General features: G+C 37.6%; 50 protein-coding genes, 6 pseudogenes and 1 other annotated feature (1 of these 57 running past the window's edge). Of the genes and pseudogenes, 44 read left to right on the forward strand and 12 right to left on the reverse strand.

The features are described 5' to 3' along the window. The 8 genes from H539_RS0112745 to H539_RS0112800 form a co-directional block, all read left to right on the forward strand. Positions 1 to 1249: the 3' portion of a metallophosphoesterase gene (locus tag H539_RS0112745; protein ID WP_026693840.1), read on the forward strand. Its footprint begins 1868 nt before the window's first position; the window shows 1249 of its 3117 coding nt (coding positions 1869-3117); its start codon lies beyond the left edge, outside the window; the stop codon is at positions 1247 to 1249. A gap of 239 nt (positions 1250 to 1488) precedes the next feature. Further along, positions 1489 to 3441, forward strand: a complete 1953-nt coding sequence (locus H539_RS30155) for a zinc-ribbon domain-containing protein (RefSeq protein ID WP_051348560.1) — start codon at positions 1489 to 1491, stop codon at positions 3439 to 3441. A 679-nt stretch (positions 3442 to 4120) separates the two neighbouring features. Next, the gene (locus H539_RS0112760; protein ID WP_026693841.1) at positions 4121 to 5539 is read left to right on the forward strand and encodes a recombinase family protein; all 1419 of its coding nucleotides are present in this window, start codon (positions 4121 to 4123) and stop codon (positions 5537 to 5539) included. Further along, positions 5523 to 7115 carry a recombinase family protein gene (locus H539_RS0112765; protein ID WP_026693842.1) on the forward strand — a complete coding sequence of 531 codons (1593 nt, stop codon included), beginning with the start codon at positions 5523 to 5525 and terminating at the stop codon, positions 7113 to 7115. The genes H539_RS0112760 and H539_RS0112765 overlap by 17 nt, the downstream gene beginning before the upstream one ends. 1118 nt (positions 7116 to 8233) lie before the next feature. Further along, positions 8234 to 8962: a hypothetical protein gene (locus H539_RS0112770; protein WP_026693843.1), complete on the forward strand. Its 729-nt coding sequence runs from the start codon at positions 8234 to 8236 to the stop codon at positions 8960 to 8962. A 50-nt stretch (positions 8963 to 9012) separates the two neighbouring features. Beyond that, on the forward strand, positions 9013 to 10143 hold the full coding sequence (gene dnaN / locus H539_RS0112775; RefSeq protein WP_026693844.1) for a DNA polymerase III subunit beta: 1131 nt from the start codon (positions 9013 to 9015) through the stop codon (positions 10141 to 10143). Between the two features lie 403 nt (positions 10144 to 10546). Continuing rightward, positions 10547 to 10702, forward strand: coding sequence for a hypothetical protein (locus H539_RS31505; RefSeq protein ID WP_155890027.1), 156 nt, complete (start codon positions 10547 to 10549; stop codon positions 10700 to 10702). A 455-nt stretch (positions 10703 to 11157) separates the two neighbouring features. After that, the gene (locus tag H539_RS0112800; protein WP_026693846.1) at positions 11158 to 11400 is read left to right on the forward strand and encodes a hypothetical protein; all 243 of its coding nucleotides are present in this window, start codon (positions 11158 to 11160) and stop codon (positions 11398 to 11400) included. A gap of 368 nt (positions 11401 to 11768) precedes the next feature. On the opposite strand, the gene H539_RS0112805 is transcribed toward H539_RS0112800, so the two are convergent. Then, positions 11769 to 12140 carry a cyclic-phosphate processing receiver domain-containing protein gene (locus tag H539_RS0112805; protein WP_026693847.1) on the reverse strand — a complete coding sequence of 124 codons (372 nt, stop codon included), beginning with the start codon at positions 12138 to 12140 and terminating at the stop codon, positions 11769 to 11771. A 361-nt stretch (positions 12141 to 12501) separates the two neighbouring features. Here H539_RS0112805 and H539_RS0112810 point away from each other — a divergent pair, with 361 nt between their 5' ends. From H539_RS0112810 to arsC, 6 genes are all read left to right on the forward strand, one after another. After that, on the forward strand, positions 12502 to 12831 hold the full coding sequence (locus H539_RS0112810; protein WP_026693848.1) for an ArsR/SmtB family transcription factor: 330 nt from the start codon (positions 12502 to 12504) through the stop codon (positions 12829 to 12831). A gap of 250 nt (positions 12832 to 13081) precedes the next feature. Then, a complete protein-coding gene (locus tag H539_RS0112820) occupies positions 13082 to 13579 on the forward strand; it encodes an arsinothricin resistance N-acetyltransferase ArsN1 family A (RefSeq protein ID WP_026693849.1) in 498 nt (165 codons plus the stop codon). Positions 13580 to 13592: 13 nt separating this feature from the next. Continuing rightward, entirely contained in the window at positions 13593 to 14951 is a 1359-nt protein-coding gene (locus H539_RS28450; RefSeq protein WP_035322537.1) for an NAD(P)-binding domain-containing protein, read from the forward strand. Positions 14952 to 15233: 282 nt separating this feature from the next. Next, the gene (locus tag H539_RS0112835; protein WP_026693850.1) at positions 15234 to 15578 is read left to right on the forward strand and encodes an ArsR/SmtB family transcription factor; all 345 of its coding nucleotides are present in this window, start codon (positions 15234 to 15236) and stop codon (positions 15576 to 15578) included. 18 nt (positions 15579 to 15596) lie between these two features. Next, positions 15597 to 16895: an arsenic transporter gene (locus H539_RS0112840; protein ID WP_026693851.1), complete on the forward strand. Its 1299-nt coding sequence runs from the start codon at positions 15597 to 15599 to the stop codon at positions 16893 to 16895. Between the two features lie 31 nt (positions 16896 to 16926). Further along, complete coding sequence (gene arsC / locus H539_RS0112845; RefSeq protein ID WP_026693852.1) at positions 16927 to 17346, forward strand: arsenate reductase (thioredoxin); 420 nt, start codon at positions 16927 to 16929, stop codon at positions 17344 to 17346. A gap of 502 nt (positions 17347 to 17848) precedes the next feature. Here arsC and H539_RS0112855 read toward each other — a convergent pair. The 3 genes and pseudogenes from H539_RS0112855 to H539_RS0112860 all read right to left on the reverse strand — a co-directional run bounded on the left by H539_RS0112855 (position 17849) and on the right by H539_RS0112860 (position 18715). Next, entirely contained in the window at positions 17849 to 18079 is a 231-nt protein-coding gene (locus H539_RS0112855; protein WP_051348561.1) for a hypothetical protein, read from the reverse strand. Positions 18080 to 18091: 12 nt separating this feature from the next. Then, a pseudogene (locus tag H539_RS33430) lies at positions 18092 to 18163 on the reverse strand (hypothetical protein); the annotation flags it as partial. Positions 18164 to 18382: 219 nt separating this feature from the next. Continuing rightward, complete coding sequence (locus H539_RS0112860) at positions 18383 to 18715, reverse strand: YolD-like family protein (protein ID WP_026693854.1); 333 nt, start codon at positions 18713 to 18715, stop codon at positions 18383 to 18385. Positions 18716 to 19093: 378 nt separating this feature from the next. Here H539_RS0112860 and H539_RS0112865 point away from each other — a divergent pair, with 378 nt between their 5' ends. The 3 genes from H539_RS0112865 (at position 19094) to H539_RS0112875 (ending at position 21658) form a co-directional block, all read left to right on the forward strand. Continuing rightward, positions 19094 to 19630: a hypothetical protein gene (locus H539_RS0112865; protein WP_026693855.1), complete on the forward strand. Its 537-nt coding sequence runs from the start codon at positions 19094 to 19096 to the stop codon at positions 19628 to 19630. Positions 19631 to 19710: 80 nt separating this feature from the next. Beyond that, on the forward strand, positions 19711 to 20265 hold the full coding sequence (locus tag H539_RS0112870; protein ID WP_026693856.1) for a hypothetical protein: 555 nt from the start codon (positions 19711 to 19713) through the stop codon (positions 20263 to 20265). Positions 20266 to 20698: 433 nt separating this feature from the next. Next, positions 20699 to 21658, forward strand: a complete 960-nt coding sequence (locus H539_RS0112875) for a metallophosphoesterase (protein ID WP_245602179.1) — start codon at positions 20699 to 20701, stop codon at positions 21656 to 21658. A gap of 250 nt (positions 21659 to 21908) precedes the next feature. Here the strand turns inward: H539_RS0112875 and H539_RS32815 are convergent. Further along, positions 21909 to 22220, reverse strand: a pseudogene (locus H539_RS32815) (cupin domain-containing protein); the annotation flags it as partial. A gap of 351 nt (positions 22221 to 22571) precedes the next feature. Between H539_RS32815 and H539_RS0112880 the strand changes: the two are divergent. The 3 genes from H539_RS0112880 to H539_RS0112895 all read left to right on the forward strand — a co-directional run bounded on the left by H539_RS0112880 (position 22572) and on the right by H539_RS0112895 (position 26180). Continuing rightward, complete coding sequence (locus tag H539_RS0112880; RefSeq protein WP_026693858.1) at positions 22572 to 23441, forward strand: cation diffusion facilitator family transporter; 870 nt, start codon at positions 22572 to 22574, stop codon at positions 23439 to 23441. A gap of 830 nt (positions 23442 to 24271) precedes the next feature. Further along, positions 24272 to 25777: an FTR1 family iron permease gene (locus tag H539_RS28455; protein ID WP_035322542.1), complete on the forward strand. Its 1506-nt coding sequence runs from the start codon at positions 24272 to 24274 to the stop codon at positions 25775 to 25777. Then, on the forward strand, positions 25767 to 26180 hold the full coding sequence (locus H539_RS0112895) for a hypothetical protein (RefSeq protein WP_026693860.1): 414 nt from the start codon (positions 25767 to 25769) through the stop codon (positions 26178 to 26180). Before H539_RS28455 ends, H539_RS0112895 begins: the two co-directional genes overlap by 11 nt. 39 nt (positions 26181 to 26219) lie before the next feature. Here the strand turns inward: H539_RS0112895 and H539_RS28460 are convergent. Then, a pseudogene (locus H539_RS28460) lies at positions 26220 to 26771 on the reverse strand (NAD(P)H-dependent oxidoreductase). 269 nt (positions 26772 to 27040) lie between these two features. Between H539_RS28460 and H539_RS28465 the strand changes: the two are divergent. From H539_RS28465 to H539_RS0112940, 8 genes and pseudogenes are all read left to right on the forward strand, one after another. Continuing rightward, positions 27041 to 27959: pseudogene (locus tag H539_RS28465) on the forward strand (cation diffusion facilitator family transporter). A 195-nt stretch (positions 27960 to 28154) separates the two neighbouring features. Further along, on the forward strand, positions 28155 to 29003 hold the full coding sequence (locus H539_RS0112910) for a DUF2935 domain-containing protein (protein WP_051348573.1): 849 nt from the start codon (positions 28155 to 28157) through the stop codon (positions 29001 to 29003). Positions 29004 to 29020: 17 nt separating this feature from the next. Next, positions 29021 to 29359: a YmaF family protein gene (locus H539_RS0112915; RefSeq protein ID WP_026693862.1), complete on the forward strand. Its 339-nt coding sequence runs from the start codon at positions 29021 to 29023 to the stop codon at positions 29357 to 29359. Between the two features lie 228 nt (positions 29360 to 29587). Then, a complete protein-coding gene (locus tag H539_RS0112920) occupies positions 29588 to 31117 on the forward strand; it encodes a phosphoesterase (RefSeq protein ID WP_026693863.1) in 1530 nt (509 codons plus the stop codon). A gap of 102 nt (positions 31118 to 31219) precedes the next feature. Continuing rightward, positions 31220 to 32281, forward strand: a complete 1062-nt coding sequence (locus H539_RS0112925; RefSeq protein ID WP_026693864.1) for a HupE/UreJ family protein — start codon at positions 31220 to 31222, stop codon at positions 32279 to 32281. A gap of 297 nt (positions 32282 to 32578) precedes the next feature. Continuing rightward, positions 32579 to 32965 (forward strand): cupredoxin domain-containing protein, encoded by a 387-nt coding sequence (locus tag H539_RS0112930; protein WP_026693865.1) that lies wholly within the window; start codon positions 32579 to 32581, stop codon positions 32963 to 32965. Positions 32966 to 33991: 1026 nt separating this feature from the next. Next, entirely contained in the window at positions 33992 to 35353 is a 1362-nt protein-coding gene (locus H539_RS0112935; RefSeq protein ID WP_026693866.1) for a cytochrome P450, read from the forward strand. A 274-nt stretch (positions 35354 to 35627) separates the two neighbouring features. After that, a complete protein-coding gene (locus tag H539_RS0112940; protein ID WP_026693867.1) occupies positions 35628 to 36404 on the forward strand; it encodes an SDR family oxidoreductase in 777 nt (258 codons plus the stop codon). A 735-nt stretch (positions 36405 to 37139) separates the two neighbouring features. On the opposite strand, the gene H539_RS0112945 is transcribed toward H539_RS0112940, so the two are convergent. Beyond that, positions 37140 to 37523: a YmaF family protein gene (locus H539_RS0112945; protein ID WP_026693868.1), complete on the reverse strand. Its 384-nt coding sequence runs from the start codon at positions 37521 to 37523 to the stop codon at positions 37140 to 37142. 297 nt (positions 37524 to 37820) lie between these two features. Further along, positions 37821 to 38393 (reverse strand): hypothetical protein, encoded by a 573-nt coding sequence (locus tag H539_RS0112950; RefSeq protein ID WP_026693869.1) that lies wholly within the window; start codon positions 38391 to 38393, stop codon positions 37821 to 37823. A gap of 518 nt (positions 38394 to 38911) precedes the next feature. Next, positions 38912 to 39178, forward strand: a binding site (T-box leader). A 79-nt stretch (positions 39179 to 39257) separates the two neighbouring features. Here H539_RS0112950 and H539_RS30160 point away from each other — a divergent pair. The 4 genes from H539_RS30160 (at position 39258) to H539_RS0112970 (ending at position 43785) form a co-directional block, all read left to right on the forward strand. Beyond that, the gene (locus H539_RS30160; RefSeq protein WP_051348563.1) at positions 39258 to 40061 is read left to right on the forward strand and encodes a class I SAM-dependent methyltransferase; all 804 of its coding nucleotides are present in this window, start codon (positions 39258 to 39260) and stop codon (positions 40059 to 40061) included. A 193-nt stretch (positions 40062 to 40254) separates the two neighbouring features. Further along, a complete protein-coding gene (locus tag H539_RS0112960) occupies positions 40255 to 42081 on the forward strand; it encodes an APC family permease (RefSeq protein ID WP_026693870.1) in 1827 nt (608 codons plus the stop codon). 817 nt (positions 42082 to 42898) lie between these two features. Further along, positions 42899 to 43189, forward strand: coding sequence for a DUF5316 domain-containing protein (locus H539_RS0112965; protein WP_026693871.1), 291 nt, complete (start codon positions 42899 to 42901; stop codon positions 43187 to 43189). A gap of 161 nt (positions 43190 to 43350) precedes the next feature. After that, positions 43351 to 43785, forward strand: coding sequence for a hypothetical protein (locus tag H539_RS0112970; RefSeq protein WP_026693872.1), 435 nt, complete (start codon positions 43351 to 43353; stop codon positions 43783 to 43785). Positions 43786 to 43962: 177 nt separating this feature from the next. On the opposite strand, the gene H539_RS0112975 is transcribed toward H539_RS0112970, so the two are convergent. The 3 genes from H539_RS0112975 to H539_RS0112985 are packed head-to-tail and all read right to left on the reverse strand — an operon-like array spanning position 43963 to position 45923. Further along, positions 43963 to 44373, reverse strand: coding sequence for a cupin domain-containing protein (locus H539_RS0112975; protein ID WP_026693873.1), 411 nt, complete (start codon positions 44371 to 44373; stop codon positions 43963 to 43965). Between the two features lie 29 nt (positions 44374 to 44402). Next, on the reverse strand, positions 44403 to 45149 hold the full coding sequence (locus H539_RS0112980; RefSeq protein WP_026693874.1) for an SDR family oxidoreductase: 747 nt from the start codon (positions 45147 to 45149) through the stop codon (positions 44403 to 44405). Between the two features lie 18 nt (positions 45150 to 45167). Continuing rightward, positions 45168 to 45923 carry a carboxymuconolactone decarboxylase family protein gene (locus tag H539_RS0112985; RefSeq protein ID WP_026693875.1) on the reverse strand — a complete coding sequence of 252 codons (756 nt, stop codon included), beginning with the start codon at positions 45921 to 45923 and terminating at the stop codon, positions 45168 to 45170. A gap of 222 nt (positions 45924 to 46145) precedes the next feature. Here H539_RS0112985 and H539_RS0112990 point away from each other — a divergent pair, with 222 nt between their 5' ends. The 10 genes and pseudogenes from H539_RS0112990 to H539_RS30810 all read left to right on the forward strand — a co-directional run bounded on the left by H539_RS0112990 (position 46146) and on the right by H539_RS30810 (position 54065). Beyond that, positions 46146 to 46691 (forward strand): TetR/AcrR family transcriptional regulator, encoded by a 546-nt coding sequence (locus H539_RS0112990; protein ID WP_026693876.1) that lies wholly within the window; start codon positions 46146 to 46148, stop codon positions 46689 to 46691. 239 nt (positions 46692 to 46930) lie between these two features. Beyond that, positions 46931 to 48212, forward strand: a pseudogene (locus H539_RS28475) (IS110 family RNA-guided transposase). A gap of 522 nt (positions 48213 to 48734) precedes the next feature. Beyond that, positions 48735 to 48953, forward strand: a complete 219-nt coding sequence (locus tag H539_RS0113000; protein ID WP_026693877.1) for a hypothetical protein — start codon at positions 48735 to 48737, stop codon at positions 48951 to 48953. Between the two features lie 256 nt (positions 48954 to 49209). Then, entirely contained in the window at positions 49210 to 49710 is a 501-nt protein-coding gene (locus H539_RS0113005; protein WP_026693878.1) for a MerR family transcriptional regulator, read from the forward strand. Positions 49711 to 49724: 14 nt separating this feature from the next. Beyond that, the gene (locus H539_RS0113010) at positions 49725 to 50183 is read left to right on the forward strand and encodes an SRPBCC family protein (RefSeq protein ID WP_026693879.1); all 459 of its coding nucleotides are present in this window, start codon (positions 49725 to 49727) and stop codon (positions 50181 to 50183) included. Positions 50184 to 50294: 111 nt separating this feature from the next. Beyond that, positions 50295 to 50963 (forward strand): Type 1 glutamine amidotransferase-like domain-containing protein, encoded by a 669-nt coding sequence (locus tag H539_RS0113015; RefSeq protein ID WP_026693880.1) that lies wholly within the window; start codon positions 50295 to 50297, stop codon positions 50961 to 50963. 441 nt (positions 50964 to 51404) lie between these two features. After that, entirely contained in the window at positions 51405 to 51635 is a 231-nt protein-coding gene (locus H539_RS0113020) for a hypothetical protein (protein ID WP_026693881.1), read from the forward strand. Positions 51636 to 52630: 995 nt separating this feature from the next. After that, entirely contained in the window at positions 52631 to 52852 is a 222-nt protein-coding gene (locus H539_RS0113035) for a hypothetical protein (protein ID WP_026693882.1), read from the forward strand. 356 nt (positions 52853 to 53208) lie between these two features. Next, a complete protein-coding gene (locus H539_RS0113045; protein WP_026693883.1) occupies positions 53209 to 53601 on the forward strand; it encodes a GNAT family N-acetyltransferase in 393 nt (130 codons plus the stop codon). 242 nt (positions 53602 to 53843) lie between these two features. Then, positions 53844 to 54065 (forward strand): annotated as a pseudogene (locus H539_RS30810) (CPCC family cysteine-rich protein). A gap of 445 nt (positions 54066 to 54510) precedes the next feature. Here the strand turns inward: H539_RS30810 and H539_RS30165 are convergent. Next, a complete protein-coding gene (locus H539_RS30165) occupies positions 54511 to 55809 on the reverse strand; it encodes an Ig-like domain-containing protein (protein WP_051348564.1) in 1299 nt (432 codons plus the stop codon). A 547-nt stretch (positions 55810 to 56356) separates the two neighbouring features. On the opposite strand from H539_RS30165, the gene H539_RS0113055 reads away from it, so the two are divergent. Next, complete coding sequence (locus tag H539_RS0113055) at positions 56357 to 56872, forward strand: GNAT family N-acetyltransferase (RefSeq protein ID WP_425414716.1); 516 nt, start codon at positions 56357 to 56359, stop codon at positions 56870 to 56872. Positions 56873 to 57440: 568 nt separating this feature from the next. Next, positions 57441 to 57590, forward strand: a complete 150-nt coding sequence (locus H539_RS32820) for a hypothetical protein (protein WP_245602173.1) — start codon at positions 57441 to 57443, stop codon at positions 57588 to 57590. Positions 57591 to 57671 lie beyond the last annotated feature (81 nt).

Consider the following 57671-nt stretch of genomic DNA (forward strand, 5'->3'; position numbering starts at 1 on the left):
ATTTGATTATGTTATAAAAAGTGATTATCTCTCTTATATAGCAGCTGCTATGGTTCAAAAATCACAGTATTATTTAGAAGAGTTGGATTTCGAGGAATATACTATCAACTATTTTAGAGATAAGGGATTAGAAACAAATCTTATTGAATTTAAGGGATTATTTTTTCGAAGGGGAATTCTGGAGAAAGAAAATGGACGTGTTTTCTTTAGGTTGCAATGTTTTTTTGAATTATTCCTGGCAAAATATATGGCTATGGAAGAAAATAGGGAATTCAGAGAGTTTGTACTATCGGAAACAAATTATTTAGACTTCAAAAATGAAATTGTTTATTTAACAGGATTGCAACGTCGAAACCTCAATGTTATACAATTGTTAGAACAACGGTTGTTAGAAGCGTATGAAGAGGTAAAGGGTTTGTCTAAAATCGAGGATTTTACAAAATTACCAATAGAAGAGTTGCTTACAAATAAGTTGCGGAGAGATGATCTGAAAGAAAAGCTAAATAAGATTAAAATATCAGAACAAGAAAAAGACAAAATGTTAGATGAAAAGAATGGACATTCTGAGAAAAAAGCAGATCCACCCATGGTAAGAGAAAAAAGAGAAGAGCGGAAAGAACGGTTAGATTTTTTTGAAATATTGAGCTTATATTCTCGTGTTATAAAAAATTGTGAGCTATTAGGATTCGATGAAAAGGTAAGGGCCCTTAATACCAGTATCGAGAAGTACTGCGACTCAATTGGAGTAATATATACGATAATAATGGAACAAATTGCAGAGGATCTAAAAGAACATACTGCGGATGAGATATTTAAAAGGTATGAGTATGTTTTAACTACGGGCTTGCCGATGATAATTCAAGGGGAGATGTTGCAAACACTAGGTACCCCAAAATTAAAAAATATAATAGAGAAGACTATTGAAAGAACTGAGAAAGATTTTAACAAATTTATGCTTTTGATGTTATATGCTGACCTTAGATTAGAAAACTACATTTCAAAACTTGAAAATTTCCTAAAGAAAATAGACTCCAAGGTTATCAGGGAAATCTCACTTTTGAAATTACTTTTTTACCGTTTCTTTTATCTAAAGTCTGATATAGAAAATCAAAAGATAAATAATTTAGTTGCTGACTTGGTTGTGGAAAAAGGGGTTATTACAAAAAGAGAAAAGTCACGTTACATTGAAAGACTTAATGAAGAAGCTATGTCAAAGAAATTGAAGCCTAGCAGTGATAATGTTATCTAAAACCATTATATATTGGAAATCTATTATTAGTGTGTAAGAAACTAGTTTGTTAATGTTATTGTATGAAAAATGCTGTACTTGTGAATACAAGGTAAAATGATTAATAATATACGGATCATATGAAGTATTCTATATCATAAAAAGAAGACACAAGTTGTTCATCAGTTACCCAGCAGCGGACTACCAAATTGGAAGTAACCCCCTACACAGCTTGGGTGGTAGGTGAAAAAGAGGACACTATGAAGAAAAATTTCTATGAATGGTGCATCGAAAACGATAAAGAAAATTTGTTAGCGGAGTGGGACTACGAAAAAAATGTAGAAGTAGGACCCAAAAACATTAGTTACGGAGTTACACGAAAAGTTTGGTGGAAGTGTCCGGTCTGCCATCGAAGTTATCAGGCCATCATAAACGATAGAAGAAGTGGTAGAGATTGCCCTTATGATCCATGCCGAAAAATGAAACATTCCGATAATATTAAAAAAGCCCTGGTGAAAAGAAGGGGATCGCTCGCCAGCCGGTTTCCAGATCTGGCAAAAGAATGGCACCCTGTGAAAAACGGAACCTTTACTCCGGATGAGATCAGTCCGGCAAGTGACATAAAAGTATGGTGGCTGGGCTCATGCAGCCATCAATGGCAGGCAACACCAAGCAATAGAGTTCGAATGAAAAGCGGATGTCCGATTTGCCAAAACAAGATCATTTTAATTGGGTTCAATGATTTGGCTTCCACTCACCGTGAATTGTGCAGGGAATGGGATGTTGAAAAAAATGGGGACTTGCTTCCCACCCAGCTTGTAGCCGGAACGCATAAGCGAGTCTGGTGGCTTTGCCAAAAAGGCCATAGTTACAAAGCATCTGTAAGTAACCGTTCCAAAAAGAACGGGACAGGATGCCCTCACTGTGATATCGAAAGAAAGTCTTCGTTTAATGAAAAAGTCCTTTTTTATTATTTGAAACAGGTATTCCAGGATGCAGAGGAGAATTACCGCCCTCATTTTCTTCGAAAAAAGGAAGTGGATATCTATATTCCAAGCCTTTCTCTTGCCATCGAATATGACGGTGAATTCTACCACAAGAACGCCCTAAAAGATATTCAAAAGAACGATCTGTGCAGAGAAAATGGAATTGATGTGATCCGAATCCGGGAGCCGAAGTGCCCGAAATTGCCGGAGCATGTCACAAGCTTCGCTCGAAAGACGCTTCATGAAAGGGAACTGAAAGAATGCATCGACTTTATCATTTTGTATATTAACCAAACCTTCAAGATGAATGCCGCAGCGGATGTGGATTTAGACCGCGACCGCTCTGTAATCATGGAGGCCTATTATCGTTCTGAAAAACAAAAATCTCTCGCTTTTATGAGACCAGATATCGCCGAGGAATGGCATCCAACCAAAAACGGAAATCTCACAACTGAGCATATTCCTTACAGTTCGAATAAAGATGCCTGGTGGCTCGGGACATGCGGCCACGAGTGGACCGCCAAAGTGAACAATCGAATTCATGGGAATGGATGCCCGGTCTGTTATGAAGAAAAGGGCCATAAAATTGTCCATCGACGAAGCCTGCAGGTAGGAGTCAACGATCTGGCCACAGAAAATCCCATCCTATCGAAACAATGGCATCCAGTTAAAAACGGGAATCTTCATCCGTCTGATGTGTTAAGCGGCAGCAAGAAAACCGTCTGGTGGCTCGGAGAATGCGGCCATGATTGGGAAGCGGTGATCGGTAGCCGGAACAAAGGGGGGCATGGATGTCCGTATTGTTCCAATAAATATGTATGGGCCGGTTTTAACGATCTCGAAACCCTTCACCCCCAACTAGCAAAAGAATGGCATCCCTCAAAAAATGGGGATTTGAAACCTTCTGGCGTGGTGGATAAAAGCAACAAAAAAGTGTGGTGGCTCGGGAGCTGCGGTCACGAATGGGAAGCGAGAGTGAACAGCCGAAACAGAGGCACAGGCTGCCCGTACTGTGATAATCGACTGGTATTACAAGGGTTTAATGATTTGGCCACGACCAATCCAAAAGCGGCCAAAGAATGGCACCCAACGAAAAATGGGGATTTACAGCCAACCGAAGTTACCTCTGGAAGCGATAAAAAAGTATGGTGGCTCGGAAACTGCGGCCATGAATGGGAAGCGAAAATCTATTCCAAAAAAAGATGTTCAATGTGTTCAAAGAAATAGATTTCTCGTTTAACTTAAGGTTTTCATTTGCTTCTACCCTCCTGTTAGCCATCTTTTGAGATAGATTTATTAGGTCCTTCTTAAGTAAAGTTTAGAGGAAGATATTCTTTTACGGAAGACATGTTTAATACATTCAGGGCAGCCGATCAAGGCTGTTCTTTTTTATTATGAAAATTTAAATAGCTTAATTGGCCGCACTAATATACTGCAACTTTACTCACCTTAGGTGTTTGTTCATATCTTCCCAGTACTACAACCATGACCGGTTATATCAACTAAATTACTACAAAAGTTTCAATCAATTTCTACAACTTATAAAACATGTAACCAAGAAAAAACTTGTCTCCTTTAAATAGGGTTGTCCATCGTTCCAACTAACATAATAATGTACAAAGGAGGAAACTGGCTGTAATGATTCCAAAAAACAGACATATTCATAATTTTGAATATATTGTTCATGTTTGTGAATAAGATTCTTTCTTTGGCTTACTCTAGATATATAGGCCGAAAGGAAGATGAAAAACAAAATGAAATTTAACCCAATAAGAGAGTTAGACGTTTTATCTACTCAGTTTGAGTATTGTCCGCAGTTTGAAAAAGAGTGGAAGGCTCTTTTCTTCTCAATCATAGAAGAAAAGTTGGAAGAATACTTAAGAGAAGATCCATCGAGGGGGAGTATATGAAAAAAACAGTTATATATATCCGGCAGTCTTTAGAAAAAGACAAACAAAAGTATTCTCTAGAAGTTCAAAAGAGTACCTGTTTAACAACTGCAAAACGAAATAATTGGATGGTAGATTCCATATACAACGAAGGCTTCCTATCAGCAAGAAAAACTCCCTTATATGATCGGCCATGGCTTAAAAGGCTATTAGAAGATGTGAAGGCTGGGATGATTGCAAGGATTATTGTTTATAAAAGAGACCGTCTTGCGAGGAATGTTGAGCAGTATCTTGAGATTATTCAAATTCTTCAGGACCATCAAGTCCAACTGTGTTTTTCGGCAGATAATGAACCCCCATTATTTCATGGGCCAGTGGGAGAGCTAGTAGAGACTTTACTCGCAGGTCTAGCCCAACATGAAGCGGAAAACATAGTGAAGCGACTCATTACTTCTAGAAAGGACTTGGTACTCAAAGGAAAAAGAGCAGGTGGTAAGCCGCCTTTTGGGTACCAGGTTAATAAAGGAGATTTGTCAATAGATGAGGAGCATAAGGCGATTATTCGCCGAATATATCAAATAGTTATAGATTTCAAAGGGTTTACTCTTAAAGATTTGAATAATGAAATAAAAAATGATCCTTTACTTTGCGAATATGATCTAAATGCAAAATCAGTAATTCCAAGAGAGTTGCATATAGGAAGATTGGTACAGAATTTTGAAGGAGAAAGATATGAGTATCCTGGGGTCTTAGAAGACTTAAAAGTGGTGAATGAGGAAGAATGGACTGAGGCTAATCGTAAGCTAACAGTTCTTCTTCCAAAATATAAAGAGAAGAGAGAAAAGTATAATGCTTTACTTAAAGGGCGAGTCCATTGTTGGAAATGTACGGAAAGAGTTAAAGCAGGCACTTCCTTATACAGTTGCCCGAAGAAACACATAAAAGTGGATATGAAGAGTATGGACGATGAGGTAATTTCCGCAGCTTTAATTCAATTAGAAAAGATCTTAGTATTGGATAAGGAAATTCAGACCAATATAAGAAATTTTTTATCTGAAAAGCACTCAAGACCAGAAAGAAGAAATTTAAGTGATCTCGAAAGTGCCGTAGAAAAGACAAAGAAAGACATAAAGGATTTACTAAGCATATGTGTCAGTCATGGGGTTCGTGAAAAAGAGCTAAGTGACCTGGTCTATAGTTACAAGGAACAAATAGGTAGAATCAACCGTAGCAAAAGAAAACTGTTTCTCATTGAGGAAAAGATGAATATGCTAAAGTTTGATGAAATAGTTAATTGGATTAAAGAGGGCAAGAGTGAAACCTTGACTCCTTTTTTATTAAAAATGATTAAGTCAGTCATTCTTCAGCCGGACGGGATAGATGTGATTTACTCTGAGTTTTTTAAAGGAGAAGTACTTCTTGAAAAATATAAATGAAATAATAAAAGAATCTAAAAAAATTGCACTATATGAGAGAGTCTCTACGAAAAGGCAAAAGGAAGATATGCAAGAGGAAGTTATAAACAGCTTTTTAAGAGAGAAAGAAATAGGTGATAAGGTTAAAAAATATACGGATATAATATCTGCATATAACAAGCCTTATACACAAAGAGCAGATCTGGAGAAGTTAATTAAGGACGCTAAAAACAAAGAAATAGATACAGTTATTGTGTCATCAGAGGATCGTATTAGCCGCCAGCCTAAGGAACATCAAATTTTAAGAAAATTATTTAGGGAACTAGAACTGGACGTAATTATCGCCTCCAAAGGAGAAACCTACAATACGGATGATTTGATAAAAAATATTTTGGTCGACGGAATGACTAAATACGAGGTTGATGTCCTTTCAACTAGAACTCATCATGCGATGCAGGAATTGATCAAACAAGAAAAATGGACGGGAGGTAAACCACCTTATGGATATCAGTTGCTCAAGCATGAGGGAAGAGTGCTAAAATTTACACCTGTTCCGGATGAAATAAAAAGAGTAAAACTAATATTCCAGTGGTATCAAAAAGGGCACTCTTTTAATTTTATTGCAGATGAATTAAGTAAAGGTAAAAATGTTGTTTATGAAACAAAGAAAAGAAAATGGTCGGCAAATAGTGTAAAGCACATAATAACAAACCCATTTTACTGTGGGTACCTGGTTTACAACCGTTCGAAAGGCAAAAATGGGGGAAACACTCTAAATCCAAGAAGCGATTGGATAGGATTCAAATGTGATTGGATTGAGGATCCACCTATAACTATGGCTGAGTGGGAATATTGCTGGGAAAGGTATACGCTGGTTAAAGATAAGGCCCCAAAATTCCAAAGTACTCCTTTTATCTTCAATGGACTGCTTATTTGCAGCTGCAATGAATTTATGAAAGGTAAAGATCAGACAAGCAAGGGGAAACGTAAGGTATATGGAGACTATTGGTACATTTGTGTTAACTGCAGAAATAAAGTACTAGCGGACTCCTTGCATGGTTTGTTTAAGCGGTACTGGAGAACAGTTTGGCTAAACAGTGTAGAAAATTCAACGGAGATTCGCTCTCGCTTTCTGGAGGTACTGGATCAAAAAAGGTCCATGTTAGACCACTTGGTACGGGAAATGGATGGATTAAAAAAAACCCTGAATGATCTTGAAGGGATTCGACTAAACGGTCCCCCGGAAAATGTACTGCTAAATAGTAAAGAAGAAATGGATCCTTTAATGATTGCTTATCTTATAACCAGGGAAGATGTAGAGTCGCAGCTTATAAAGAATAAAAAGACTAAAGAGCAGTATGAATATGAAATTAAGCAGTTGGAATCCTTATTAAGAGACGAAAGTAAATATTTTTCAAAATTTCTCTTGAAGATTAACAGTTTGGAGTTCGATAACATGGAGCAGAGTGTAAGACGGTCAATGGCCCAATTATTTATTAGAGAGTGCCGGTTATCCATTGATAACAAGATTAGTTTTAAATTTAATACTATTCCCGATAAGTCCTTTCCAATTGAAATAAGGAGGATGAAGAATTAGGTTAAACCCTGAGTCACTGACTCAGGGATTTTTATTGAACATAAAATACATACCAAAAGATCTTTAATTTCCTATAAACATATGGGAACCGCGAGTCCTAGAAAAAACCCCATTACTTTACTCCAATTCCTCTTTTTTAATACCCCTCAAAAAACATTAATGACAAAAACTAAGACTTATCTCTCTTTACTGTCGATTGCTAAAATTTCTCGACCTTAAGGAAATATTTTTCTTTAAATGTGATTTAAAGTTTTGGGCTATTCGACTTTAACATTTTCACTAAATTTCTCTTTATTCATTGCTTCTCGGCTATTTGTACAAGCTGCTATAATTTCTCGGTTATATACTATACACGGGATCCCATTTATAGTATATAACCGAGTTTTTTTTCCTGATATTCAGTGGGATCAAGCAGGAGGACAGGTTTCTTAGTATATTTTATATTTCGGAATTGTTCGACAATAGGTCTTTTGATGCCTCTCGGTTATTTGAATATAATGTTGGAATTTCTCGGTTTCTTGTATTTTTTGATTATAACTGAAGTAGTTACTTATATAGCTACTGAAGTAATTACTAAAATTTTTGGTACGCCTTGTCCCGCTTATATTAATTGAACAGGTGGTGTTGTGAATTGAAAAGGAGAATTGGAATAGAGGAATTTCAATTGGAGTTGGAAAAAAATAACGTCCCAATCTAAAAAGATCCTATCGCCGAAATCTCTATCCTGGACTAATTTAATTTCAAAACTAACTTACATAACCTTGTAAGGAAGTTTGGAGTAGGATCCTGGGCGGGATGAAAGGTTATATACCACAATTGTCATTCTCAAACGATGAAAGAAGAAACGGAGCTGCCAGTGGATTTATCTTTTCTAATTTTTGATAACATCACATATTGTTAAAAGCCGCCTACCTTTTTGGGGCTTTTTTACGTATGACATATTTACGAGCCAAGGCATGAAAACCATCTCATCTCCTAATCATCATTTTTCTCCATCTTGATTAAAGGACTAATTAATTCCTAAACCATGGCATATCAACCCCAACAAATTGAACCAATTAGTTGGCTTAAGGCTTGTCCTATAATCATATATTTAAGAAGAAAAGGAGGGCGAAAAATTGTCTAAAGTTTTGAATTTATTTGAAGCAACCAAACTCCTTGAGCAATACTACATTACATCACAGCCCCAGGTAGTAGCCCGCTGGCTTAGGGAAGGAAAAATTGAGGCACCGGAACCTGTAAGTAATAAAGAGGGGTGGAAAATTGAGGAAGATAAATTATTGGATTTTATTGAAAAGGTTCGTCCTCGCTTAATCGATATCTTTAATAGTGCACAAATGCCAACACAAAATTCATTTGAAGATGAGTATGGTATTCCCCTCCAATTCAGTAATCGTACTCAACAACTTGAACAAGAAACTTTAACAATTCTTACTGAACTTGTATCTGAAGTAAAACGTATTAGGGAAAAACTAGATTCATTTCAAGACATTAAAGTCCCTAATGCAATAAAGGAACATAGAGAGAAGGGAGTAAATCTAAAAAATAGACTAAAGGGAGTCAACTATTCGTTGGAATCTTTTACAAAATTAGTTCAGAACAAAACTGGAATAACAGATTTCCAAGACTTGGACATGTTGCGTTTTTACAGAGAGTATTTCAAAGAAGACAAGAAATTATTGGACCACATTTTAAAAACGGAACCCGGGTTCTATTCGTGTCCTATCACGGGGAAAAAGAAAGAAACATTTGAGAAATTAATTAGGGAAGCTGCTATATCATTCTTCGGACTACCCACTGAAAAGAATGAGCCTCCCCCTGGAGATGAGGGGTTGTTAGAAGATTAATTTACATTCGTGAAGAGTACATTCGAATAGAGGGTAAGGTGAATAATTTAATGGAATTTTTGATTGATAAAGACTATTTTTTTAAAGCGATTAGTGATGTAATCAGACCAATAACACAAAACACTTATACTCCTAACGTAACGGATATTAAATTGGAAGCAAATAAAGAAGGCCTAATTTTAGTCGGTACAAACTCTAATGTGATCATTCAGCGTATCGTTCCTTTAGGAGAAGAAAACGATATAGTTTTAGAAATTCACCAAGCAGGAAGTGTAGTTTTACCAGCAAAATTTTTATCTGAGATGGTTAAGAGGTTTCCTCAGGAAATACATGTTAAAGTCAAACAAAACTATTCGGTCATTATTAAATCTGGAGATATCGTATCTAAGTTGAATGGTTTTGACCCAAAAGAGTATCCTAAGCTGCCAGAAATAGATGACTCTAAATTTGCATTGATTCAAAGTGATGACTTAACAAATGTTATAAGTCAAACATCATTCGCCACCTCGAAAAGTGAGATAAAACCCACACTGACGGGAGTTAACATGTCTTTTAAAGAAAAGAATCTTGAATGTGTTGCCACAGACTCTTATAGATTAGCTCTAAGAGAGCAAATGATAGAATCAAATATTATTGGAACTTTCATTGTCCCAAGAACGAATTTAGATGGACTTTCCAAAGTATTAAAAGGCCATACGGAAATGGTGAAAATTTCCGCTACAAATAGCTATGTTGTATTTAAGACAAGTCATATCTCATTTTTCTCAAGGCTAATTGAGGGGACTTTTCCTAGCACTTCAGGGATGTTTTCAAAGGATTTCAATGCGATTTTCACCGTTTGTACTGAACAATTCGCAGAGGGTGTGGATAGAGCAGCAATTTTTTCTAAAGACATCAGAAATAACAATATAAATCTAGAATTACAAGATGGTATGAAAATGAAAATTTCTTCTACTTCAACCGAGATAGGGAATATAGAAGAAATTATAAGTATCAAGGAGGTATCCGGTAACACAGATTTTAAAATTACACTTGATGGAAGTCTTTTGTTAGATATGTTAAAAGTAGTTAAAGAAGATGAGCTAAGTATTTGTTTTGTTGAATCGATGAAGCCTGTCTTAATTAAACCAGTGGGAAATCCATACTATTCCTATCTAATTATACCAGTAGTACGAAATTAATAGATATGATTCTATCATGGTGGGTGTAGATCCCTTTTGTAGGTGATTTGCTACATTTAAAGCATTTCTGTCATTCGGCAGATTTTATGCTGTTAACGATGTGGCTGTTTATTGTTTCTATCGGGTGGGGCATTAATAGAACAACACCTGATTTTTCCTTACCTTCTGTAGATGCAAAATAGGTTCCAATTATCATAATTAATAATGCAATAAAAAATGTGATTGGTAGTGAAGTATTCTGGGTCTCGCATGCTGGATGAAAAAGCATGCCCCGAACATGTAGCAGCCCTTCCAGGAATGGAATCCTTCAAGGATCCAGAACCGGACTTCTATAAGGTCCCTACTCCTCTCCTGATGGCCCATATGAGAAGTTATATGAATCCATGGGAAGGGATGGAATACGATGAAGTACGATGACAAAGGAATTACCCTCAGGCTGGAGCAGATCAGGGAACAATATGGAGAACGAATGGCAAAGACAGTTAAAGAATATGAAAACGTGGAAGCCTACCTTCGATGCCAAAGTTGTAAGAAGGAGTTTCCGAAGTTCCTGGGGTGATAGGCTTATTGCCTACTCCCCAGTTTTGCCAAGATTGCCTAGAAAGGGATGAATGTTAATGAGAACTCCTCCTATGAAGTATGGTCCTTCACAGATTGCCAATATGTATCTGGAATATAAGAAAGAAATGGAGGCCTTGGACTACCATGAGTAGTATGACCAGAACCATGAATCCTTCATAAGAAAAGAGGTGAAGTAACATGGACGGAATGACAAAGAACAGACACTGGTTAGCAATCTCCAAGAAACTGAATCAAACCCAACTTCATTGGTTGTACCAGACCCTAGGAACTATCAATAATTGTGAAGAGGAAAAAAGAGTTAGAATCCTCACCGAAATGAGATACGTCCTCCACAACGAATTAAGATATAAAGAAAGGAATGGTATTAGTTCAGAACAAGAACTAAAGAATAGAAAAAAAAGAAGCTAGAGAAAAGGGAGAAGAGTACAAGGTATGAGCGGTATTAAAAGATTAGTCGATGATCTATGTAAATGTGGAGGAACTGGCTGGATAGAGGATAGACCATGTGTATGCAATCCGGAAGCCCTACCACTGGATGAAGATATACTAACAGATGAAGAGATAGAGGCAATAAAGAAGAGCTTGGGTCCTAATGAATGTTGCAGGGTAATGAAGAAGATATTCGGATATGAAAAGGGAGAAGCATGCCCGGAATGCGGAACAATCATTGAATAGGGGTAGCAAGGATGAAAAGTAATTGAAATTGTAGGTATTTCAAAAAGCATAGTAAACGGATGGCACTACACCAATAAAAGGATGAATGCCTGACTTAGAACAATTTTTATTGAGGAGAGAGCTTGGAAGGTTCTTCTCTCTGATGGATTTACAAAGGTGTTCACTTCCACGCTACAGAGAAATGATTCGTAGGGACATCTATTTTCTCAGACAAATTATAGCCAATAATGATTCCCCTTTTTAGTAAATAATCCAGGGGGATATTTTCTTCATACTAAGGTCCATTCCCCATTGATAATAATATAGTTCGGAATTGTAACTGATTGAATAAATAAGATATCCAGCGTTGAAATGTAAATGAGAAGGGTTTACCGTATTTCCAAATAATGTTGAAGAACCTTTGGTGGGAAGAAATTGAGCGGCAATGGTCTTAAGGATACAATAATGCTAAGGGGCATTATAAAGTCGTGTTGTGCTTGTTTTAAACTGTTGTACATAGCTTTACCGCCAACGGAATTGGCAGAATGAATAGATATGCGTTCAGCGAATAGCTTTTCCTTAATCATTTTTTGAACAAGCATAAAACCATTTCTTGTTTTATTTAATAAATCGTGATCTAAAGAGAGATGTTTAATATCAAATTTTTTCAATAACACTACACACTCATCAATGGTCTCGGCTAACACATAGCCGTCAGGTGCTTTGCGATAATCATCTAGGAATACACTAATTGTCTCCATTTCTTAAACTCCTTCCCTCATACAAGGGTTGACTAAGAAAAGTCGGATATTCCTTGGATAAAATAGTTTTATATATATTAAGTCTAACACAACATTGAAACACCGAGGGCATATTCGACTTTAAAGCTAAAAAAACAAACTTTTAAAATTATACTCTTTGTCTGCTTATTAAACTAAAGGGTGCATTAGTTGAGGATCAATCTGCTGCTTAAGCAGCTTTTTTTTTCTAAAAGGGCAGGTTAGCTGAACAAGAGTAAAGCCAAACATAAAACAATAAATTTTTATTTAACAATTGCGAAAAGGAATTCTTTGGTATATATTGAGACTATATCAAGAATAGTTGATGTAAGGAGATGAAGAAATGGACATAAAAATACCTTTAGAAGATGTCAGCTTAGATTCCGTGTTTGAAAAATATGAAGCAAAATTTAAAGCGTTGGCGGACAAAAAGCGGCTACACATTATGAATATTCTTACTATAAATGGAAGCATGTGTGTATGTGATATAGAGCCCATCATTGGAATGACCCAATCCAAGTTATCTTACCATCTGAAAATATTATTAGACGCAGGATTGATCGAGAAAGAAACAAAAGGAACGTGGAGCTATTACCAAGTTAACCAAAAAGAATTGAATGCCCTTTTATCAGAACAGCTCTGTTGTATATTTAAGCCACCAGGCTGCTGCTAATTTTTTTAAAAGATATATCAATTTTTTTTGATTAATATATCAATATAATTTGATTAAGGAGAGATATAATATGAATCATGAGTTAGAAATCATAATGAAAGTGAAGCTGGACGAAATGAACCAATACCTTCAAGCTAACAGCCAAACATACTACAACTAACATCAACATCTAGGTAAGGATCGGCTAGACATCGGCCTGCTTACCTAGAACAAACGATTGAATTGTATGGATAGGAGATGCTTCGAAAAAATGGATAAGTTAACTATTCGGCTTGCTTCTCTTGGTGATTCTGAAAAGATCCTAGAAATATACAATGAAGGCATCATTGATCGAATTGCAACACTGGAAACAGAAACGAAAGATTATCCTTATATGCTGGATTGGTTTAACAAGCATCAGGGTCGATACAAAGCAATTGTGGCCCAGAATGATGGAGAAATAGTTGGATGGGCAAGTTTAAACGTATACAATGCACGTGCCGCCTATAAGGGGGTGGCAGACTTATCCGTCTATATAAAGAGAGGATACCGCGGAAAAGGAATAGGAGGAAGGCTGATCACCTCCATTGAAGACCTGGCACAAGAAAATGAATTTCATAAGATCATCCTTTCTACATTCCCCTTTAATGAATTAGGGCAGGGCCTGTACAAGAAAAAGGGATACCGAATTGTAGGAGTGTATGAGAATCAAGGTATTTTAGATGGGCATTATGTCGATGTAATGGCCATGGAAAAACTTTTAATCTAGGAGGGAAAAAGCAATGAATAAAATCGAACAGCAAGTACTTCCAGTTGCTATCATTGGAGGAGGTCCCGTAGGGCTTGCGGCAGCGGCCCAATTACTCGGAAAGGGTGAGGAGTTTATCCTCTTTGAATCAGGAAGCTCCATTGGATCAAGCGTGCTTGAATGGGGACACGTCCGTATGTTTTCACCGTGGCAGTACAACATGGATCGAGCAGCAAAGGAGCTTCTGTTAAAGTCAGAATGGTCTCCACCGAATGATGAAGAACTACCGACAGGCGGTGAACTTGTAAACGACTATCTTCTGCCACTAAGCCATCTCCCTGAGATGAAAACAAAGATTTACCTCAATGCAAAAGTAGTGGGAGTCGCGAGAAAAGGATTTGATAAACTGAAAACGGCACAAAGAGAAAATGCTCCTTTTCAGGTATATGTGGAAATAGAAGGAAATGCAAAAGTGTTTGAGGCAAGAGCCGTGATTGACTCTTCTGGAACCTGGAGGCGTCCAAATCCGATCCTTTCCAATGGAATTTGGACAAAAGCAGAAAAAATACTGGAAGATCGTATCTACTATGGCATCCCGAATGTGAAGGACCTGGAATCTCGTTATAAGAATAAGGCAGTCATGGTGATTGGAAGCGGTCATTCCGCCATAAACGCTCTACTCGAATTGGCGGATCTAAAAGGAGAATTCCCTGACACACAAATATACTGGACTATGAGAAAAACAAAGGTCCAGGATGTATATGGCGGTCAGGAAAATGATGGCCTTCCAGCACGGGGAGAACTCGGAATCAGGATTCAAAAATTGGTGGATGCAAATCAAATTAACATCCTTACTCCTTTTTATATCCACAGAGTGAGCGAGACTGCCGGAAAAATCAGCGTAGTTGGAGACCTTAAAGGAGAAGAAGTATCCATAAAGGAAGTTGACGAGCTAATAGTGAGCACTGGTTTTAGACCAGATACAAGTTTTTTACAAGAATTACGGCTGAGTACCGATCCAGCGGTTGAAAGCGTGATGGCTCTTGCACCGCTTATCGACCCGAATGTTCATAGCTGCGGTACGGTTCGCCCCCATGGAGAAGCTGAACTTCGGCAGCCTGAAAAGAATTTCTATATCGTGGGCATGAAAAGCTACGGACGTGCTCCTACCTTCCTTCTTGCAACAGGATATGAACAGGTCCGTTCTGTGGTGGCCTATTTGACAGGAGACTTTGAGGGGGCAAAAGAAGTTCAATTGGAGCTTCCTGAAACTGGCGTCTGCAACACCAATATTGCAACCAGCTGCTGTGACTCTAGTAGCTCTGCCGAGCAAACAAGCTCATGTTGCGGCGTGCCCGTCAAGCTTGAAATTAGCCGTTCTTCCTGCTGCTGATAACACATAGAACCAGTCTGTTCACAGGCTGGTACCTTTGTATAGGAGTGACATATGGTTTCAAACAAACAATTCGTCATATGGGCTACCGTGAAGTGGGAGTGTTTAAAGAGCGGGCATGCTCGACGGGGAATTTGTGGATTTCATGGCAATGGAAAAGCTGCTTTTGTAAAGCTAATGTAAAGATGGAACCATTAAGGTTGTATCCATAAGGATATACTTATATAATGATGACGAAACTTGAAATGCGTAAATAATTATTTACTTATGTGAGGTGGGAGTATGCAAACAACATCACCAGATATCGACACGGCAGCGAATATTCTAAAACTCTTGGGAGATAAAACCCGGCTTGGTATCGTAAAGATAGTTTCCGAACAGGAATGCTGTGTCTGTGAATTTGTTGATCTATTTCAAATGACTCAGCCGGCGGTCAGCCAGCACTTGAGAAAATTGAAAGATGTTGGTTTGGTGAGTGAATCCAGAAGAGGACAATGGATCTTCTATTCACTAAACAAAACCTACCCATTTCTTGATTTTGTTCAGAAGGTAATTGAACAAATTCCAAGCCAAAAATTCAAGTTAGAGGAATTAGAGGCACAGGGAAAAAGAATCTGCTGTGACTAACAAGGAGGATCCCATACAGTGGTTTCTATTATCTTAGCAAGTATCATCTTCCTGATCACCCTGACGCTCGTCATATGGCAGCCAAAAGGGTTGGGAATTGGATGGACTGCCTGCGGCGGGGCTATACTCGCTCTCATTGCAGGTGTTGTGGACTTTCACGATGTTGTCAGCGTAACCCATATCGTTTGGAATGCTACACTGGCATTCATCGCCATTATTATTATTTCTTTAATTCTTGATGAAATAGGGTTCTTTGAGTGGGCAGCCCTTCATATGGCTAGAGCGGCTAAGGGAAATGGCATTAAGATGTTTGTCTATGTCAGCGTTCTAGGAGCCCTTGTTGCCGCATTTTTTGCTAACGATGGAGCAGCTCTGATTCTAACACCTATCGTACTAGCGATGGTTCGGAACTTGAAACTAGAAGATAAATTCATCTTTCCGTTTATCATTGCCAGCGGGTTCATTGCCGATACAACTTCCCTGCCACTTGTGGTAAGTAACCTGGTGAATATCGTATCTGCAGATTTCTTTGGAGTGGGGTTTGCAGAATTCGCTTCGCGGATGATCGTACCTGATTTATTCTCTCTGATCGCAAGTATTCTTGTCCTTTACTTGAACTTCCGAAAGAGCATACCAAAGCAATACGATATGGAGCAATTAAAAAAGCCAGCTGATGCGATAAAAGATAGAGGCATGTTCCGATTGTCCTGGCTTGTATTAGCCATCCTTCTAGTGGGATATTTCATCAGTGAGTTGGTGAGCATACCGGTTTCCTTTATTGCCGGCATTATAGCGATCTTTTTCTTACTGATGGCCAAACAAAGTCGGGCCGTCAATACCAGAACCGTTATAAAAGGGGCACCATGGGCCATCGTTTTCTTCTCTATAGGGTTGTATGTGGTCGTTTATGGGCTGCGTAACGTAGGTTTAACGAATGTATTAGCAGATGTTATTCATGCTGCTGCCGGCCAGGGATTATTTGTCGGCACCATTTCGATGGGCTTCATTGCAGCCTTTTTGTCCTCCCTTATGAATAACATGCCAACCGTCATGATTGATGCCTTGGCGATTGCAGGTACACATACGACAGGTATCATGAAAGAAGGGCTTATCTATGCCAATGTCATTGGTTCTGATTTGGGACCTAAAATTACCCCAATAGGATCGTTGGCTACCCTGCTGTGGATTCACGTATTGTCCCAAAAAGGAGTCAAGATTTCATGGGGAACGTATTTCAAAACCGGCATTGTATTAACGATCCCTACCCTTTTCATCACATTGGTGGGTCTATATATTTGGTTATTAATCATTCATTAAAATAAATCTACCTACAAAGGAGCAATTCATCATGGCACAAAAAACCATTTATTTCTTATGTACGGGTAACTCATGCCGCAGCCAAATGGCGGAAGGATGGGCAAAAAAATATCTAGGGGACGAATGGAGAGTACTAAGTGCTGGAATTGAAGCACACGGACTAAATCCCAACGCTGTGAAGGCCATGAATGAAGTGGGAATCGACATTTCGAAGCAAACGTCGGATATTATCGACCCTGAAATTTTGAATAATGCTGATTTCGTTGTAACACTGTGTGGGGATGCTGCAGACAAATGTCCGATGACTCCTCCTCATGTAAAACGGGATCATTGGGGCTTTGACGACCCAGCTAAAGCACAGGGGACCGAAGAAGAAAAATGGGCATTCTTCCAACGTGTACGCGATGAAATTGGGAATCGTATTAAAACCTTTTCTGAAACAGGCAAATAATCGCGTTCAATAGGGTATGGAATAGAGATAAACTAAATTGAAAGGAAGATGAACATTGGAAATCACAGATCAGGCTCGCGACATATTGCAGCAGATGTTCGAAAAACATAATGCCAAGAACATTCGTGTTTATTTCGCAGGCTATGGCTGAGGACAGCCGAGAGTAGGGCTGGCTCTGGACGAGCCAGATAAGGATGATAGTACTGAATCAATCAATGGAATACTTGTAGCAATCGACCCAATGATTCAGCCTAATACAGAAACCTTGATTCTTGATTTGGCTGGAGACAAGTCAGGGCTTGTGCTGTTGGGGAATACAGGGAATTGCTGTTAAATCAAAGGGCCTTATAATGGCTCCTTTTCTTTATGAACTTCTCTTGAGAAAATCTCTAAATCAGTATAGTTAAATACAAGATGATTTTATTACTACCAGATTTATAGGGGTTTTGATTCAGGAAGATACCCATCATTATAAAAAGAGCCTGTTTTCAGGCTCTTTCTTTTACTTTTTATTCAAAAAATAAATCAGCCCGTGCTCATAGGAGGCCAATAGAAACTCAGCAGCCTCTGAGTTTTTGGTCATCAAATTACGGTGTTGCTGGCTAATTCTGCTTAAACGGTGTGAAAAATCATCTTCTCCCTGTTCTGTGGAGGCCATTGGGAGGATGACAAAATCATTTTGGAGGGTTTCCAAAAGCGTTAAGGGAACCTTTTCCGTTTTACCTGTTTCCAAATTACTTAAATATCCAGAAGAAACACCTAACCTTTTAGCATATTCATTTAAGGAAATCCCCTTTTTTTCTCTTAAAGTGCGGATTTTTTCACAAAATTATTTATCACCGCTTCCCCCCCATTCCTAAGTATATAAATACGTATGTGAGATAAGTGTTCGTTGTTATGTATTTTAATTCCTGCTCATTTTTTAGAACTTTCCTTAAGATTTTAATTTAAATTGGACTGTTTCACGAATATAGGCGGTGGATTTTCAACAACAAGCAAGAAAACTTGGAGTTTGAAGAAAGGCCAGTTAAGTGAATTATACCTTGGTCACATTTTTAATTGACGTGAAGGTAAGAGTATGTAATTGTCCATTGCTAGCCAGTACACGGAGCTGCTTTTTTATTTCATCTACAAAGTGAACGAACCCTAAGACTACGTGCATTCGTTTACTTCTATAAAATTGAATGAGCAGAGGGAAGGTAAATTCCATCGATTCTGCAATGAGATTATCCATTTCTTCCGAATGCTGTTCATCATTCAAAGACTCAGGCTCATCATAATATTCCTCATTTGCAAACTTTCTCAGCAAGCTCACATGTTCAGGAAGCATTAGACTGGTCCATTTTATATTTCCTCGGTCGCGTATCATCTTGAATCTTTCCTTACTTTAAGTATATAAGAACATTTGTTCTTTTGTAAAAGGAAAATTCATCTGTTTTAAAATGTCGATCCTAAATTTACTGTGTATGAATAGAGAATCGGGAAATAGTTTTGCATATGGAATTAGTAAATTTGATGATTTCCTCATAAGAAAATACACACTGAAGTCTCGAGAATGCTATGGCAGCCATAAGCTAGCGACAAAATTAAAAGAACTGTTTTTTTCGGATCTCTACGGAGGGTTCCAGAAGGTAGCTCCAGGAACAAGAAGCTAAAAGAGTATGGAGTTCGGTCTTCTTTTTAATATCTCTTTATGTTCCATCATAAAGTTATATTTTATAAACTTTTAACCCTTAGGAGGATCCTTATGAAAAAAAGCATGGCTTTATTAACCCTTTTATTGGTCACAGGATGCAGCTCTACTGCAGATACTACTAATCATGGCAGGATTAAAACGACACCCGCACCAGCAGTCGCAGAAACCGCCCCTCCCTCTAAGCCAGCCATTGACATAGAGTCCGAGAAATCTAAATACGGCGGTGCAATGTCAGCGGAATTAAAGGAATTCGCTATCTCCATGTTTCAGTTCTCTCAGTTGAACACCCAAGCCTCCGAAAATTCACAACTCTTTTCCGATAGCAAATGGAAACAAGATCTTCACGATAATCTCACTGTCATGCAAATGAACATAACTACCGTTAAATCCTTAACTCCGCCACCTTCCGTAAAAACTGCCCATTCTCTAGTGCTCAACGCTATGAATGAATTTCAATTCGTTGTTGATAACTATTACCATGCTATTGAGGTATTGGATACAGAGCTAATGCAGCAATGCTTAAATCATATGAATCAAGGTGCCATCTTTATGGAACAAGCCAATAAAGAAATGGCAGCCATTTTATAAGACAATAATTTTTTACAGACCATCTTAGCTTTTATGTCCCATTAACTAAGATAGTACCAATTATACAGGGGGGAATTCAATTGAACATTATGAAACAGCAAGTCGAAAAGTATGGCGTGCAAAAGGTGAGCATAGCTGCGGTTATCGTTTTAATTGTGGCATTCATGTTGTATAACCTTATTTCCAACCAAATGTACAAATCCGACCTATTTAAAGCCATGGACCAAATGGAAATCGGTATTAAAAAAGCAGAAGTCATGGTTGATCAATACGAAGAAGTCTGGAATGGTGCCATTGAGAGCGATTACGGGTACGAAATGGACAACGGGGAAACAGCTTGGGATTTCGATGAGGCCATCAATATGCAATATGATATTTTTAAAGAGGATGGGAATCTCAAGGAATTAGAATCCATCCGGGAAGTTGTCCGTGATACCATGAAGGATTTACGAAATCCTCCATCCAAGTATGAGAAAGCTTACACACATGTAGTATCAATGTATGCTCATTTCATCTCCTATGCTAAATTAGGCGAGGAACCTAAAGGAAGCTACCAAACCTATTCTGAGAAGACCGACACTCATTTGGGTTACTATGATACGGAAAAAGATAAACTGAAAGCAGTAATCGATTAATCCAAAGGCACATGTAGCGACCAAGCAATAAAAATAATTGGAGAAACTGATCATAACCTGGAATCCTAACATCGCTTCAAGAAAAACATGCTTCTTGAACTGAAGGGTGCGTTCGTATTATAGAGTTAACCAGTTTTTACTGGTTGCTTTTTTTTATAGGACCTATTATTTCAGTAGCTAGGACAAACTTGCACCGGGTAAGACTTGTTCTGATGAAATGTATGAAGAAAATATTATGTAAATGAGCAAGGTAACTGGTTTTGTGGTCAGAACGGTCGTCAAAATGCAACGTCTTTTAGACCTATCCTTATGTTAAGACTTGAAATTATTGTAAAGTCTAATTAAACGTTCTGTAAAAATTGCAATTTACTGACTTTTTTGCTTTATCATAAAATAGTAATCTGAAAGACGAAAGGGGAATATCTAAGTGTTAATGAAACAAAGAAAAAAAAACATCGCCCAAAAGTTTATGTTTATGAGTGCTTCTGCTGCACTGGGACTATCTTTATTTGCGGCAAGCCCAGCCTCGGCAGCAAATAACGAACATGCAAACAAAAAACCTTCCTTTGAATTCGGGCTAATCTCGGACGTTCAATATTGCGATTGTGATCCATCGGGTGTGCGTTATTATCGAAATTCCATAAGCAAACTGCAGGAAGCAACGGCTACACTCAATCAGCATAACCTTGAGTTCACCGTGCAAACGGGTGATCTAATCGACCGTAACGTAGAAAGCTTCAACACCATTCTTCCATATTTCAATAAGATTGAAGGAAAAAAATATCACCTTCTCGGAAATCACGATTTCGCCGTACCGACAGATGAAGTGGTAGATATTTTAGGTATGAAGAACCAATATTACGACTTTGCCGAAAAGGGCTGGCGTTTTGTCGTACTTGACACAAATGATATAAGCATGTATGCGAATGAACCAGGTTCCCCGAAATACCAACAAGCTGAAAAGATGTATAACCAGTTGAAGGCGAGCGGAGCCAAAAATGCCCAGCCATGGAATGGGGGAGTGGGCACTGAGCAAATGACGTGGCTACATAACGTTCTAAAGAAGTCTGCTAAGAACCATGAAAAAGTTGTAATTATCGGACACCATCCGGTTTACCCCGCCAACGAGCATAACGCATGGAACGATTCTGAAATCATGCAAGAATTGGAGTCTGCGGGTAATGTGGTGGCGTACTTCAATGGTCATAATCATGCAGGTAATTACGGAGAGAAAAACGGAATCAAATATGTAAATTTCGAAGGTATGCTGGATACGCCTGATACTAATGCCTACGCAATCGTAAAAGCGTTTAAGGACCGCTTAGAAATTGATGGATTTGGCAGGGTGGCGGACCGTACAATCGATGTCAACCCTTTTCAAAAACAACACTAAAAACACCAAAAATGGCGAACACGAAGAAGATGAGCATGAGGAACAATATGACGGTGAACACCGTTAATCGATAAAAACATGAACTATGACAAGGGCTATCATTTTACTCCTTGTCTATAGTAATAAATACTCTGTATATCAATATTTCTGCTTTACAACTTTGTGATGTAAGTTAGAGATCCCAAAGCTGCCTTGGCAGCTTTTTATTGTTTTTTTAATGGGCAGATTAGTTTAACAACGTATTGTTCCATTAATAAGAATAACAATAAAAATCCCCCGTTCCCAAAAACGGGGATGTATAGTGTATAACCATACTTAATCGAGTTAATATTTCTCCAGAATTATGATAAGAATGAGGTCTATCTGCTTTACTGTTAATTCACCATCAAAAACAGTTAAAAACTCTTCAGTTCCTTCTCCGTGGGATTCCGAACTAAGATACCCGCCTTTTTTCTATTTCAATGGAATAAACCTCAATTCGTCGATTATCTTGGAATGGGAAATAAGGATATAATAGGTATTTTCCATTACCCTCTGTTAGTGTTTGTACCTCACTTTTCACAAATCAAATTCGTCAAACGGTCAAACGAATAAGTAGTACCCCATTCACTCCTTCTATTTCCTCAAAAAAAATTTTTTACTACTTTAAATACGGAAAGTTACAAAAAATACATATTAAATATCACCCGACTTGCTGATTATTAAGTATACAGGCGGGGATATTGAAAACGGGAGGATTAAAAAAGTGCGTTTTTGGTTATAAGTATAAGCACCTTACTAGTAGTAATTAAAGTAAATTTGCCTTAGTGAAAAATCTATTTAGTTTAAGTTATTTTTATTGATACTACAAAAAAGGTTGCTGGAGACCCACATGAAATTTAATTGTTATGATGAATTTTTAGGGGAGATACTAATGGACCAAAAAAAATATAATGACTTAAAATTAGGAGAAAGAGCAGCAGTTATTAGTATTATTGCTTACATTTGTCTATCCGCTTTGAAGCTATTTATTGGGTACACAGCTAATTCTGAAGCCTTAAAGGCGGACGGTCTAAATAATACTACAGATATAATCGCCTCGATAGCGGTTCTTATCGGTTTAAGATTCTCCCGAAAACCGGCTGATAAGAATCACCAGTATGGTCACTGGAAGGCTGAAACAGTGGCTTCGATGATCGCTTCTTTTATTATGATGGCTGTTGGTTTGCAAGTACTTTATTCAGCTATTACTTCCATTTTTGAAAAAAATAATCTAACACCGGACTTGACCGCCGCCTGGACAGGTCTCTTTTGTGCAGGGATTATGTATTTTGTATATAGATATAATCGAAGTATGGCTAAAAAAATTAACAGCCAATCAGTAATGGCTGCTGCGAAAGACAATCTTTCTGATGCCTGGGTTAGTATTGGTACAGCGGTTGGTATATTTGGATCTCAATTTCATTTAACATGGTTGGACCCTGTGGCAGCTCTTATAGTCGGACTGTTAATTTGTAAAACAGCATGGGGTATATTCCGAGATGCTTCTCTGTACCTTACAGATGCCTTTGATGAAGAGCTGGTTAAGAAATTTAAAGGTACTACTTTAGCTGTCCAAGGTGTGAATGAAGTTAAGGATGTCAAGGCAAGGAACTACGGAAATAATACGGTAGTTGATATGGTGATACTTGTTAACTCTGAATTGAAACTGAGACAAGCACACGATATAGCAACGAAAGTAGAAACGAAGTTAAAGAATGAATACGACATCTATGATGTTCACGTACATGTGGAACCAAACTAATCTGTACCTTGCAAATACCTTGATTTATGAGGCTTTATCACTACAATTTGTGGGGAGTCGAAAATCTATTTAAAGATTTTAAAGTTCAAAAGGGATTGCATCGTTTTTTTGGTAAACACACGAAGCAAAAAAAATGAACATTATTTGGAGCGAACCAAGCATAAAAGAAGTACAGCATCACTTGGAGAAGCAGGCTGGTTTGATGGTATAGGCCTTCCTGAGTTTATAGCAGACATGACTGCAAGTTTGGAATTAATAGGTGGAATTGGGTTTTTGGACTCTTATATTTTCTTTAATTATTGATCTTATTATAATTACTGTTAAACAGTTTATTAAGAGTACTTAGCCTAATGTTCTTCAATAAAATTAAACCATAAAGAAGAGCCACCAGGCTCTTTTTTTATGGTTTTCCGTAAAGGAATAAACTTTGTGTCACTTATTAAAATATGTATTTTATAAATTTATGTGACATTGCGATCATAAAAATTCGTTTTTTTATTTGGGAGGCTCAGGCTAAATATAGCATAAAAAAAAGAGACAGAACTAGCCTGTCTCTTATATACGTATCCGAATATACGCATTGAAGAAAAATGAAATGAAGCATCTTATTGATGTTTCTATACATGATATGTTTCTAGAATAATATTGGCAACTGCCAGTATTAAAAATGAGAAATAAGACCAATGTGAGCACCAGCTCGCCCAGCTTTTTTGAGTTTTGATATTGACAATCATTCTCAATTGTTTTATGATTTATATAAGTTAATTGAGAATAGTTTTCAATTAGAATGATTATAAATAAATAAACATTGTTACATAAGGGAGGCAGTCATGAAGAAAAAGTTATTCAGTACAGTTTTCGCTTTGTTGTTAGCTTTGGTAATGTCCCCTATAAGCATTTTTGCTGCAAGTACGTCGGAGGATATTACCAACGCTAATAAAAAAATTGATCAAATCATCAGCTCCTTAAATAACGGGGACACAAAAGCAGCAGCTGAACAGTATAAGGCATACACGTCCAATTGGGTTTCCATTGAAGAAGGAGTCAAAAAAAAATCTCAGGAGGCTTATCATGAGATTGAAGATAATATGGGCCAGGTTTCCTTTGCTTTCGCCCAGCAGCCGGTAAGTAAAGATAAAGTGAAGAACGCACTTATACAATTAAAGAATATGAATCAAAAGTTTATAGAGGGTAAGTTCCCAAGTACATCTTCACAAAAAGCACCGTCTGGTAACGATGAGGATATTTCTAAATTAGTTACTCTACTTAATCAATCACTCTCTAAAATTAAAAATAATGATATAGATGGAGCTAAAGCTGATATTGAAAAATTTCGTCAATCCTGGCTGAATGTGGAGGGGGTAGTCCTTACCCAGTCTTCTAAGATTTATGGAGATGCTGAACGAGATATGGTATCTTCCTATGCGATGCTTTCCTCCAATCCACCTAATGTTGATGGTGCAAAAAAAACGATTACTGGAATGAGGGATTATCTATCACCTCTTGTTGCCAAAACGAGCTATAACATGGTTGATGCAATTACCATTCTCTTGAGAGAAGGATTAGAGGCATTATTAGTAGTAGTTGCTCTGCTTGGGTTCCTAAGAAAGTCAGGACATGCAGATAAGAAAAGATGGATATGGATGGGCGTAGGGTCTGGGATTGGAATCAGCATTATTCTGGGCACTATCGTAAATATATTATTTTCTGCCGGTGCATTCGGAAGCAATAACTTCCTGATTGCAGGATGGACTGGTGTTTTTGCAGCAATAATGCTTCTTTATATGAGTTATTGGCTGCATAGTAAGTCGAGCATTACCGAGTGGCAGCGATATATAAGGTCACAAAGTACAAAAGCTCTTGCTACAGGCAGCCTTGTCTCATTAGCTGTCCTGTCTTTCCTCGCTGTTTTCCGTGAAGGTACTGAGACTGTCTTATTTTTTATTGGCATGGCATCGTCCATTAAATTGGCAGAACTTATCCTGGGGATTGTAATTGGGCTGCTTATTCTAGCTGTATTATCCTATTTAATTCTAAAAGTCGGTTTAAAAATACCCATGCGTCCGTTCTTTCTTGTGTCTAGTATTCTGATGTTTTACTTGTGTATTAAATTTACGGGAATGGGCATACATGGTTTGCAGCTTGCCGGCCTACTGCCAGCTACGCAGGCACCCATACCAACCATTGACTTTTTTGCAGTTTACTCTACCTGGGAGAGTTTTACACCACAAATAATTTTAGTGATTATTGCGGTTATCGCCGCTATTATAAACAAAAGAAAAGACCAATCAAGTTCAAATATCGTTACCACTGGGGGAAAATTAAATGAAGTCTAAGAAATTAATTATTCCAATGATTTTAGCATCAGCTTTTACTCTGGCTGCATGTGGTGCATCAAAGGAAAGCAGCTCTAATGAAAAGAAGGGCGAACCAGCATCGAAAACAGCCTCTGTAAGTCAAGGTGCAAAGGAAATGAAAGCGACATTAGCGGATTTTAAAACACAAGTATCTTCTAAAGATTCGGCAAAGGCGAAGCAAAGCGGAACAGAACTAGAAGAAACATGGCAGAAATTTGAGGATGGAGTAAAAGACAAAAGTCCGGAATTGTATGAAAAAGTAGAAACACCATTAAGTATAATTGAGGCTGGAGCAAAAGCGGAGCCGCTTGACCAAAAGACTCTTTCATCAGCGGCTGATGAATTAAACAAGATCCTTAATGATGTTGAAAAGCTAAAATAAAGATATTGAAAAAAACGCCTATAGAAAGGCGTTTTTTTATTAGAAAGATCTAGCTCGATTTTTTGCTTCTTCCATTCCTTTTTCTTTGATTTCCATTGCTTTATCAGGAAATTGGTTATGTCCTTCAATGAAATGACCATCGAATGTTGGAATTCCAAAGAACTGCATGATTATGCCTAAGTATCTGTGCCCCATCTCCATATCTGCAGCAGGACCTTCTGAATAAATTCCGCCTCTTGCCTGGATGTGTAATGCCTTCTTATCGGTCAATAGGCCAATGGGTCCTTGTTCGGTATATTTAAAAGTTTTTCCCGCCACACAAATCGCATCAATATACGCCTTCATAATTGGAGGGAACGAAAAATTCCACATTGGCGTTACAAATACCCAGCGAGGAACAGGCTAAAGTAGGGCGTTTATCTGAACTCGTGGAACAATTTATTTCTGCTGACACTTATATAAATCCAGATTAATCACTTCATCATTTGGATTAGCTTCTCGATACTCACTTATAAAGGCTTTGCCAGCAGCCATACTAAATGAATGTGTATCATCGTGAGGATGTGCAGTGATATAAAGCAGAGTTGACATGGTTTCATCCTTCCTTTCCTTACTTAAAAAATTTCACTAAGCCCTAATAGGAGACATAGCCTTATGATTGCATGAATACCTCCTTTATATTCAGTACAAACTTATTTAATCAATTTTTTACAATAGTTTCTCACACCCAACTTTTTTTGCTCTTTCTAATAAAATTTCCTTTAGGATAAAAGGTTTGTTTCATGTAATTTTGTTTCTATAGACCCACACAACATGCGGGAGTTATTATTTAAGTATAGTATTTTTGGGGAGTGGTTCTTTTGAATAAAAGGGGAACTATTGTCAGAAGAGTGGCATGGATTAGTGTTATAAGCAATATCATATTAATGGTTGGTAAAATAGGATTTGGCTGGTTAGGAGATAGTGAATCTGTATTTGCAGACGGTATTCACTCCGCGGCAGATGTTTTCGCCTCAGTCATTGTACTTTTAGTATTAAAACTTGCTGAAAAGCCAGCAGATAAGGAACATCCTTATGGCCATGGAAAAGTAGAAGTCATTGTATCAGGTCTCGTTGGGATTATTTTGGTTTTAGTATCCATATATATTGTTGTTGATGCTATTAGAGGATTCTTCCATCCTATTGCATCTCCAAGCCTTCTTGCATTATGGGCAGCTCTTATTTCATATGGGCTGAAACACTGGCTCTACAAGTTCTCCTTAAAGGCAGCTAAAAACCATACATAATAGTAAAGCGATTGAAGCGATTGCATTCGATCATAAGGCAGACATCGTTGCCTCTCTTGCGGCAGCAGCGGGTGTAATTTTATCTATCCTTGGTGGAAAAACCAACGTAGAGTTTCTTTTATATGGTGATAAGCTGGCCAGTATATTTGTGGCCTACCTCATCCTGAAAATAGCAAAAGAAATGCTGGTAGAATCCTTTGATATATTATTAGAGCGTAACATCGATAATAACATTCTTAATGATTATTATTCTGTTATCTTAGATTTTAAAGAAGTGAAACGGATTGATAAGATACGTGCAAGGGAGCTTGGAAAAGATATCCTTGTAGATGTACGGTTAAGCATTGACCACGATAAAACAATCAAGCAAGGCCATGATCTTACCAGGAGTATAAAATATACCTTAATGAATCGATATACGAATATTTCTGAAGTGCTAATCCACTTAAATCCTTTCTATCCTGAAGAAAATCATCAACATAAAAATGGTTAAAGTCTTTAACATCCCCCATGTGAGGAAGGGGGGTGTTTTCTTTTGTTTTATAACTAATTGAACATGAATAAGGGGGAAACAGCATATTTAATTCTTAGGACCCAATTAGACAACAACTGAGACCGGCAAGGAGGATGAGAATTGGAAAGGCAGAATGCAATCCCTGGCCATATTACAGAAGAGCAGTTCAACCAAATGTTGATTTCCCCTGAGTCTTTTGGTGCAAAACCGGAGTCTCTCTCGGAACAGCTTTTTATCGAACGTTCACTTACCGAAAATAGATTCTGGCTAAGAATTATGAAAGAACATGCTTTATTTTTAGGTGAAGGTTTCAACAGGAAAGATACTCAGCATATTCAAGCAGCTGACCGTTTTTATCATTACTTTGAGCAGCATGAAAGAAAATCGTATCAACTGGCAAATAATGTGGAGGTTGTGAGAAGGTTTAACGAAGAGAGTATTGAACTGGTCCATGGATTTCGAAATTTTAAGAGGAATCTTCTCATTTTAATAATAAATTGTAAAATCAGTGGCTTCAATTTCCCTTTACTCGTTGACCACATTGCGAGGGAAGCAGAATATTTTATGCGGACATTAAAAAAATTTAACAAGGGGATCTTGGAGCCGATTCAAGATGCCATAATAAATGAAAATGTATTTTGGCTTAGAATAATGATGGAACATTCTCGTTTTATTGCCTCATTGCTTGATCAATCAGAAAGAAATTTAGTAAATGTATCAAGAAAATTTGGAGACGACTTTGAAACACTTCTAAATCAAGCAAGAGATGTAGAATCAATGTTATATCACAAACAGCCTACATACCCAATAATAGGAAAAATGAATAAAGATAGTGAAAATGCTACAACTGAGCTTCAAGCCTTTAAAAAGGCCGGCTTGGAACTGATTAAATCCTGCCAAATCCGTAATGTTATTAATCCCCTCCTGGCCGACCATGTTCTTAGGGAAGCGGGACATTTCCTATATATGATTAAAGTATTGGAAGACCGATTAAATCAAAAGAAAATTAGTGAACAGCGTTAAACGGTCGTTTAGGAGGTATGAATATGGTAAGTAAAGATGATTTTGTACCAGGTTTTGTTCCTAAGCATACCCATGGTTCCGTGGATTATACCGGTATTGCAGATGGCCATGTACACCAGTGTTTGGATGTTGTATCACCAGCAATCCCAACACAGGATGGCAGTCATGTTCATCACACAGAAGGTTATGTAGTTTTTGAGGATGGGCATACCCATTTTTACAGAGCCACTTCGGGGCCAGCAATACCAGTTGGGAATGGGATGCATGTACATTACTACGATTTCTATACAACCATTGATGACGGCCACAGGCATCGGGTACATGGTGTTGATCAACCTGCTCCTGGGAATGAGTAACTATTCAAAGATAAACTTATGATCAGACATAGAGGTTTTAAGGAGAGACGTTTGCTCAGCATACGTCTTTTTGTTATTAGATTTGAAATTCATTTACTAGGAATCATTCTTGTTAATGTAATGGTTAATTAATGAAAATTTACAATTTATTTGCATAATATTTGTTTTCTCCTAACACTCCTACTCTACTATGTTAATAGTCAGAAAAAATTTTAAGGAGGTAATAAGGTGAAATCACGATTAAAAAAGGCTGTTCCAATCATTGCAACAGCGGTTCTTGCAACCACCGCCCTCACAACCCAAACTTTATTTCATGAGGGAGGAAATCAGAGAGCAGAAGCACAGTCAGCCTCAAAAGAAGACAGGAAAAAGAATGGTGCATCATGGCTTGCTGGTGATGCCCACATACATAGTGAGTGGAGTGTAGGATGGGACAACTCCACAAATCCTCCAACCCCTATTCGAGGAGGAGATGCCATTTATCCAATCGTAAAGAATGCAGAAAATGCTAAGAAGTATGGGCTTGATTGGATGGTTGCGACTGATCATGGTGGTCCGAACCATTCAAAGGTTAACTTGGAGCAAGCATATCCTGAATTGCTGAAGTCTCGTCAAGCAGTTCCTGATCTTCTCCAATTCTTCGGTATGGAATTTGATACACCTGCAGCGGACCACAGTTCTATAATTGTTCCAAAAGGTGATAAAGAATCCCAAACACTTTATGACATTGAAAGTAAGTTCAACACCCATGAGCCTTATCCTAATGATGGCAGCCGAAATACAGAGTCTACTATGATTGACGCCCTTAACTATATGAAACAAATGGACGAGCTGCCAATCCAAATAGCTCATCATCCTTCCCGTTCTGCAACTGGTGATAGCAAATGGGGAGAAGATACACCGCAGGAATTCCGTAATTGGAACGATACAGCTCCAAATATCTCTATAGGTATGGAAGGGGCACCGGGGCATCAGGCGGCTTCCATTAATCCAGACGGTTCTCAGGACCCGAATGGTACACGTGGCTCTTACAGTAAATCTCCGACATTAGGTGGTTATGACCAAATGACGGCTAAAGTTGGTGGTTTATGGGATTCTATGTTAGGTGAAGGCAGACATTGGTGGATTACTGCTTCTTCTGACTCCCATGTAAACTGGCGTGACGGAGGCAGTGATTTCTGGCCTGGTGAGTATTCAAAGACTTATGTAAAGGCCACCAAGAACTATAAGGATGTCATGGAGAATCTTCGTAATGGCCATGTATTCGTAACAACAGGTGACCTGATTTCGGAACTTGATGTTAAAGCACAAGCAGTTGGAAAAACTCCTTTACATGCTGAAGCAAAGGGTAATTCGGCATCAATTGGTGAGACTCTGACGCTTCCAGGTAAGAAATCTAATGATGTAAAGGTAACCGTTCGTCTGAGAGATCCAAAAGCTGCGAACTCTCATGGAGATAAGCCAAATGTAAAACGCGTGGATTTAATTATGGGAGAAGTTAATGGTAAAGTTGAGGACCGCTCATCTGCTATTAACCCTACCACAAAAGTCGTAAAGCGTTTCACGGAAAGTGATTGGAAACAAGATGGTGAATATATCACAATTTCTTATACGTTAAAGAATGTTAATAAAGACAGCTACATTCGCCTTCGTGGTACAAATACTGATCAATTAGAACCAGCTGCAGACCCCAAAGGGGAAAATCTATGGAATGACCTTTGGTTCTACTCCAACCCAATTTTTATTAAGTCTAAATAATTTATGAAGGTATACACGAATACTCGGCGAGGGGCAAAAAACTCCTCGTCTTTCCCTTGTAGAATAGAAACTTTGAAAAAGTTAAGAAATGGGTGTGACATCTTGAAAAATTTATGGGCCCCTTTATTAATCGTCATCCTTTTATTTAGTTGTTTCTCGTTATCTCCTAAATTAGCTTCTGCACATACCAATAATAGTGAGGGCTTTTCGAACATTGAAGTGAAAGATAAATCCTTAGATTATAAATTGAAGCTGGATTTAGAAGAATTAGGACATGCCCTAAATAAGGAAACAGATGAGAAGGAGTTAATTAATCATAAGGTTCTGCAGGAATATATAAATGCTCATATAAAACTATATTCAGACGGCCAGCCGATTGAGGGTACTGTGGAAAAGACAGATATAGAAATGATTAAAGAACGGCCGTTTGCAGTTATTGACTTGAACTATAAAATCCAGCATCGACCAGAAAAATTAGAGCTAACGTACAACATGTTTATGGATGATTCAGACCCAAGCCACGCCAATTATGCAACGGTTAAAATGAATGGGAAGCAGCAAGAAAAGATTTTAACCTTTGAATCAAGAGAGGTAAAGATTGGAGAACTGAGCACCTTTCAGAGTGTTAAACAATTTTTAGTCCTAGGCTTAAAACATATTTTTACCGGGTATGACCATATCTTGTTTGTCATAAGTTTACTTTTTGGTGCAAAAACGATTCGGCACATTTTATCCTTAGTTACTGCATTTACCATTGCACACAGTATTACCCTCGCTCTTGCTACTCTTCAAATCGTTCACCTTCCTGTGAGGCTTGTAGAGTCAGCGATTGCTTTAAGCATTATTTATGTCGCACTTCTAAATATTTTTAATAAGGACTCAAAGCATCAGCCTTGGCTGGCCTTTGGCTTCGGATTAATTCATGGATTTGGATTTGCAGGGATTTTATCGGAAATGAGATTAGATGTAAATCATATGGCTGCTTCCCTTTTATCTTTCAATGTGGGAATAGAAATAGGCCAGTTGATTATTGTTTCTTTAAGTTTCCCGGTTATATTTTGGGTAAAAAAATTGACATTCAAACCAATTAATTGGGTAATTCCTAGCACCTCCATCGGAATATTAGCATTCGGACTGGTATGGTTTTTTCAAAGAGCCTTTTAGACAATAAAGAAGTCAATATTCTTAAGCACTTTGCTTTTGAATATTGACTTTAATTTTTTTCATGTTTTTACAGCCGCATATTTTACATTTTGAATTCATCTTAAATATGGTCAAACACATTGTACAATAATATCTTATCATCTAATATCCCCTCCCTTAGATCTTATTTTATCCCATAAATGTTTTTGCAATATATTACTATTGTAAAAATACTAATTAAAGCAGGTTAAAACCAATTTATAGTGATAATTTTTTATGAGTTTAGAAAAAATAGTCATAGGAAAGGAGGTATCGTAAATGTCTGTCGTAAAATGCTTATCAAAGTTAGTCGTTATACTTGTCTTCACCGTGATTATGGCAACTCCAGACTCACTTAGTGTATTTGCTGTATCCAGGGGAGTAACACAGCCTATTGAGCCAGTGAAACAGATGGTCGAGTTGAATGATGATTATTTTAATCCGAAACTAATTACTATTCCTAATGCAAGAACCACAACGTTGATACTGAAAAATAATGGGAAGAAAAAGCACACCTTCACAGTGAAAAACCTCGGTATAGACGCCGAAGTCCTGCGAGGAAAAGAACTAACTATTACCGTCACACCAAAAATTACTGGTACATATGATCTGATATGTCGGTATCACTTACAGGAAGGAATGGCTGGAAAAATAATAGTCAAGTAGGAGGGCCAAATAGGCCAGATAGGAATTAAAAGAATTTCTGAGGACAAGTCTAAAGGTACTTGTCCTTTTTTCTTAGCTACATTAAAGGATAGTATTGATTAATTAATAAAAAAGGGATCCATATTATGGAGTCCCTTTATTCATTCAGGAATTTTCGTTTTCCTATTTTGTGCTGGCGACACGCTATACAAAAAAAGGAGCAAGGCAGCTGGTTTGTACAGTAGCCCATTCGTGTAGGTGAAGCCCTGCTCTTGATACTATATTCACCATAGCAAGGAATTGTTAAACATCAGACCCGTAAAGAAAAGAAAACTGTTGGTTGATGTTAAGGAGGAAGCCATCAACCCATTCAAGGAGAACAGAGGTACATAGTTTTTATATCCTCAAGGGTTTACTGAATACCAAATTTATTAAAATGTTACCCCAATTGGACTAAAATTACTATTCTTCAACGGGTGCGTTGTTGAACAGGATAAAAAATAGATATGCTTTAAATTCCAAAATAGTAAAATGTGGTGGCATAGGAGAAAGAAAATGAAATTATATCTAGGGGTTATGCCATGTTGAGCGTATTACTTTTTGGGTTCTTTGAGTTTCTAAGGAGAAATATTACATAGTTTTACCATATGATGAAGTTACTTTTCCTTTAATTTTTGGTCTTATAATTGGATTAATATCTTTGTTGTTCAATAGAAATAAAACTTTATCCCATAAGGAAATGCATTTAGGCTTAGGGTAGTTTACTATTGTTGCAGTTATTCTCGTCCCTCCATTTTTTATCTACCCCTTCTTTTATTGATTAGTACATGTGGCTTAACTAACAGGTGCGTTGGTTAAAGATCTTTCGGCTGCTTCTGCGGCTTTTTTATTAATTCACTTAAGTGTCAGATTAGTTGAAGAAGGATACGGTTTAATTAGTATTGGGAGATGCATACTTTTTAAAAATTTTATTGCGAAAGTACAAGCCGTGGTTTCTTTCCCCCATATGATGGGATTACATACAGACATCAAGGGGGAATTACAAACTTGCAGAAGTCAGAAAAGAAGGTTCTGGGTCCTAAAGGAAAGCTCTTTACAGGCCATACAAAAATGTTCCAGGCTGATCCACTGGGATTCATGGCTGACCTAGCTGCTGAGTATGGCGAGGTAGCCAAATTCCGTTTTGGCCCATTTCAGAAAGTGTACTTTATTTCAAATCCAGAGATGATTAAAGAAGTACTTGTCACTAAGCAAAATCATTTTGTTAAGTCAGACGATTTTAAGTCGATGAAACCTATTGTAGGTGAGGGGTTACTGACAAGCGATAAAGAATTTCACCTGCGTCAGAGAAGATTGATTCAGCCCTCGTTCAAAAAGACTGAAATCATGAAGTACGGTCAGGATATGATTGATATTGCTAAAAGTTATACATCAGCCTGGAAAAATGGAGAAGAGCGGATCATTACTCATGATATGATGGATCTTACTCTTGCCATTGTATCAAAAACCATGTTTAGCAAAGAGTTCGAAGATGGTTATCAGATTATTGGTGATTCTATAGAAACTTCCATGCGAATGGCTATTAAAAGAATGAGAAATTTATATAGCCTTCCATTATGGATTCCAACCAAAAACAATCGCAAATTTAAAAAAGCAGTAAAAGAACTTGATAACGCCCTATACAGCCTAATTGGAGAAAGAAGAGAAGGGAAGGGCAGCGAAAAGGATATGCTGGAGATACTTTTGGCTGCCAGGTCAGAGGATGGAATTGGCATGACGGACGCACAGGTCCGGGATGAGTTGATGACGATATTTCTTGCCGGGCATGAAACGACTGCCAACGCCTTATCGTGGACATTATATTTACTCTCACAAAACCCAGAGGCAGAAGGGAAACTGTACAGGGAGATTCAAAAAGTGTTAGGGGACAAAAGCCCGAGACCCGAGGACTTTATGAAGCTGACATACACTCAAAATGTTGTTTGGGAATCCTTAAGAATGTATCCGCCTGGGTTTTTTACTGGCCGAAAAGTTGCGAAAGATATCGAAATAAATGGCTATAAATTCAAGAAAAACGATATGGTGCTTACAAGCCAATATATTATGCACCGAAAAAGCGAATTCTTTCCGGAGCCGGAAAAATTTATCCCTGAAAGGTTTGAAAATAACTACCTTAGGACGATTCCATCCTTTGCTTATTTTCCATTTGGCGGCGGGCCAAGGGTCTGCATTGGAAATCACTTTGCCTTAATGGAGGCCGTTCTTGTTCTTGCGGTCATACTTCAAAAGTATAAATTAGTTTCACCAGGGCAAATAGTGAAACCTTTTCCTTCAATAACTTTAAGGCCAAAGGGCGGGTTAAGAATGGTGGTAGAGGAGAGAAAACAAATTGCAGGAGATACAGAATAATCCAAGCAGCGACATTATAAAAGGGATTTAACAACCGATTATTTTTTTAAGTGGAAACACGGGGAAGAAAGGATCATCACTGAGGACATGATGAACATAACACTTAGGATTATCTGTAAAACTATGTTCAACATGGATTTCACAGAAGGATACCAAAGAATCGGGGAATCGATAGAGACAGCGATGAGAATGGCCATTAAAAGGATGAGAGGTCAATATTTTTAATAAGGACGATTTCATTTTTGTGGAAGAACTACCGACTGGGGGGCTCAACATTAATATCAAACAATTATTTGATTTAAGCGGCAAGACCGCCATTGTCACTGGGGGCGGAAGAGGACTGGGGAAGCAAATGGCGATGGCACTGGCGGAAGCTGGTGCAGACATCGTTGTGTGTTCACGAAATGTGAAAGCATGTATGGAAGTGAGCCGAAAATTGAAGGAAATGGGGGTCAACTCTATTGCCTGCCAATGTGATGTAAGCAAAAAGGCAGATATAGAAGATGTAATCGACCAAACATTGGGAACATTCGGCAAGGTTGATATCCTGATCAATAACAGCGGGACAGCCTTTATTGCCCCAGTGTTAGAGATAACGGAGCAGCAATGGAAAGACGTAATGGATGTAAACGTCCTGGGATCGTTCTTATTTTCACAGGCAGCCGCCAGGGTCATGATCAAGCAAGGTTACGGCAAGATCATCAATATAGCCTCTATAGCAGGTTATGGCGGTTCGTCGCCAGCCGTTATGCAGGCTGTCCCATATAATACGAGCAAAGGTGCCGTCATTACCTTGACGAAAGACCTGAGTGTCAAACTCGCTAGGTATGGAATACAGGTGAATGCCATTGCTCCAGGATTTTTTCCAACAGAGATGTCACAACCAGTATTGGAAAAACCCCGTCTGAAAATCGAGTCGCATATACCAATTGGACGATATGGCAATGATACCGATTTGAAGGGTGTGACCGTCTTACTGGCCTCCCATGCCTCCGATTACATGACGGGGCAAATCTTAAACGTGGACGGGGGCATAACAGCAAATGTATAAAACGACATTTTTCAACGTCCTGACCATCAAAAATCGGATTTTTCTTTAAGCGAACTATGCCCAATTGCGTTTATAGTTACGAAATAGTATATACGAAGTTTGGATTTGCTTTTTATGTGTAGACATTAATTTGCAGGTAATTATAATACGACTTAGCGTGAACCTCATGAAGAATCTCCTGTCTAACCTAGTGGAACAATCTGCTGGGTATTTTCATTTTTATAAAACAATATCCGATTGAATGTACGCTAATGTATCACTAGTGGTATGAGAATCGGGATGGTACCTATAATTTGATGAATATTGCTTTCCAAAAGGTAAAATCACCTCTGGTTAGGAGTAGTCCCGGTACGGCTGCATATTCCTATCATTATGAGATTATTAATTATACGGGTGTTATACTCAAACACTGCAGACATATTTTTTATAAAAGCTAGGGAAATGAACGTTCCTTTTGGAAACAAGGGGAAAAGTAACACGCCGTAGCTTGTTCAAGGTGACGCCATCAAAGGGGGATTGTTTAGTACTTTTGGATTCAGAAGGCGTTTTTTTCCTTCGTTTTCGTAGCTGCCATATTTTCAGCCAACATCTATTTCCAGTTGTAAACCATTAATGAGGCTATTAAAGATCAGCAAGAACGAGAAAAAGAGGGGCACACAGCTACCATAGGTAAATTTTACGGAGGCTTTTTTTATTTTAGGGTATATTTAAGGTGTTATACAATCTTTAAAATATTTAAGAACTGGGACTGGTATCTCCACTAAACTTATGAGTATGGGGATGAGAGCCGTTAACTGTTGTTACTCCATGAAATTTATGATAATGGCCTCCCTCGGGCAATGGAATCGCCGGCCCTGTGACACCTCGAATTTCATTTTTATGACGATCATTAAAGGATGTAATTGTGAAGTATTCATGTGTATGAGGAATTCCACTCGGAGCAGGTTCAGTGGTACCTGCATACCTATGCTCATGTCCAACATTAAAAGAGGTTACCCCAGAAAAATGGTGTTTATTAAGCGGCCTTCCATCCCATGAAGTAAGATATAAAACATGTGAATGCTCTGAATCCTGTGACCCAGAGGAATGAACAATAAAACCTGTAACTGGTATTTCCATTAGTGTCCACCTTTCTTTTTGAACCCCCATTATATAGCTCTAATTCGTAAGATTTTTCAATAAAACATATTTCACTTTCTTTTTAATTAGAACGGTAAGTTACTTCATTTTTTTTATTCCTGAAAATAATTCTACTTAATAGTGGTTTCTGGTAGAATACTTAAATTTTTACTGTAAAAATTTATTGTTGTATCCTTTCTAAAGTTGCAGTTTAGTTCAACTTGAAATCACAAAAACTAAATAAAAATGGCCCTGAAATTAGAGCCATTAATTATCTTATGGTGCTATCAGTATCTCTTATATTTGAAAATTTCTGGGGAATTGTTGCACAATCCCAACAGTTATTGTGTCCGCCATTTGTAAAGCTTCCGCCTCAATTTTATCAAACACAGCAATACTTGATTGAAATTTTTTTTGGAGTATCAATACTGCTTCCTGTGTAGTAAGAGCCAGATGCTCGAAAAACATTTCTTGGAATTCATCTCTTGAAATAAAAGGATTTATTCTACTTAGGAATTCGGCAATTTCTTCTCCATTTTCGTACCATCTTCTCTCTGTAGCTGCTACAGCTCTCTGATTGCCAGCTTTGGCAGCTTTGACAACTTCCACAGCAATTAACAGGTGCTCCCTTATTAAGTTACTGAACCTCGCGGCTATTCTATCTCCATAGAAAGGCTTTAGTAAATTGCCCATATCTGTAGCGTTTCGGAGAAGACGTGCCGTAGTAAAGTCTACATCAGGTAAATTAAAAGCCAGGTTTATGATAGTCAGTCTTGTCCAGTATACGTGTTGTTCCCAAACTAAACGCATGGAACTTTTTAATCTATCTTCCTGTTTACTAATACAAGAAGAGTTGGACCATGGATTCATGGTTTCACCCCCTTACCCTCCAATATCATATTCAGTATATTCCGATGCAAAAAAGCGGCTTGTACTTTAGCTATGGGCTAATTATCAATTTCAAATAAATCAAAAAAAAATCACGTTCCAGATTAATTCCTTATTGAAGTAATGGGTGCGTTAGTCTAAGAAGGATTGAAGCATCTTGTGATGCGTGGGTCCAGGAAGGATTTTAATGGCCTATTTTGTTAAACTTCGTTTCTAAACAAACAGAGGTGTTCAAAGCAGAAACTTAAAAATTCTTTAGGGAACTATTTCTGGTCTTCCCTCTTGGAAGGAAGCAATAGTCTTTTTTCGTAACACATCTGAAAGTGTGAGTTGAAGAATGTAACTGCTCAGCGAGTCATTAGTAGGCAAGTTAGTTGGGGTAGCAGCATTTTTCTGTTGGTCATCAGTTAATTTAGTTAAACAAAGAAATAAAGAATTAAATAGTAATTGACAGAACCATATTATTCCATTAGTATTTTTATTAATTTATTCCATATGAATATACGGCTATGAAGAGAAAAGTAATTTTGATTCATTATTTCCAGAGAACTCCGGTAGGTGAGAAGGAGTAATAATATCTAAATGAAAAAAGACTTGGAGCTTCGCACGGATCTAAGGTTGCTATTTCTTAGTGATGCTGCGACGGGATCTCCCGTTAAAGAGATAGGGTATAATTAATAATCTTTTTGTCGTACCCGATGAGATTGATATGGTGACATATCAATAAACTGAGGTGGTACCACGAAGATATAACTCTCGTCCTCAAGATGAATAATCTTGGGGAGGGGAGTTTTTTTATTAGTTTAACAATACCATTTTTATAAATGTTTAGAGAGGAGTTTTAAAATGGATAGCATAGATATCGTAAGAAAATTTTATGATGAAACCATACATTATGAATGGGAACGGCTAACCCGGCACAAAATTGAATTCGAACTTACTAAACGTTATATAAATCGATATGTAAAGCCAAGTGATAAGGTGTTGGACCTAGGTGGAGGTCCCGGAAGATATGCTCTTTATCTTTCTGAGATGGGGTCCAATGTAACTTTAGCGGATCTTTCACAAAAAAATGTTGACCTTGCGTTGAACAAGGCCAATGAACTTGGACTCCCACTTAATGGTTTTTGTGTAGATAGTCGTGATTTGTCAGCCATTGAGGATGGTCAATACGATCACATACTTTGTATGGGGCCAATGTATCATCTAACAGATGAAAAAGATAGGATATCAACTATCAAGGAATGTTTAAAGAAACTAAAACCTAACGGAACTATTTTTGTGGCATTCGTTTCGTCCTATTCTTTTGTATGGGATTATCTCATTCGCAACCCAGAATTTATTCTGGATGATGAACGGAAATCACAATTAAATATTATACGTGATGACGTCGATTTTGTCGGACAGGGATTTACGGATAACTTTTTTGTTACTCCAAAAAACGTACTTCCTTTTTTCAATCAATTTAAACTTGAAAAACTACATTTGCTTAATTGCGAAAGCTTCTTATATTTACGTGAGACGGATCTCCTTAAACAACCAGCTGAAGTTGTAACCGCTTGGCTAGATTTAGCGGAGCAAGTATGTGAAAGAGAAGATTTACTAAGCTTAGCAGAACATATAATGTTTATTGGTAAAAAAATCGAATGAGTATTATTACTAACGGGTGCGTTAGTTAAAAAACACCGCTACTGTAGCCCTTGTTACAAAAATCAAGTTATACTATAGTTGAAATATTTGCTGGTAGTCTATACTGTAGTGTAAAACAATGAAACAGTTTGAGTTTTGTGCTTAAAGGGTATGATGAATTTTTATTTTAGTCTCAGTAGGCGGTGACAATGGTATGTTTTCAGCTTTAAAGAGGTTCTTAATTGGGAGACCGTTAAAGTCCAATGAGCTGGGTGAACAAAAACTTAATAAAACAAAAGCTTTAGCCATTTTGTCTTCCGACGCTTTGTCGTCTGTCGCATATGGTCCTGAACAAATTCTCATCGTGCTGGCCACGGTGGGTGCAGCGGCCTTTTGGTATTCCATCCCCATTGCGATCGGAGTATTGATTTTATTAATGGCTTTAATCCTTTCTTATCGGCAGATCATTTTTGCATATCCTCACGGCGGCGGTGCATATGTTGTGTCAAAACAAAATCTGGGTATCAACCCAGGTTTAATTGCTGGGGGATCGTTGCTGGTAGACTACATCTTAACTGTTGCGGTTAGTGTATCAGCTGGTACGGATGCCATCACTTCTGCGTTTCCTAATTTACACCCTTATAATGTGGCTATAGCTATCCTATTTGTTCTAATTATTACTCTCTTAAATTTACGGGGTGTAACGGAATCTGCGTCCGTATTAGCTTACCCTGTCTATCTATTTGTGTTAGCCTTAGTCATCCTCATAGGAGTCGGCATATATCGTATAATGACTGGTCAGGTCGCACCTGAGTTGCATACACCGGTTGGCACATCAGTCGCAGGGATTAGTTTATTTATTCTCTTAAGGGCGTTTGCATCAGGAAGCTCTGCTTTAACAGGTGTAGAGGCTATATCAAACGCTATTCCTAACTTTAAGGATCCAGCACCCAATAATGCAGCCAAAACTTTGATAGCGATGGGTACGCTGCTGGCTGTACTTTTTACTGGGATTGTTTATTTAGCTTATTACTATGGGATCTCTCCTAATGATAAAGTAACTGTAGTATCACAAATCGCTGAAGAAACGTTTGGCCGTACATTTATGTACTTTTTTATCCAAGTAACGACAGCATTGATCTTGGTATTAGCTGCCAATACCGGGTATTCAGCCTTTCCGATGTTGGCTGTTAACCTTGCAAAGGATAAATTTATACCTAGGATGTTTACCATAAGGGGCGACAGGCTGGGGTATTCCAACGGCATTATTATTCTCGGATTAGCATCTATTATCTTAATCCTTGCGTTTAAAGGGAAGACCGAACATCTTATTCCTCTTTACGCGGTGGGTGTTTTTATACCATTTACACTTTCGCAATCAGGTATGATTGTAAAATGGGTGAGGGAAAAGCCAAAAGGCTGGATAGCCAAGTTAACGATCAATGCGATGGGGGCTCTCATCAGCCTTATTGTTACACTGATGTTCTTCATAACCAAATTCGCTCAGGTCTGGCCGGTATTGGTTTTTCTACCTTTAATCATCCTGATGTTCTACAGAATAAAGAAGCATTACGATGCAGTAGGTAAACAGCTTAGGATAAAACAGGAAGAACCTGTTATCGAAATCAAAGGGAATGTCATAGTCGTTCCGGTGGCAGGAATGACACAGGTTGTCCAAAACTCTGTAAACTATGCCAGATCATTAAAAGCAGATCAAATCATTGCAGTATATGTAGCGTTTGAAAGAGAAGAAGAGAGGAAGTTTGAGGAGAAATGGAAGCTGTGGCAGCCTGATGTCCGGTTAGTGACTCTTCATTCTTATTACCGGAGCATTATCCAGCCGCTAACAAAATTTGTGGATACAGTGGAGCATAAAGCCAGTGAGTCGGACTATCGTGTAACGGTCATCATTCCACAGTTCATTCCGAAAAAAGGCTGGCACAATATCCTGCATAACCAATCCAGCTTGCTAATACGAGCATTCTTGCTTTATAGAAGAAATGTGGTAGTTACAACAGTTCCCTACCATTTAAAAGAATAAGTATTCATAATCTTTCCTAGGCAGCTTTACTTTGTAATGCTGCCTTTTCCTTGCTTAAATTAAACATATATTTTATTACACTTCCGCTTAACACTCCATTGCTAAGATCAAGGTTTCAGGAGGTTAATCAACGTATAAAAATAAGCAAAGGTTATAAGATAATGGTTTGTATGGTTGCACAATTATCATTACCATCCTGAGAGTCATCTACTACTAATGGAAACGCTAAGATAGCTGCTGGGAGCTTACTTGGATCCGACAAGTTGTGAAAAATTAAATATTGCAGGATAATTCTTTTCTTTATCGTGTTTTTAACCGTAAAGGTCATTATTTTAAAACCTTTAAAAGGTTAACTAGTACATCGAAGATTATAAATGAAGCTAAAAGGCCAAGTCCAATAAGAATTGCTGTGTATTTGAGTATTTTCAACAGTGCTGTGTATTTGAGTAATTTCTACACCTACTTTAATGGAAAAATGGTAATCACAAATAATTTAGTTTCTTCATATTAGAAGTTTTGAATATATATGTAGTATTAGTAATTTATACTTAAAGGGGAAAAATTATAAAAATTGATTAACTGACGAGTAAATAAAAATAGTGACCTTCAAAACGACCTAATTCACTCCTAATAAAGACCAGGATATTAGTTATAGAGCAAGCTCCTGCTAAGCAGCTCTTTTTCTTGTTCTACTAAAGGGGGCGTTAGTGAAATAAGACTGATCTGCTTTGGCATCCTTTTTATTTATTTCATTGAAGGGATTTTGAAGCGAATTTAAAACTTTCACGTATAAATATAGAAATGAGGAGGGATATCCTTGAAGTATTTAGCAATTGGAACTCTACTTTCAATAATAGGTGTTGTAGTATCTTTAGTAATATGGGGAATTGATAAGGCTTATTTAATTACTGGAGGATTAGGAATGTTGTTTATTGTATTTTCCCTCCTGATTTCAGGGTGTATGGTAAGTGGAGATCGAATGAGAGCTAATTTTGCGACTGAATCTGCTGAAGATAGGCATCGACGAACCAGTACAACTTTACGCTCACTTTTAATTGGATTACCTAATGTTATTTTGGCGGCGTTACTTTACACATTACTCAACTAACCGGTGCGTTAGTTCAATAAGGAAGTGCTGCTGCGGCAGCTTTTTTTGTTGATCGGATAACGGTTGAGGTTATATATATAAATAAATGAGCCTTTCCATTTCAGTATCCGGACTAATTTTAATATAGTTTGGCAAGATAACTTCTGAGGTGAGAATGTAATATGAAAATGATATTCACTCTGATTATTAGTGTTCCAATGGTGTTTTTCAATTCAATTATTGGCTATGCACAACCTAAAGATTGCCCTGTGTTAAGTGAATTGGAAAAAACATCAATTAAGGATAAAAAAGAGGTAATAAACGCATTAAATAATTTAATACCCAATACTTATGGAACAGGAATAGATGGTATTCCTGATATGTATACAAAGTGGAATGTAGTATCTGCCAAACCATTGCCGGAAACAGTGGGAAATAAAGAGGAAGAAGACTATTATGGAATGGCAAAAACCTTTTGTGGTAGGGAAATTGCTGAAAAGTCGTGGCTAGTACGACTAGATTTCCCTAAGGCACCTGGAGCTAACCTGGCTCAAGGGCAAATATTTATAGCTAAAAGTAAAGAAAAAGGTTGGTTTGTTTGGTTCCAGTATCATTAAAACGCTCCTCGCTATTGAACTAGCGGGTGCGTTAGTTGAAGATCATTGCTTAGGCAGCCTTTTGTTGTTGAACTAACTGGGCAGTTTTGTTTAAGTACATTTCTTCACAAGTTACGAAAAAGCCGATTCTTCAAAGTTAGGAAGAATCGGCTAATTTTCTTATTCAATCATAGTAATTTATTTTACTTTGTTATATACCTCATCTGATACTGGTTCCAACCATTCAGGAGTACCAGCAGTGATTGCAATGTGTTCAAACCAACTATCTTTTGCTGCACCATGCCAATGTTTCACACCATCGTGAGTGACAATAACATCGCCAGCTTTTAAGAATTGAGCAGGCTTTCCTTCTTCTTGATACCATCCTTCGCCACCAGTTACCAATAAAATCTGGAATCCATCACGATGGATATGCCAGTTATTTCTGCATCCAGGTTCAAAAGTTACATTTCCAACACCAACATTCACTTTAGGGTCAGCAACTAATCCTTTAAGATAACTTTGTCCCACAAAGTATTGTGCGTATGCATCATTTTTCTCGCCAGCTGGGAAAATAACTCCATTTTTTACTTCTTCATGTTTTGCCATTTTAATTCCTCCAATAAAATTTAATATTATTAACCGACTTGATTAGTTGGACGGACAATTAATTCATTGATGGCAACATCCTCTGGTTGTTCGATTGCAAATGCGATAGTCTTAGCAATTCTTTCTGCAGGAATGGCTACTTGATAAAAGTCCTCTAAGCCTGCTTTCATTGTTGGATCGGTCGTCGTTTCTAAGAGCTCACTGCTAATAGCACCAGGAGAAACATTGGTTACACGGATATTCGTGCCATTCATCGCTTCTTCTTGACGCAAGCCTTCAGAAATGGCTTTTACTGCAAATTTTGTACCGCAATAAACCGTTCCGCCTGGGTAAATATTATGTCCAGCTACAGAAGAAAGATTGATAACGTGACCTGATTTACGCTCTCTCATAGATGGAACGATAGCAGCAATAGCATACAAAACACCTTTGATGTTTACATCAATCATCTTATCCCACTCGTCAACTTTATTTTCAGCAAGAAACGCTTGTGGCATGATTCCAGCATTGTTGACTAGCACATCAATTTTTCCAAATTCTTTAAGAGCATACGCAGCGAGTTCTTCCATTTGTTGACGAGAAGACACATCTGTAACTTTATAAATAGCTTGTCCGCCAATTGTTTGAATCTCATCTTGTAGTTTCTTTAAACGGTCTTCACGACGAGCTGCGAGTACCAACTTTGCACCTTTAGATGCAAGTTCTTTTGCAGTAGCTTCTCCAATTCCAGAAGAAGCACCCGTAATAACGACAACTTTATCTTGAATATTAGACATAATAAATAACACCCTATCTTAATTTTCTGGAATAATTTCATTAACGCACGCTAATGCGTTCAGTGTTCTTGGAAAGCCTATATATGGAAGGCAATGGGTGATGGCAGTGATCAAAGTTTCTTTGTCATTGCCCACATTTTTGTTACCCTGCACATGTGCCTTAACTTGACCTTCAGCACCACCTAAAGCACTGATGATGCAGAGAGTTAACAACTCTCGTGTTTTTAAATCAAGCCCGCCACGAGTATAGAAATCTCCGAAGCAAAAAGCAGAAAGATAATCCTGTATATGCTTTTGGTTTGTTGGAGCATTTTCCCGCATCTTTGCAATTAATTGGCCAAATATTTCAACCTGTACTGCAAGTCCTTTATCAAAACGATTATCTTCATCTACAGTATTTTGACTTTCAAACGGTAAAGAGATATTCTTCATTTTGAAAACCTCATTAACCTCATTGATAGCATTTAATGTTTTCGGGAATCCGATATACGGAGCACACTGATAAACAGCCTCTTTGATTTCTACAGGTGTAAGACCAACATTTAGTGCCGCACTAACATGTGCCTTCAGTTGAGGCAACGTCTGATTGGTTGCGAGCACTACCAGAGTAATTAACTCACGCTGTTTGTCATCTAAATTACCTTGATAAAAAACTTCCCCAAAAATGAAATGGCTCAGTATGTTCTGAAAATCAGGATCAGTAGCATGTGCGGCAGTTACTCCCTCGCCAAATAGCTGGTTGAACTTATCCTTGCTCCTTTCAACACGATTCATTATTAAACCTCCTCTATGAAATCAATTAACTCTTTTATTATTTCAAAAGTAGTAAAAGTGATGTTTTAATAAATCGCGTATTGATACGTTATCGCACATCTGTATATAATATAAAATGAATAGAGGGTAACTGCAATAATCAAAATGCCGTGATTTGTGCGTTACTGCACAAATTGATTAAGTTTGTACGATAACTTTTAAGAAAGCTCGGTGATTACAACAATGCCTAAAGTAGATAGAAGAGTACAAAAATCTCAAGAAGCAATAAAAAAGGCTTTTATTGAACTGTTGTCTGAAAAAAGTTTTGATCATATTACGATACAAGATATTTCTGACAAGGCAAACGTCGGCCGAAGAACCATTTATGATCATTACATCGATAAATATGATTTACTGGATAAGCTCATTGAAGAACATATAAACGAATTAAGGAAACTGTGCAAATCGGCAGCTGATTTGAATTTTGTCGAGGGAAATCTGATGTGGTTTGAATACTTTGAACGTAATTCTTCCTTCTTTTCAACCATGCTAGCAAGTAAAGGAGCCACTACTTTTCGTAGTCATTTCCTAAAATTTGTGATTGAGGAGTTAGAGGGGGAAGTAGATGTGACCGAAGGAAAGAATCAAGGATTAAATAAGGATTTAATTCTTAAATTTTTTGGAGCAGCAATAGTAGAGTTAGTAACAGCGTGGATTGTCAATGGATTATCTGAACCAACTCAAGTTGTGGCAGAACAGATGGGGATTTTGTTGGATAGGAACTTTTAGTTATAGGATAGTTTTTCAGATTTAAACGAAGATTGTGAAGGAAAATACTTAAGCTAACGGGTGCATGAGTTAAACAAAGAGTCGTATCTGCGGCTCTTTTTTCTTGTTAAACTAAAGGGGCAGCATTCCTGTAATGAATCAAAATGAGGTTTGAATAAAAAAATAACCTCTTGGTAGAATGAGAGAGTCCTAAAGCTGCAGGCGAAAAGGACGAACTCATTAAACCAGGAGGATATAAAATGAATTATAACCAAAATGTAAAGATTGCTCAAATCACTTCTCAGACTCTTATTAGTTGATATTGCCAAGTTCAAGCATGTCGCACGTGCACAGGACTATAGAGGAATGGAGTTTGGTTCCCCTTGTTATTTTGATAATACCAAGCCGGGATTTCAACTGTTTCTTGAGTGGATATATTAATTAAAAAAAGAACAGAGAATGGAGAAAGTGATAGTAGGTATGGAACCTACCGGCCACTATTGGCTAAACCTAGCTCATTTACTGAAAGAAAATAATATAAAATTTGTCGCAGTGAACCCATTACATGTTAAGAAAAGTAAGGAACTTGACGATAACTCACCGACTAAGAACGATGTTAAAGACGCTAAAGTCATCGCACAGCTGGTCAAGGATGGGAGATACGCCGAACCAACCATTCCACAAGGTGTTTATGCAGAACTCCGTGTGGCGAAAAAAATACGTGATCTCCTAACGGTTGACCTTCAAACGGTGCAAGGCCAAATTCACAACTGGCTAGATCGGTATTTCCCTGAGTTTTTAACAGTCTTTAAGAGTTGGGAAGGGAAAGCAGCCTTGCAATTTTTAAGGCTAGGAGCCTTACCACATGAACTGATTCATTTCACGGATCAGTACTTATAGGATCATTTACGAAAAGCAGTTAGTCGGAGTGTAGGACTAAACAAAATACTAGAGTTAAAACAAGCAGCTAAAGAGTCCATCGGACTGTGCCAAGGTTCTAGTATGGCCAAGTTAGAATTGGCTACTCTGCTTGATAAATATGACTTGATACAAGAGAAGTTCGAAGAACTAGATTATAAGATCGATAACCTAATTGAACATATCCCTGGTGTCAAACAAATGTTAGCTATTAAGGGTGTAGGGAGAGATACGGTTGCCGGCTTCTTTGCGGAAGTGGGAAATCTTCAAGATTATTCTCACCCTAGACAAATCATAAAGCTAGCTGGATTGAGCTTGAAGGAGAACACGCATAAGGGGCAAACAAAAATCACAAAACGAGGTAGGAAGAAGTTAAGGGCTCTCCTCTTCAGGGTTTGTATGATTATGGTCGCTAAAAATTCGGCCTTTAAAGCACTGCATGCCTATTACACCCAGCGTCCGGATAATCCTCTAAAGAAAATGCAGTCTCTGATAGCCTTGTGCAATAAGTTAATACGTATATTTTTTGCGATTGGTAAGAAACAATTTGAGTTTAGTGAAGAGCGAATGTTAAAGGATATCCCTCATATGAGAGCAAATATAAAAGGTGAAATAGCAGCGTAATTCAGTAGGAACAGTAAAGTAGAAAAGGATTTCAGGTGTTATTAGACTCGTACATTTGAAGCACGGATTAGTCAGCAAAGCAACTAAACTTCGGGCAAGGACCCTGTGGGGCAGCATGACTGACATCCACCTCATGGAAAGGTTGGACGAAGGAATTTGAGAGCGAAGACTCTGTGAGGCATGGGAGGGTTGACCTCCATGAGAAATGTGGACATCCACCAGTGCGGTCATATTTTGTCTTATCCACCATTTTTTGTAAGGGTGTGGCTAATGAGCTATCAGTCTTTTTTCCTTCAAAAGCCTAAAATTATCCTTACGAGATAAATCTAACCATGGTAGCGAGCAATAACTCTAAAATAACATTCTATAAAATACTGAGAATACTGGAGAAAACGTGAGTTTTCACTTTGTTTATTGAGGGAGGTTAATTGTATTTAGAAATAACAACCTTTCCTTTCCTTATTATATAAGGGGGATATTTTTACTAAGCACTCGTATACTCAAAGAGCGAGGTGAAGGAGTATGGGGAAACTAAAAAATAAACAAAATTCCAATAGAGAAAAGAATAAAATTACTATTATATCGATAGTTGTTGTTGTAATCATCATTTGTATTTCTTTGTTGTTTGGAGAGATGGGTGCTTCTGAGGATGTTGTTTTTGGCATCTTAGGACTGGTTCTCTATGTGGCAGGCTATCATCATGGAAGGACAGGAAGAGGTAAACACAAGGAGATTCCTTGAGATTTAAGGATGGTTCTTATTCCACTAACGGGTGCGTTAGTGTAGAACGAATGGCTGCTGAGGCGGCCCTTTTTCGTTATGTTAATTATAGGATTCGACGAAACAGTAATAGGCAATAAAAAAATTAAACGACTTGCCTATAATTAAGATTTTTCCATACTTTTATCTCTTTTGAAAAAATTTTAACTTGACCCTTACGTCACGTAATGGTTTATATTTAAGCCACCGGTAATTAATAGTCGCGTGAAATGAGGGGATGATTATTGCAGGTAAAAAATATTGGAAAGTTGGGGAACTTGCCACATTAACAGGGTTAACTGTTCGAACATTACGGTATTATGATCAAATTGGCTTGTATTCTCCATCTGAACATTCTAACTCAGGATACAGGTTGTATAACGAATCCGATCTATCACGTCTACAACAAATTCTAGCATTAAAGGAACTAGGTTTATCACTCGATGAAGTTAAATCCATTCTAGCTGATCACAATTACAGTGCATTCGAAATTGTATCGCTCCAAATTGATCGACTTAGGGAAAATATCAGAATTCAACAGAAGCTTTTAAAAGAATTACAAAATGTATCGAGTCTGGTGGAAATGGAAGAGCCGTTGACGGTTGAGGATTTCACAAAATTATTAAGCTTGATGAAAAAGAACCATGAAAATTTTTTTACTGAACGACGATCAAGTATGGTGCACCACTTCGACAGGCTAGACGACTTTCTCGACAAGCATTCAAATGAACCAAACTAAAGGGAGGAAAAATGATGAACAAACGCTTTGCAACACATGACACTTTTGTCATTGAAAAGACTTATAATGCTTCACCTGAACAAGTGTTCACCGCCTGGTCAGATTCCGCAACCAAGGCAAAATGGTTTCAGAAGGCTGACGAATTCGACTTTAGAGTTGGCGGGCATGAGTATAGCCAAGGTGGTCCCAAAGGAGGACCAGTCTTTACCTTTGATGCTTGCTATCAGGAGATTGTTCCGGATCAGCGTATCGTCTATTCCTATACGATGGATCTTGATGAAACACGTATATCGGTATCTGTGACCACGGTCGAGTTCAAGGTTGCAGAAGCTGGTACTCTGCTCATCTACACCGAGCAAGGAGTATTCCTCGACGGGCATGATACGGTAACTCAGCGTGAACACGGCACGAAGGTCATGCTGGACAAACTGGGCGAGTGTCTACAGAAAGAGTCAACAATTGAGAAAAATTAATGACGAGCACTATGACCAGGTCTAACCGATAGTTGGGAATGCCAAAGGGTAGCAGTCTTAGGAGTATAGAAAACTTTGGCAGCACTACACAAAGAAAAGGGAGCTGATTTTATGAAGTTTCTTCTCACATCTGGAGGCATCAATAATAAAAGCATTCACGATACGCTGGTTGACATGCTAGGTAAACCAATCGCCCACTCCAACGCATTGTGCATCCCCACTGCGATGTATGGGCATCCTTGGGTCGGACCAGGCGTGAAAACCTGGGAATTCATCAGCGGGAAAGAAGAGAATCCAATGGTTAATCTAGGCTGGAAGTCAGTTGGCGTACTGGAGCTTACTGCGTTGCCAAGCATTGACAAAGATCGCTGGGTACCTTTGGTACGGGAGACGGACGTCCTGTTAGTGTCCGGCGGGGACGCTCTCTACCTGTATCATTGGATGCAGCAGTCCGGGCTGGCAGATCTCTTACCGTCGCTTCAGGCAGTTTATGTGGGAATGAGTGCCGGGAGCATGGTGATGGCACCTAAAATTGGAGAGATCTTCGTTGGCTGGACTCCACCCAACGGTGAGGATAAAACACTTGGTTTTGTTGATTTTGCAATGTTTCCACACCTTGATCATGAGATGCTGCCGGATAACACCATGGCTACCGCAGAGCGATGGGCTGCCGAGATACAGGGACCAGCGTATGCGATTGACGATGAAACCGCCATCAAAGTGATCGACGGAGCAGTCGAAGTTGTTTCCGAAGGGCATTGGAAGCTTTTTTCGTCTTGATATTACTCCTCTGCTAAAAATATTCATTGTGTTGCAATTTAGAGAGAATAGTATAGGTTTCTTATCAATATATTGTAAAGGGTTTCACCTAACGGGTGCGTTGATCTAATAAGGATTAACGCCTTTTCTAATGGAACTTATTCAACAATAGGGCAGTTTAAGTTTCCAAAAGATTTATAATGGGGACATGAACATGGTTTTTTAGAAAAGAAAACTTTAGTATTGAATAAACAGGAGAGCTATTCATGAAATTACTATCTCTGTGGTGAATCGCTGATCTGTGCGATTCATGGATGGCTAACGGGTGAAATTTGGCTACTATGGTAGCCTTTTTCTTTGTTTTACTAACGGGTGCGTTAGTTAAATATAGATGGTTTTATGCTGGCAGCTATTTATGACATACTAGAATCATACTACGAGGTAGAAGAAGGAGAATAATTTATGACAGAAAAATCTAAATTGGCTTTAGCCGAAGATATATTAAGTAGGCACAAAGAGTTGGAGGATATGAAGCTTAGTCTTTATGGTACTGAAATTAAATATAAAGGTTCTTACACAATTGTAGACCGTATAGAAGGTTTAGATGTTAGACTGTATGTTCAAGAAGAAGATGGCGGTCTGTCAAACTATATAAAGATCCCGCTTCAAGATCTACTTCCATATTTAGATTGATTTGCACAATATACGAGTATACTGCTCAGTAATAGGTGTACCCATCTGAGTTTTTTACTAACGGGTGCGTTGCCGAAGGATTAACTGCCTTTTTTGTTTAATTTTCCTTATTAAAAAAACGGGGCAGATTAGCGGAAGAAGGAAATTGAAAATAGAAGAAGAATTTATTAAAAGATTGTAATTTTCTTCCTGGTCAGAAATAGTTAAACAACGATTAATTAATTGGGAGTTAGAGAATGAAAATAAAAAAAAGAAATAGAGACGGCTTTTTTAAAGATTCCTTATTCGAGTTTATATTTGAAGTGATTTGGAACATCTTAATGTTTATACCAAGAATGGTAATTCGCATAATAGGGAATATTTGGTGAAGTAGTTAGTCAAAATAGAGCTAACACGATTGCAAATAAGAGCTGTCGTTTCTTTACAAATAAATGACTGTAAAAAGGATAAGTTTGTAAATTAACACACTTAAATTAAAGGGTGCTTTACTTCAATAAAAAGTAAGGCTTTTTTCTTGTTCAACTAAAGGGTGCTTTAGTTTAAGTAAGATTGATACGTACGTTCAATTTTTATTTTGTTTAGGCTCTGTTTAAAAATAATGTTGATATTTGATACCTTCCAAATTCATAGCAAAATCTAACTAAGAACAAACATTCGGGAGAGGTTATAAAGTATGCAAGTAGGAAATGAATAAGGTGGTAATTCCTTTTATGAAAAGAAAGATAGTTAATTACTTTATTTTCTTTCTGTTTATGCTAATTTGTAATTTAATAGTTAATCATTTCTTAAAACATAATTTAAACTTTTTGACTGCCTTTTCCACTGCTTTCGGTGTATCGCTTGGAATGTTTTTAGTAGAGCGATGGGTGACAAAAAAGCTAAGTTAAACAGAGATATTCGCTTAGATGAAAGGGAAAATCCTTAAAAAAGGGGGATTCCTTTCTTTTTATTAGGCTCTGTTACAGAATATTGTTGATATTTAGGAGGGGGTATTTTTGAAATCTTTTATCGTATGTATTCTTGGGGTAATTCTAATGTTAGTAAGTAGCAAAATTGCAACAAAATATTTCACTGTTCGAACAAATATTGAACTTCTATCAAAAAATGCTTTTTTATTAACTTTACTGTTTATGTTCTTATTTTTTCTTGGAGCCCTCTTTACTATTATTGTAGTTTTATTATGGGAACGATTTTCTAAAATAAAAGGCTCTGGTTAAACGTCGTTGTTGATTTTCACGTTGAACTAACGGAGCAGATTATTTCAACAATAAACAGTATGATAAGGATATAAGTGGTTGGTTTGTTAAACGGGGGGGATTGAGGATGGACGTTGAAAGAAAAAGGAGGATTAAGAAATGGTTTATTATCATAGCCGTAACAATCCCTTTGATATTGCTTCTTATACTAATATCCGTATATTATTTCGTTATGTTTTACTAAAGGACCTCATAAGAGCTCCTTTTTGTTTTGCTCTAAAAAACAACATTATCGTTTAATAGAGCCTTTTTTTAAAAGCAGTTACTCGCAAAAATAGCGAATAAAAATATTCTCAAAGTTCTAGGAGGTATAAATTATGCAAAATTTAGTGATCGACACAGAATGGAATCCAGAGGATACGCCATACATTCGACAAAGATTAAGGGAGTATAATATAAAGCATCTGTCTTTTAAAGTCAAGGATGAGGAAGGCAACATCCTTGGTGGAATTTCGGGAAGTACAAAAATGCACAGTCTTATTATCCAATTTCTTTGGGTTGATGAAAGCATTCGAGGAAAAGGTTTTGGCAAAAAATTCATAAAAAAGGTTGAACATTACGCTGTGGAGAAGAAATGCCGAATGATCAAGGTAGAGACGTTTAGTTTTCAAGCTCCTGATTTTTATATAAGCTTAGGTTACGAAGTTTATGGCAAAATAGAAGATTTCCCCGAAGGATACAATCATTACTTTTTATTTAAAAAGTTATAATGGAATGTTGGACCCTACAATTAGAACAGTCTTTTCTTATCATATAAAAGTATTGTGAAGGTTTATACTTAAAGTAACGGGTGCTAATTTCAATAAGGATTTAAAACAAGGACCCCACATCGGGTCCTTGTTTTATGGTCATTTATCAATATTTAACATAGCTAAAAGATTAAGAAAGCAACGGGCAGGTTAGCTTAATTAAAATTAAGATAAAAATAGGTAATTACGGAGGTGATTAATAATTGAAAAAGTATCCTTGTCCTTGTTGTGGTTATAAGACTTTAAAGGAAAAACCTCCAGGGACGGACATTATTTGTTGAGTATGTTTTTGGCACGATGATTATGTTCAAGGAAAAGATGTAGATTATTATGGTGGTGCAAACGACTTATCATTAAGAGATAGTCAAAAAAAATTTTTGAAGTTCGGTGCAGTCGAAGAAAGATTTATAACACGCACCAGATGACGAGTATGATTCTGAAATTAGTGATATTACAAGGCTTATACCGGCTGTTAAATCAGTTGATGAACTAGCACAAGGAATAAATAGGATATTTGTTAGGTGGTTTGGAGGAGATGCGATTGACGCCGAAGAATACTCGGTTGAAAGATGTTATCCTGTTGCTCTAAAGATTTGGAGAAAATTGTTTTTTAACTATGTTATTAAGCTCCCATGAAAATAAAAACTGAAAAAGGGCATACAAAAATAGACCCAGAAAAACCAGTTTTTTTAAAAGGTAAATAGTTAAACTATCGATTTTCCCAATAAATATTCAGTAATGGTGGAGATATATATGTTATTAAGAGATTTAAATAACGAGTTAGAGAATTATTAAGGCAGCTTTCCGTTTTGACAGGAAAATGAAATACAAAAAATAGGGCAGCAGATTCCTCTGCTGCCCTATTTTGTATTACTTTACTGTTGTGGTCACGGTTCTGGAATTACCCGCTTTATCTTTTGCGATGACTGTAAGTTTAACATTTTTCTTTTGACTCTTCATTTTGACTATGTAATTACCCTTACTATCTGCTGCTGCTTTTCCAAGTGATTTTGTACCCACTTTGACTTCAACACTTGCATTAGCTTCCGTTTTCCCGGTTACAGATGTACTTTTCGTTGTAACCTTGTTTACGGTAAGGATTCTTGGAGGCGTTTTGTCCTTCACGATTTGACTGGACAATTTACTTTGATTGTTCGCTTTATCTACTGCACACACATAGAGTGTGACTCCAGCTTTTTGCACCGGAATCTTTACGGAAAACTTCCCATTCGACTCTGTCTTCCCAGCCGCTATCCATTTTGTACCCATTTTGACTTTTACCTGAGAATTGGCTTCCGCTGTACCTGTCACTACTGTATCATTGTCATCGACTGGATATACTTTCGGAGCTGCAGGAGGGGTTTTATCTTTAACCATTGAACTCGTAAACTTGCTTTGGTTGTTGGCTGCATCTACCGCACATACCTGAATTGAAACACCGGCTTTTTGGACTGGGATTTTTACAGAGTACTTCCCATTAGAAGCAACCTTTCCACTCGCAATCCACTTAGATCCCACTTTAATCTTGATTTGGGAATTTGCTTCTGCTGTACCTGTAACGATCGAATCATTGTCATCGACTGGGTTTACTTTTGGGGCTGCAGGTGGAGTTGTATCTAAATTCAATTCATCCGCCGTGAACAGCTTCATCACATACGCATCACCCAGACCTATATTGTTCATGTCAGCAGCCGCCATATAGTAGGTCCCTGCCTTAATGGTATAGGCGAATGCCAGTAGCCCGTCTTCGTTTTGATCATAGGCTTCCGGTTGAATGATTTGTTCGTTTATATCAAATAGACCCATGCCTAATTCTGATAAAGAAGATGGATCCACCATACCTCCTGCGAGGACTACAAAGCCGTCTTTTGGAACCACAATTTGAAACACATCCACATCATTGTATTCTAATGTACCAGAGACATACGCCTTTATGTCGTGGCTATTAGCATCCAAAAAACTATCGTTTGGTTCAGCTTCATATAATACCTCATCCAATGCTTTGAATTGTCTCACCGAGCTTCTTTTGAAGGTGAATTCTTTTTTTACCTGGTTCATTTCCCGCTGAATTTCTTGTTTGTCCGGAATATTGGTGGTTGCTGCTCCTGCATTTCCTTGTGCACAAAATACTAACGATGTAGCTAATATGGCCCCAAATAACTTTTTCATGTCTTCCCCCTTAGGTTTAATATCCTAATTTTAGCACCTAAATAGGACGAATATCTTAGGAACAAAAACCAAAATACCGACATGCTTCGATATTCTGTTCAATAGTTTCATATAACTAAATCAAGGGTTTTATATGATGATTAGTATTTTTAGATTTCCACCCATATGTAAACTGTTCTCATTCTAATTAGTAATTTTGAACTGATACGGTCCAGTATGGGAAAGCAAATGGTGCATCAACCAGAATTAGGATTAATCTACAATGAGTGCTTCCCGCGAGGGGAGCGACAGTCGGTGGTGCACCGTGGTCGTTGGAGTCAGACTAACGGATGGGCTCTATGGCACCATAGTTGATCGACCTTCCTCAGCCAGCCTAGGAACAGTATGGACAGTGTAGGGACATTTTCATTCTCTGTGGTGAATCGCTGTTTTTGCGATTCATGGGTGGCTAACGGGGCAGTTTTGTTGAAGAAGGATATTCCATTGCGGAATAGAATATAAATAAAATGTTTATTAAGGGGGGATATAGTTGTCAATTTTAAAAGAAATGGGAAATTACGTTATTCGTACGGGAAAAATAGAAGATGCTGAAGTAACTTTAGACATACAAAAATCGGTAGTTTGCGAAAGGGAATATCTTATTGCTTATCCAGAAGAGTTTAATAAAACTCCATCACAACAGAGAGAATGGATACAGAGCATATTAGAAAATGAAAATGAAACTATTATTGTTGCAGAAAAAGATGGTGAAGTTATAGGGTGGATTGTATTTGAAAGTACCCAAAACAGGAAAAGATTGTCGCATACAGGTTCTTTTGGAATGTTAATCAGAAACAATTACAGAGGAATGGGAATTGGGAAAATGCTGCTCCAAGTTTTATTAGAATGGGCAGAAAACAATCCTTTAATTGAAAAAGTAAGTTTAGCAGTCTTTTCAACAAATCATAGAGCAATTTCTTTGTATAAAAAAATGGGGTTTATTGAAGAGGGGCGTAAAATTAACGAATTTAAATTTGATGATAATGAATATGTGGATGATATTCTTATGTATAAATTGGTTTAGTCGTATAATGACACCAAAGAAAATAGGAAAAAATATAGTAAATTGTTCTCAAAGTGCAAGATTGTGAAGAAATGTACTCAAACTAACGGGTGCGTTGAAGAACGGAAGGCTGCTTCGGCAGCCTTTTATTGTTGTTTAACTAAAGGGGTAGTTTAGTTGAATAACTGTTGCATAATTCAGTATGAAATCCTTACTTATTTGCAGGAAGTAAGGGTTTTTTGTTGAATAAGTAAAATTACAATATTATGGAAGTTTATGCGAATAGGAGAAGTTAATATGTCTATTATAATGGTTAAAAAAGAATTTAAGTTTGTTGGGTTAAAAGGTAGTGGGGAGTTTGTTAACTTTGGTAATGAAGTACCCTTGCTTGCATAGCAACTATTAAGTCGCTCAGACGAATCCTAAATCCGACAGAAACAGAAATTGCATTATTTGAGCCTAAAAAGGCTGAGGATCATAGGGTAGGTCATTATTATGTAGGATTAATTTTGAATAAAAAATTAAATGAAGTACCAACAGGAATGGAATATATTGAAACAAAAAAAGTTATATAGCTACAAGAGGAAATATGTCTAATTTGAGAGAACTTCATTTGAATTTATTGAATTGGGCAGAAGAACAAGGTTCTAAAAGAGATCTCGATTCTTATATTGTCGAGACATATCACCCTATGGGAGGAGATGAAGAAGTACAGATTTACTTACCAAATCAAGCTTAAAATTATCACTCAAAATCCTTATCAACAACAGGGTGCGTTAGAAAAAAAAGGAGGGCTACTACAGTACCCTTTTTGTTGTTT

It is taken from the genome of Peribacillus kribbensis DSM 17871 (genome assembly GCF_000430765.1).
GTDB classification, from domain to species: Bacteria; Bacillota; Bacilli; order Bacillales; family DSM-1321; genus Paraperibacillus; species Paraperibacillus kribbensis.

Excerpts from the sequence above, each read along its gene's own strand:
- H539_RS28455 (WP_035322542.1), top strand. The coding sequence starts at position 24,272 with ATGAAGAAAAAGTTATTCAGTACAGTTTTCGCTTTGTTGTTAGCTTTG.
- dnaN (WP_026693844.1), top strand. The coding sequence starts at position 9,013 with ATGGAATTTTTGATTGATAAAGACTATTTTTTTAAAGCGATTAGTGAT.
- H539_RS31505 (WP_155890027.1), top strand. The coding sequence starts at position 10,547 with ATGAAGTACGATGACAAAGGAATTACCCTCAGGCTGGAGCAGATCAGG.
- H539_RS0112860 (WP_026693854.1), bottom strand. The coding sequence starts at position 18,715 with ATGATACGCGACCGAGGAAATATAAAATGGACCAGTCTAATGCTTCCT.
- H539_RS30155 (WP_051348560.1), top strand. The coding sequence starts at position 1,489 with ATGAAGAAAAATTTCTATGAATGGTGCATCGAAAACGATAAAGAAAAT.
- H539_RS0112910 (WP_051348573.1), top strand. The coding sequence starts at position 28,155 with ATGTTGATTTCCCCTGAGTCTTTTGGTGCAAAACCGGAGTCTCTCTCG.
- H539_RS0112980 (WP_026693874.1), bottom strand. The coding sequence starts at position 45,149 with ATGTCTAATATTCAAGATAAAGTTGTCGTTATTACGGGTGCTTCTTCT.
- H539_RS0112970 (WP_026693872.1), top strand. The coding sequence starts at position 43,351 with ATGAAAATGATATTCACTCTGATTATTAGTGTTCCAATGGTGTTTTTC.
- H539_RS0113015 (WP_026693880.1), top strand. The coding sequence starts at position 50,295 with ATGAAGTTTCTTCTCACATCTGGAGGCATCAATAATAAAAGCATTCAC.
- H539_RS0112865 (WP_026693855.1), top strand. The coding sequence starts at position 19,094 with ATGAAAAAAAGCATGGCTTTATTAACCCTTTTATTGGTCACAGGATGC.
- H539_RS0112800 (WP_026693846.1), top strand. The coding sequence starts at position 11,158 with ATGAGCGGTATTAAAAGATTAGTCGATGATCTATGTAAATGTGGAGGA.
- H539_RS0112880 (WP_026693858.1), top strand. The coding sequence starts at position 22,572 with ATGGACCAAAAAAAATATAATGACTTAAAATTAGGAGAAAGAGCAGCA.
- H539_RS0112895 (WP_026693860.1), top strand. The coding sequence starts at position 25,767 with ATGAAGTCTAAGAAATTAATTATTCCAATGATTTTAGCATCAGCTTTT.
- H539_RS0112950 (WP_026693869.1), bottom strand. The coding sequence starts at position 38,393 with ATGAATCCATGGTCCAACTCTTCTTGTATTAGTAAACAGGAAGATAGA.
- H539_RS0112835 (WP_026693850.1), top strand. The coding sequence starts at position 15,234 with ATGCAAACAACATCACCAGATATCGACACGGCAGCGAATATTCTAAAA.
- H539_RS32820 (WP_245602173.1), top strand. The coding sequence starts at position 57,441 with ATGTCTAATTTGAGAGAACTTCATTTGAATTTATTGAATTGGGCAGAA.
- H539_RS28450 (WP_035322537.1), top strand. The coding sequence starts at position 13,593 with ATGAATAAAATCGAACAGCAAGTACTTCCAGTTGCTATCATTGGAGGA.
- H539_RS0112810 (WP_026693848.1), top strand. The coding sequence starts at position 12,502 with ATGGACATAAAAATACCTTTAGAAGATGTCAGCTTAGATTCCGTGTTT.
- H539_RS0112960 (WP_026693870.1), top strand. The coding sequence starts at position 40,255 with ATGTTTTCAGCTTTAAAGAGGTTCTTAATTGGGAGACCGTTAAAGTCC.
- H539_RS30165 (WP_051348564.1), bottom strand. The coding sequence starts at position 55,809 with ATGAAAAAGTTATTTGGGGCCATATTAGCTACATCGTTAGTATTTTGT.
- H539_RS0112945 (WP_026693868.1), bottom strand. The coding sequence starts at position 37,523 with ATGGAAATACCAGTTACAGGTTTTATTGTTCATTCCTCTGGGTCACAG.
- H539_RS0112990 (WP_026693876.1), top strand. The coding sequence starts at position 46,146 with ATGCCTAAAGTAGATAGAAGAGTACAAAAATCTCAAGAAGCAATAAAA.
- H539_RS0113010 (WP_026693879.1), top strand. The coding sequence starts at position 49,725 with ATGAACAAACGCTTTGCAACACATGACACTTTTGTCATTGAAAAGACT.
- H539_RS0113055 (WP_425414716.1), top strand. The coding sequence starts at position 56,357 with ATGGGAAATTACGTTATTCGTACGGGAAAAATAGAAGATGCTGAAGTA.
- H539_RS0112930 (WP_026693865.1), top strand. The coding sequence starts at position 32,579 with ATGTCTGTCGTAAAATGCTTATCAAAGTTAGTCGTTATACTTGTCTTC.
- H539_RS0112915 (WP_026693862.1), top strand. The coding sequence starts at position 29,021 with ATGAATATGGTAAGTAAAGATGATTTTGTACCAGGTTTTGTTCCTAAG.
- H539_RS0113045 (WP_026693883.1), top strand. The coding sequence starts at position 53,209 with ATGCAAAATTTAGTGATCGACACAGAATGGAATCCAGAGGATACGCCA.
- arsC (WP_026693852.1), top strand. The coding sequence starts at position 16,927 with ATGGCACAAAAAACCATTTATTTCTTATGTACGGGTAACTCATGCCGC.
- H539_RS0112875 (WP_245602179.1), top strand. The coding sequence starts at position 20,699 with ATGAAACAAAGAAAAAAAAACATCGCCCAAAAGTTTATGTTTATGAGT.
- H539_RS30160 (WP_051348563.1), top strand. The coding sequence starts at position 39,258 with ATGGATAGCATAGATATCGTAAGAAAATTTTATGATGAAACCATACAT.
- H539_RS0113020 (WP_026693881.1), top strand. The coding sequence starts at position 51,405 with ATGACAGAAAAATCTAAATTGGCTTTAGCCGAAGATATATTAAGTAGG.
- H539_RS0112760 (WP_026693841.1), top strand. The coding sequence starts at position 4,121 with ATGAAAAAAACAGTTATATATATCCGGCAGTCTTTAGAAAAAGACAAA.
- H539_RS0112985 (WP_026693875.1), bottom strand. The coding sequence starts at position 45,923 with ATGAATCGTGTTGAAAGGAGCAAGGATAAGTTCAACCAGCTATTTGGC.
- H539_RS0113005 (WP_026693878.1), top strand. The coding sequence starts at position 49,210 with ATGATTATTGCAGGTAAAAAATATTGGAAAGTTGGGGAACTTGCCACA.
- H539_RS0113000 (WP_026693877.1), top strand. The coding sequence starts at position 48,735 with ATGGGGAAACTAAAAAATAAACAAAATTCCAATAGAGAAAAGAATAAA.
- H539_RS0112820 (WP_026693849.1), top strand. The coding sequence starts at position 13,082 with ATGGATAAGTTAACTATTCGGCTTGCTTCTCTTGGTGATTCTGAAAAG.
- H539_RS0112975 (WP_026693873.1), bottom strand. The coding sequence starts at position 44,373 with ATGGCAAAACATGAAGAAGTAAAAAATGGAGTTATTTTCCCAGCTGGC.
- H539_RS0112805 (WP_026693847.1), bottom strand. The coding sequence starts at position 12,140 with ATGGAGACAATTAGTGTATTCCTAGATGATTATCGCAAAGCACCTGAC.